This is a genomic window from Lysinibacillus mangiferihumi, assembly GCF_003049665.1.
In the GTDB taxonomy this organism is placed as follows: Bacteria; Bacillota; Bacilli; order Bacillales_A; family Planococcaceae; genus Lysinibacillus; species Lysinibacillus mangiferihumi.
In genome coordinates, this window is the sequence record NZ_PYWM01000003.1 from 115,343 (window position 1) to 173,013 (window position 57,671).

Annotated in this window: 55 protein-coding genes and 1 pseudogene (2 of these 56 running past the window's edge); 41 read left to right on the forward strand and 15 right to left on the reverse strand. The window is 38.2% G+C overall.

Features of this window, described 5'->3' with window-relative positions:
- The 10 genes and pseudogenes from C9J37_RS04290 to C9J37_RS04335 all read left to right on the forward strand — a co-directional run.
- A protein-coding gene (locus tag C9J37_RS04290; RefSeq protein WP_107894390.1) for an FAD-linked oxidoreductase, L-gulonolactone oxidase family crosses the window boundary here: on the forward strand, nt 1-21 show its final stretch. It extends 1,302 nt beyond the left edge of the window; only the last 21 of its 1,323 coding nucleotides appear in the window; its start codon lies beyond the left edge, outside the window; it ends in the stop codon at nt 19-21.
- Nucleotides 22-411: 390 nt separating this feature from the next.
- Nucleotides 412-2,082: a dihydroxy-acid dehydratase gene (gene ilvD / locus C9J37_RS04295; RefSeq protein WP_107894391.1), complete on the forward strand. Its 1,671-nt coding sequence runs from the start codon at nt 412-414 to the stop codon at nt 2,080-2,082.
- 510 nt (nt 2,083-2,592) lie between these two features.
- Nucleotides 2,593-4,356 carry a biosynthetic-type acetolactate synthase large subunit gene (gene ilvB / locus C9J37_RS04300; protein WP_107894392.1) on the forward strand — a complete coding sequence of 588 codons (1,764 nt, stop codon included), beginning with the start codon at nt 2,593-2,595 and terminating at the stop codon, nt 4,354-4,356.
- Nucleotides 4,353-4,868 (forward strand): acetolactate synthase small subunit, encoded by a 516-nt coding sequence (gene ilvN, locus C9J37_RS04305; RefSeq protein WP_107894393.1) that lies wholly within the window; start codon nt 4,353-4,355, stop codon nt 4,866-4,868. Before ilvB ends, ilvN begins: the two co-directional genes overlap by 4 nt.
- 96 nt (nt 4,869-4,964) lie before the next feature.
- Nucleotides 4,965-5,999 carry a ketol-acid reductoisomerase gene (gene ilvC / locus C9J37_RS04310; RefSeq protein WP_024361066.1) on the forward strand — a complete coding sequence of 345 codons (1,035 nt, stop codon included), beginning with the start codon at nt 4,965-4,967 and terminating at the stop codon, nt 5,997-5,999.
- The gene (locus C9J37_RS04315; protein WP_107894394.1) at nt 5,986-7,527 is read left to right on the forward strand and encodes a 2-isopropylmalate synthase; all 1,542 of its coding nucleotides are present in this window, start codon (nt 5,986-5,988) and stop codon (nt 7,525-7,527) included. Before ilvC ends, C9J37_RS04315 begins: the two co-directional genes overlap by 14 nt.
- 88 nt (nt 7,528-7,615) lie before the next feature.
- A complete protein-coding gene (gene leuB, locus C9J37_RS04320) occupies nt 7,616-8,716 on the forward strand; it encodes a 3-isopropylmalate dehydrogenase (protein WP_024361064.1) in 1,101 nt (366 codons plus the stop codon).
- 16 nt (nt 8,717-8,732) lie between these two features.
- Nucleotides 8,733-10,142, forward strand: coding sequence for a 3-isopropylmalate dehydratase large subunit (gene leuC / locus C9J37_RS04325; RefSeq protein WP_107894395.1), 1,410 nt, complete (start codon nt 8,733-8,735; stop codon nt 10,140-10,142).
- Between the two features lie 32 nt (nt 10,143-10,174).
- Nucleotides 10,175-10,765, forward strand: coding sequence for a 3-isopropylmalate dehydratase small subunit (leuD, locus tag C9J37_RS04330; RefSeq protein WP_024361062.1), 591 nt, complete (start codon nt 10,175-10,177; stop codon nt 10,763-10,765).
- Nucleotides 10,766-11,080: 315 nt separating this feature from the next.
- Nucleotides 11,081-11,645, forward strand: a pseudogene (locus C9J37_RS04335) (IS3 family transposase); the annotation flags it as partial.
- A 19-nt stretch (nt 11,646-11,664) separates the two neighbouring features.
- Here C9J37_RS04335 and C9J37_RS04340 read toward each other — a convergent pair.
- The gene (locus C9J37_RS04340; protein ID WP_167397254.1) at nt 11,665-12,147 is read right to left on the reverse strand and encodes a DUF5071 domain-containing protein; all 483 of its coding nucleotides are present in this window, start codon (nt 12,145-12,147) and stop codon (nt 11,665-11,667) included.
- A 30-nt stretch (nt 12,148-12,177) separates the two neighbouring features.
- Nucleotides 12,178-12,426 (reverse strand): hypothetical protein, encoded by a 249-nt coding sequence (locus C9J37_RS04345; RefSeq protein WP_201262128.1) that lies wholly within the window; start codon nt 12,424-12,426, stop codon nt 12,178-12,180.
- Nucleotides 12,427-12,675: 249 nt separating this feature from the next.
- Here C9J37_RS04345 and rbsK point away from each other — a divergent pair, with 249 nt between their 5' ends.
- The 6 genes from rbsK (at nt 12,676) to C9J37_RS04375 (ending at nt 20,537) form a co-directional block, all read left to right on the forward strand.
- A complete protein-coding gene (gene rbsK, locus C9J37_RS04350) occupies nt 12,676-13,557 on the forward strand; it encodes a ribokinase (protein ID WP_107894397.1) in 882 nt (293 codons plus the stop codon).
- 259 nt (nt 13,558-13,816) lie between these two features.
- A complete protein-coding gene (locus C9J37_RS04355; RefSeq protein WP_107894398.1) occupies nt 13,817-15,670 on the forward strand; it encodes a dynamin family protein in 1,854 nt (617 codons plus the stop codon).
- 272 nt (nt 15,671-15,942) lie between these two features.
- Nucleotides 15,943-16,947: a LacI family DNA-binding transcriptional regulator gene (locus tag C9J37_RS04360; protein WP_235617027.1), complete on the forward strand. Its 1,005-nt coding sequence runs from the start codon at nt 15,943-15,945 to the stop codon at nt 16,945-16,947.
- A gap of 94 nt (nt 16,948-17,041) precedes the next feature.
- Nucleotides 17,042-18,463: an aldehyde dehydrogenase family protein gene (locus C9J37_RS04365; RefSeq protein ID WP_107894400.1), complete on the forward strand. Its 1,422-nt coding sequence runs from the start codon at nt 17,042-17,044 to the stop codon at nt 18,461-18,463.
- A gap of 23 nt (nt 18,464-18,486) precedes the next feature.
- Complete coding sequence (gene ahlS / locus C9J37_RS04370; protein ID WP_107894401.1) at nt 18,487-19,332, forward strand: AhlS family quorum-quenching N-acyl homoserine lactonase; 846 nt, start codon at nt 18,487-18,489, stop codon at nt 19,330-19,332.
- 17 nt (nt 19,333-19,349) lie between these two features.
- Nucleotides 19,350-20,537 carry an iron-containing alcohol dehydrogenase gene (locus tag C9J37_RS04375; protein ID WP_107894402.1) on the forward strand — a complete coding sequence of 396 codons (1,188 nt, stop codon included), beginning with the start codon at nt 19,350-19,352 and terminating at the stop codon, nt 20,535-20,537.
- Nucleotides 20,538-20,586: 49 nt separating this feature from the next.
- Here the strand turns inward: C9J37_RS04375 and C9J37_RS04380 are convergent, their stop codons facing one another.
- Nucleotides 20,587-21,096 (reverse strand): ferritin, encoded by a 510-nt coding sequence (locus C9J37_RS04380; protein WP_025219855.1) that lies wholly within the window; start codon nt 21,094-21,096, stop codon nt 20,587-20,589.
- Between the two features lie 301 nt (nt 21,097-21,397).
- Nucleotides 21,398-22,156, reverse strand: coding sequence for a MeeY/MeeF family manganese export membrane protein (locus C9J37_RS04385; protein WP_107894403.1), 759 nt, complete (start codon nt 22,154-22,156; stop codon nt 21,398-21,400).
- A 449-nt stretch (nt 22,157-22,605) separates the two neighbouring features.
- Between C9J37_RS04385 and C9J37_RS04390 the strand changes: the two genes are divergently transcribed.
- The gene (locus C9J37_RS04390) at nt 22,606-24,357 is read left to right on the forward strand and encodes an ABC transporter ATP-binding protein (protein WP_107894404.1); all 1,752 of its coding nucleotides are present in this window, start codon (nt 22,606-22,608) and stop codon (nt 24,355-24,357) included.
- Nucleotides 24,358-24,429: 72 nt separating this feature from the next.
- Here the strand turns inward: C9J37_RS04390 and C9J37_RS04395 are convergent, their stop codons facing one another.
- The 6 genes from C9J37_RS04395 to C9J37_RS04420 form a co-directional block, all read right to left on the reverse strand.
- Complete coding sequence (locus tag C9J37_RS04395; RefSeq protein ID WP_107894405.1) at nt 24,430-25,590, reverse strand: Ger(x)C family spore germination protein; 1,161 nt, start codon at nt 25,588-25,590, stop codon at nt 24,430-24,432.
- Nucleotides 25,583-27,040 carry a spore germination protein gene (locus tag C9J37_RS04400; RefSeq protein ID WP_107894406.1) on the reverse strand — a complete coding sequence of 486 codons (1,458 nt, stop codon included), beginning with the start codon at nt 27,038-27,040 and terminating at the stop codon, nt 25,583-25,585. The genes C9J37_RS04395 and C9J37_RS04400 overlap by 8 nt, the downstream gene beginning before the upstream one ends.
- Nucleotides 27,040-28,164 (reverse strand): endospore germination permease, encoded by a 1,125-nt coding sequence (locus C9J37_RS04405; protein WP_107894407.1) that lies wholly within the window; start codon nt 28,162-28,164, stop codon nt 27,040-27,042. Before C9J37_RS04405 ends, C9J37_RS04400 begins: the two co-directional genes overlap by 1 nt.
- Before the next feature lie 109 nt (nt 28,165-28,273).
- Nucleotides 28,274-29,164, reverse strand: a complete 891-nt coding sequence (locus tag C9J37_RS04410) for an anti-sigma-V factor RsiV (protein ID WP_107894408.1) — start codon at nt 29,162-29,164, stop codon at nt 28,274-28,276.
- The gene (locus tag C9J37_RS04415; RefSeq protein WP_024361045.1) at nt 29,157-29,675 is read right to left on the reverse strand and encodes an RNA polymerase sigma factor SigV; all 519 of its coding nucleotides are present in this window, start codon (nt 29,673-29,675) and stop codon (nt 29,157-29,159) included. Before C9J37_RS04415 ends, C9J37_RS04410 begins: the two co-directional genes overlap by 8 nt.
- A 118-nt stretch (nt 29,676-29,793) precedes the next feature.
- Nucleotides 29,794-30,561, reverse strand: coding sequence for a TSUP family transporter (locus C9J37_RS04420; protein ID WP_107894409.1), 768 nt, complete (start codon nt 30,559-30,561; stop codon nt 29,794-29,796).
- 217 nt (nt 30,562-30,778) lie between these two features.
- Here C9J37_RS04420 and C9J37_RS04425 point away from each other — a divergent pair, with 217 nt between their 5' ends.
- On the forward strand, nt 30,779-31,204 hold the full coding sequence (locus C9J37_RS04425; protein ID WP_107894410.1) for a hypothetical protein: 426 nt from the start codon (nt 30,779-30,781) through the stop codon (nt 31,202-31,204).
- 75 nt (nt 31,205-31,279) lie between these two features.
- Complete coding sequence (locus C9J37_RS04430) at nt 31,280-32,278, forward strand: LLM class flavin-dependent oxidoreductase (protein WP_107894411.1); 999 nt, start codon at nt 31,280-31,282, stop codon at nt 32,276-32,278.
- A gap of 165 nt (nt 32,279-32,443) precedes the next feature.
- Here C9J37_RS04430 and yfkAB read toward each other — a convergent pair whose 3' ends face one another.
- Entirely contained in the window at nt 32,444-33,556 is a 1,113-nt protein-coding gene (gene yfkAB, locus C9J37_RS04435) for a radical SAM/CxCxxxxC motif protein YfkAB (protein WP_107894412.1), read from the reverse strand.
- 395 nt (nt 33,557-33,951) lie between these two features.
- On the opposite strand from yfkAB, the gene C9J37_RS04440 reads away from it, so the two are divergent.
- From C9J37_RS04440 to C9J37_RS04480, 9 genes are all read left to right on the forward strand, one after another.
- Nucleotides 33,952-34,641 (forward strand): YjjG family noncanonical pyrimidine nucleotidase, encoded by a 690-nt coding sequence (locus C9J37_RS04440; protein ID WP_107894413.1) that lies wholly within the window; start codon nt 33,952-33,954, stop codon nt 34,639-34,641.
- Between the two features lie 160 nt (nt 34,642-34,801).
- Nucleotides 34,802-35,716 (forward strand): S-layer homology domain-containing protein, encoded by a 915-nt coding sequence (locus C9J37_RS04445; RefSeq protein ID WP_107894414.1) that lies wholly within the window; start codon nt 34,802-34,804, stop codon nt 35,714-35,716.
- Nucleotides 35,717-35,901: 185 nt separating this feature from the next.
- Nucleotides 35,902-37,497 (forward strand): nickel ABC transporter substrate-binding protein, encoded by a 1,596-nt coding sequence (gene nikA / locus C9J37_RS04450; RefSeq protein ID WP_107894415.1) that lies wholly within the window; start codon nt 35,902-35,904, stop codon nt 37,495-37,497.
- A 4-nt stretch (nt 37,498-37,501) separates the two neighbouring features.
- A complete protein-coding gene (locus tag C9J37_RS04455; protein ID WP_107894416.1) occupies nt 37,502-38,443 on the forward strand; it encodes an ABC transporter permease in 942 nt (313 codons plus the stop codon).
- A complete protein-coding gene (locus tag C9J37_RS04460) occupies nt 38,443-39,249 on the forward strand; it encodes an ABC transporter permease (protein ID WP_107894417.1) in 807 nt (268 codons plus the stop codon). Before C9J37_RS04455 ends, C9J37_RS04460 begins: the two co-directional genes overlap by 1 nt.
- A gap of 15 nt (nt 39,250-39,264) precedes the next feature.
- On the forward strand, nt 39,265-40,137 hold the full coding sequence (locus C9J37_RS04465) for an ABC transporter ATP-binding protein (protein WP_107894418.1): 873 nt from the start codon (nt 39,265-39,267) through the stop codon (nt 40,135-40,137).
- Nucleotides 40,131-40,955: an ABC transporter ATP-binding protein gene (locus C9J37_RS04470; protein WP_107894419.1), complete on the forward strand. Its 825-nt coding sequence runs from the start codon at nt 40,131-40,133 to the stop codon at nt 40,953-40,955. Before C9J37_RS04465 ends, C9J37_RS04470 begins: the two co-directional genes overlap by 7 nt.
- Nucleotides 40,952-42,151, forward strand: coding sequence for a staphylopine family metallophore export MFS transporter CntE (gene cntE / locus C9J37_RS04475; protein WP_107894420.1), 1,200 nt, complete (start codon nt 40,952-40,954; stop codon nt 42,149-42,151). The genes C9J37_RS04470 and cntE overlap by 4 nt, the downstream gene beginning before the upstream one ends.
- Before the next feature lie 154 nt (nt 42,152-42,305).
- A complete protein-coding gene (locus tag C9J37_RS04480) occupies nt 42,306-42,938 on the forward strand; it encodes a 50S ribosomal protein L25/general stress protein Ctc (protein ID WP_107894421.1) in 633 nt (210 codons plus the stop codon).
- 64 nt (nt 42,939-43,002) lie between these two features.
- On the opposite strand, the gene C9J37_RS04485 is transcribed toward C9J37_RS04480, so the two are convergent.
- The gene (locus C9J37_RS04485; RefSeq protein ID WP_107894422.1) at nt 43,003-43,629 is read right to left on the reverse strand and encodes a YczE/YyaS/YitT family protein; all 627 of its coding nucleotides are present in this window, start codon (nt 43,627-43,629) and stop codon (nt 43,003-43,005) included.
- 159 nt (nt 43,630-43,788) lie between these two features.
- Here C9J37_RS04485 and C9J37_RS04490 point away from each other — a divergent pair, with 159 nt between their 5' ends.
- A complete protein-coding gene (locus C9J37_RS04490; protein WP_107894539.1) occupies nt 43,789-44,211 on the forward strand; it encodes a pyridoxamine 5'-phosphate oxidase family protein in 423 nt (140 codons plus the stop codon).
- A gap of 248 nt (nt 44,212-44,459) precedes the next feature.
- Nucleotides 44,460-46,205, forward strand: coding sequence for an adenine deaminase (gene ade, locus C9J37_RS04495; protein ID WP_107894423.1), 1,746 nt, complete (start codon nt 44,460-44,462; stop codon nt 46,203-46,205).
- A 44-nt stretch (nt 46,206-46,249) separates the two neighbouring features.
- Here the strand turns inward: ade and C9J37_RS04500 are convergent, their stop codons facing one another.
- Both C9J37_RS04500 and C9J37_RS04505 read right to left on the reverse strand, forming a co-directional pair.
- On the reverse strand, nt 46,250-46,807 hold the full coding sequence (locus C9J37_RS04500; protein ID WP_107894424.1) for a flavodoxin family protein: 558 nt from the start codon (nt 46,805-46,807) through the stop codon (nt 46,250-46,252).
- Nucleotides 46,808-46,893: 86 nt separating this feature from the next.
- Nucleotides 46,894-47,919, reverse strand: a complete 1,026-nt coding sequence (locus C9J37_RS04505) for an S-layer homology domain-containing protein (protein WP_107894425.1) — start codon at nt 47,917-47,919, stop codon at nt 46,894-46,896.
- Between the two features lie 379 nt (nt 47,920-48,298).
- On the opposite strand from C9J37_RS04505, the gene C9J37_RS28160 reads away from it, so the two are divergent.
- The 11 genes from C9J37_RS28160 to C9J37_RS04560 all read left to right on the forward strand — a co-directional run bounded on the left by C9J37_RS28160 (nt 48,299) and on the right by C9J37_RS04560 (nt 57,155).
- Nucleotides 48,299-48,463: a hypothetical protein gene (locus C9J37_RS28160; RefSeq protein WP_162832707.1), complete on the forward strand. Its 165-nt coding sequence runs from the start codon at nt 48,299-48,301 to the stop codon at nt 48,461-48,463.
- A 674-nt stretch (nt 48,464-49,137) separates the two neighbouring features.
- Nucleotides 49,138-50,052, forward strand: a complete 915-nt coding sequence (locus tag C9J37_RS04515) for a metal ABC transporter solute-binding protein, Zn/Mn family (RefSeq protein ID WP_107894540.1) — start codon at nt 49,138-49,140, stop codon at nt 50,050-50,052.
- A gap of 8 nt (nt 50,053-50,060) precedes the next feature.
- Complete coding sequence (locus tag C9J37_RS04520) at nt 50,061-50,810, forward strand: metal ABC transporter ATP-binding protein (RefSeq protein ID WP_107894426.1); 750 nt, start codon at nt 50,061-50,063, stop codon at nt 50,808-50,810.
- Nucleotides 50,804-51,676, forward strand: a complete 873-nt coding sequence (locus C9J37_RS04525; RefSeq protein ID WP_024361024.1) for a metal ABC transporter permease — start codon at nt 50,804-50,806, stop codon at nt 51,674-51,676. The genes C9J37_RS04520 and C9J37_RS04525 overlap by 7 nt, the downstream gene beginning before the upstream one ends.
- Nucleotides 51,673-52,542: a metal ABC transporter permease gene (locus C9J37_RS04530; RefSeq protein ID WP_107894427.1), complete on the forward strand. Its 870-nt coding sequence runs from the start codon at nt 51,673-51,675 to the stop codon at nt 52,540-52,542. Before C9J37_RS04525 ends, C9J37_RS04530 begins: the two co-directional genes overlap by 4 nt.
- A 247-nt stretch (nt 52,543-52,789) precedes the next feature.
- Nucleotides 52,790-53,248 (forward strand): VOC family protein, encoded by a 459-nt coding sequence (locus C9J37_RS04535; RefSeq protein ID WP_107894428.1) that lies wholly within the window; start codon nt 52,790-52,792, stop codon nt 53,246-53,248.
- 144 nt (nt 53,249-53,392) lie between these two features.
- Nucleotides 53,393-54,580 (forward strand): MFS transporter, encoded by a 1,188-nt coding sequence (locus C9J37_RS04540; RefSeq protein WP_107894429.1) that lies wholly within the window; start codon nt 53,393-53,395, stop codon nt 54,578-54,580.
- Between the two features lie 135 nt (nt 54,581-54,715).
- A complete protein-coding gene (locus tag C9J37_RS04545; protein WP_107894430.1) occupies nt 54,716-55,417 on the forward strand; it encodes a copper amine oxidase N-terminal domain-containing protein in 702 nt (233 codons plus the stop codon).
- An 18-nt stretch (nt 55,418-55,435) separates the two neighbouring features.
- Nucleotides 55,436-55,675: a hypothetical protein gene (locus C9J37_RS04550; protein ID WP_107894431.1), complete on the forward strand. Its 240-nt coding sequence runs from the start codon at nt 55,436-55,438 to the stop codon at nt 55,673-55,675.
- A 14-nt stretch (nt 55,676-55,689) separates the two neighbouring features.
- Nucleotides 55,690-56,595: an FAD:protein FMN transferase gene (locus C9J37_RS04555; RefSeq protein ID WP_107894432.1), complete on the forward strand. Its 906-nt coding sequence runs from the start codon at nt 55,690-55,692 to the stop codon at nt 56,593-56,595.
- Nucleotides 56,589-57,155, forward strand: coding sequence for a ferric reductase-like transmembrane domain-containing protein (locus C9J37_RS04560; protein WP_107894433.1), 567 nt, complete (start codon nt 56,589-56,591; stop codon nt 57,153-57,155). Before C9J37_RS04555 ends, C9J37_RS04560 begins: the two co-directional genes overlap by 7 nt.
- Nucleotides 57,156-57,225: 70 nt before the next feature.
- Here C9J37_RS04560 and C9J37_RS04565 read toward each other — a convergent pair whose 3' ends face one another.
- On the reverse strand, nt 57,226-57,671 hold the 3' end of the coding sequence (locus C9J37_RS04565; RefSeq protein ID WP_107894434.1) for a sensor histidine kinase. Its footprint extends 793 nt past the window's final position; 446 of the gene's 1,239 nt are visible here — the last part of the coding sequence; its start codon lies off the right edge, out of view; the stop codon is at nt 57,226-57,228.

A 57,671-nucleotide genomic window follows, 5' to 3' on the forward strand; every position in this document is an offset into this window, starting at 1 on the left:
GAGCAATTATTCATATTGTAAAATTTAGAATTTAACAATAACTGAATTTTATAATGTTTAAATAAGTGTATTGGGAAAGATGAAAGCATTTGTGATAAATAATCACCCAAATAGAGTTTATAATGAAAAAATTTAAATTTGAACGAAATGTCAAAATATTTATCAAACCGAGATAAAACCGATGCTTAATCAGCATGTAAACGATTTCAAATTTCATTGATTTTTTGAATTGTTTAAACAATTCAAAAAATACTGTTGACTTAGCCTAGTTATTCGTACTATGATAACAACAATTTAATACGTTCGTTCCTACAATTAGTTGCCACAAAGGCAATCAGCTAGGTAAAAACAAAATAGACAGAACATTTTGTATATAGCGACGAACATAGCAATAAATGAGGGGCGTTTAAAATGAGAAGTGACATGATTAAAGTAGGCGTAGATCGTGCGCCACATCGTAGTCTTTTATATGCAACAGGCAAAGTAAAAGCAAAAGATTTAGGGAAACCATTTATTGGGGTTTGTAACTCTTATATCGACATTATTCCAGGTCACGTTCATTTACGTACATTTGCTGATGTAGTGAAAGAAGCCATAATTGAAGCGGGAGGCATTCCATTCGAATTTAATACGATTGGTGTGGATGATGGTATTGCAATGGGCCATATTGGTATGCGTTATTCTTTACCAAGCCGTGAAATTATAGCAGATTCAGCAGAAACAGTTATTAATGCACACTGGTTTGATGGCGTATTTTACATTCCAAACTGTGACAAAATCACACCAGGAATGTTAATGGCAGCAGTTCGTACGAACGTACCATCAATTTTTGTATCTGGTGGTCCAATGGAGGCAGGTACATCTGCTACAGGAAAACAGCTTTCATTAACTTCAGTATTTGAAGGTGTTGGGGCTCACAAATCAGGTAATATGTCAGCTGAAGAGCTGTTAGATATTGAAAATAATGCATGTCCAACATGTGGATCATGTTCAGGGATGTTCACAGCGAACTCCATGAACTGCTTAATGGAAATGCTAGGTGTAGCACTTCCAGGCAACGGTACAATCGTTGCTACGTCTGAAGACCGACATAAGTTGATTAAAGAAGCCGCTAAACAATTAGTGCGCATGATTAAAGAAGACGTTAAGCCACGTGACATCATTACAAAAGAAGCAATTGATGATGCATTTGCACTCGATATGGCAATGGGCGGCTCCACGAATACGGTGCTTCACACATTAGCAATCGCAAATGAAGCTGAAATCGACTATAACATTGAAGATATTAATAAAGTTGCAGAGCGTGTGCCATATTTAGCAAAAATTATGCCTGCTTCTGATATTTCAATGGATGATATCAATAAAGCAGGTGGTGTCAGTGCCATCATTAATGAATTAGCATCTATTCCAGGTGCCATTCATCCAAATCGTCCAACTGTTGCAGGTGTAACAATGGGCGAGCTCGTCAAAGATTATCACATTACAAATGATCAAGTTATTCGTACAAAAGACAATCCTTATAGCCCAGTCGGAGGTTTATCGGTGCTATTTGGCAACATCGCACCAGATGGCTCTGTCATTAAAGTAGGTGCTGTCGATCCTTCGATTAAAGTATTTACTGGTGAGGCAATTGTCTTTGAATCACAAGAAGCAGCGCAAGAAAACATTGATAACGGTACAGTTAAGGAAGGCCATGTAGTCGTCATTCGTTATGAAGGACCAAAAGGTGGCCCAGGGATGCCAGAAATGTTAGCACCTACATCGGCCATTCAAGGTCGTGGTCTCGGTACTAAAGTAGCGTTGATTACGGATGGTCGATTCTCCGGTGCATCTCGCGGTATTTCAATCGGACATATATCGCCAGAAGCAGCAGAAGGCGGTCCAATCGCCTTAGTTGAAAATGGTGACATCATTTCGATTGATTTACCGAATCGTACAATCCATTTAGAAGTTTCAGACGAAGTATTAGCAGAACGTCGCGCGAAACTGCCGGTGTTTGAACCGAAAATCAAACGTGGTTGGTTAGCAAGATATTCAAAATTAGTGACAAGCGCCTCAACAGGTGGCGTGATGAAAATTTAGTCTTAAAAACTAGTTAAAAATCAATAGGTTAAAACGTTGATGAGGTTAAAGGTTCTAGAGCCTTGTATCTACCAGAGAGCCGGTCGTGCTGGAAGCCGGCGATACAACTAGATCCGACATCCCCTCGGAGTGAACTATTAAACGCGTGATCGCCATTAGATAGTTCCGGGCATAATCGAAGTGCTCGTTATTAATGAATAAATGATTTATGACACCGTATTGGATGTAAGTTTACTTGCATTGGTCCATAAATGCTTTCATTTATTCGCGAGGTAGCAATATGATTGCTATAAACAAGGGTGGTACCATGAAAAGTCTTTTTCATCCCTACGCAAGGTAGTTCTTTGCGTTCGGAGAAAAAGGCTTTTTATTATTTATTAAGCATTAAATATTCCGTTTTCAGCATAAATAGTTGAACCTTTTCAGCGTTACATCACTAAAGTGTTCATTAACTAGATGAGATAGTCGTATGCTGTTGTGAATCGAAAGACAAGAAGGAGGCATATTTTGATGAGTGCGAATGTTTCAATTAATGAAAAAGAACAATTGGCGACAGAAGAAGTAGAACAAACTTTTCAAGCGAAAGATGGTGCAGACGTTTTAGTCCAAGCGCTGCATGATCAAAATGTAGATATTATTTTTGGCTATCCAGGTGGAGCAGTACTTCAAATATATGATGCAATGTACAAAAACCCAATTCGTCATATTTTAACACGTCACGAGCAAGGTGCCATTCACGCAGCTGAAGGCTATGCACGTGTATCGAATAAACCGGGTGTTGTCATCGCAACAAGTGGTCCAGGTGCAACGAACTTAGTAACAGGTATTGCCGATGCGATGATTGATTCCATACCATTAGTTGTCTTTACTGGTCAAGTAGCGACAACAGTTATTGGAACAGATGCGTTCCAAGAGGCAGATATTATGGGGATTACAACACCTATTACAAAGCACAACTACCAAGTGCAAGATGTCAATGATATCCCTCGCATAGTGAAAGAAGCGTTCCATATTGCGAATACAGGTCGTAAAGGACCAGTTGTGGTTGATTTCCCTAAAAATGTCTCTCAAATGCTGTTTGATGTAAATAATCCACCACAAGAACCAGAAGAAATTTATTTACCAGGCTATCAGCCGACATACAAGCCGAACTATTTGCAAATTCAAAAGGCTATTCAAGCTATTTCGCTAGCCAAAAATCCAGTAATTCTAGCAGGGGCAGGTGTACTATTTGCCGATGCTCGTGAAGAATTAACAACTTTCGCTGAGAAGTATCAAATTCCTGTAACAAATACCTTATTAGGTCTTGGCTCCATTCATGGCGATCACGAATTATTCATTGGAATGGCCGGAATGCATGGAACAGTAACAGCAAATATGGCAATTACTAAGTCGGATTTATTATTAAATATTGGCGCTCGATTTGATGACCGTTTAACAGGGAATTTAGCAACGTTTGCACCAAATGCAACAATCGTTCATATAGACATTGATCCAGCTGAAATCGGTAAAAACGTACCAACCGATATTCCAATCGTAGCGGATGCAAAAGAGGCATTAAAATCTCTACTGAAAAAAGACTTTGAAGGTCCGGATACGAAACAATGGCTTGAATTTTTAAACAATCATGCAAATGAATATCCGCTGTGGTATTCAAAAGAAGATGGAGACACAGAGGTGTTACCGCAGGAAGCACTAGAACTTGTGCATAAAATTACTGAAGGTGATGCCATTGTGACGACGGATGTAGGGCAGCATCAAATGTGGGCTGCGCAATATTACCGCTTAAACAATGATCATGGTTGGGTAACGTCTGGTGGACTTGGTACGATGGGCTTCGGCTTCCCAGCTGCAATAGGGGCCCAGTTTGCGAAGCCAGACAAAAAAGTTGTTTCGATTGTAGGCGATGCAGGCTTCCAAATGACTGCACAAGAGCTTTCATTATTAAAAGAATTCAACTTACCAGTAAAAATTGTGATTTTAAATAACAGTTGTTTAGGGATGGTACGCCAATGGCAACAAACATTCTATGAAGAGCGTTATTCATCATCACTTATGCCGATCCAGCCAGATTTTGTTAAATTAGCGGATGCTTACGGCATTAAAGGCTATCGAATTAACACAATTGACGAAGCGGAAAGTATTTTCCGTGAGGCACTTCTTTCTGACGAGCCAGCGTTAATCGACTGCCGTGTAAAACAGCTTGAATGTGTATACCCAATGGTTGCACCAGGTAAAGGGTTACATGAAATGATTGGGGTGAAAAAGAATTGAAACGAGTAATTACAGTAACAGTGATTAATCAAAGTGGTGTATTAAACCGTATAACAGGTTTACTTATGAAGCGTCAATTCAATATCGAATCGATTACAGTTGGTCATACTGAACAGCCAAACTTCTCAAAAATGACATTTGTTGTGAATGTAGAAGATGAGCGCAAAATTGAACAACTGGTGAAGCAATTATCGAAGCAAATTGATGTGTTAAAGGTCAATGACATTACAGATAAATCCATCGTGCTTCGTGAGCTAGCGCTTGTGAAGGTTATTTCACCACCAAATTTACGTCTGGAAATGAACTCCATTGTTGAGCCATTCCGTCCACAAATTATTGATACAGCGAAAAACGTTGTGACATATCAAGTGGTAGGAAATCCAGAAAAAATTGATGCCTTTATTGAGCTTATTCGCCCATATGGTATTAAAGAATTAACGCGCACTGGTGCAACGGCATCTGTTCGTGAAACACAAAAAATCATCAATACGCAGCTCTCTATTTTAAAATAGTTTGCATATAAAATCGAAGCTTGTGATCTGCGCACTGTAAAGCTGCAAATGCTCATAAGTTAAAAAAACAAACCCAATATTAGGAGGAAACAAACAATGGCTACAATGTACTATGAACAAAACATCAACGAGGACGTATTAAAAGGAAAAAAAATCGCAATTATCGGTTACGGCTCACAAGGTCATGCACATGCATTAAACCTTAAAGAATCAGGGTTCGATGTAGTAGTAGGTGTTCGTCCAGGTGGATCTTTCGATGCAGCTAAAGCTGATGGCTTAGACGTTAAAACAGTTGCGGAAGCAGCGCAAGAAGCAGATGTAATCCAAATCTTACTACCAGATGAGCGTCAAAAAGCAGTGTATGAAGCTGAAATTGCTCCTTATTTAGAAGCTGGTAAAGCACTGATGTTTGCACATGGTTTCAATATTCACTTTGGTCAAATTACGCCACCTGCAGATGTTGACGTATTTTTAGTAGCACCAAAAGGACCAGGGCATCTAGTGCGTCGTCAATTCCAACAAGGTGCTGGTGTACCAGGACTATTTGCTATCCACCAAGATGCAACAGGTCAAGCAAAAGATTTAGCACTTGCTTACGGTAAAGGTATTGGCGCTGCTCGTGGCGGTTTACTAGAAACGTCATTCAAAGAAGAAACTGAAACGGATCTATTCGGTGAGCAAGCCGTACTTTGCGGTGGGGCAACTCAATTAGTAAAAGCTGGATTTGAAACATTAGTAGAAGCGGGCTACCAACCAGAGCTTGCTTACTTTGAGACATTACACGAATTAAAATTAATCGTAGATTTAATGTTTGAAGGTGGTATGGCGACAATGCGTTACTCCGTTTCAGATACAGCTGAGTGGGGTGATTATGTTGCAGGTCCACGCATCATCGACGATTCAGTTAAAGCCCGCATGAAAGACGTATTAACAGATATCCAAGATGGCACATTTGCTCGTCGTTGGATTCAAGAAAACGAAAATGGTCGTCCAGACTATACAAAATTCAAAGAAGCTGGTGCAAACCACCAAATCGAAGAAGTTGGTGCAAAATTACGCGCAATGATGCCATTCATCAATGAAGGTAAGGAAAAAGTTGTGAGAGAAGTGGCTACAAGTGCGAAAAATTGATATTTTCGATACAACACTTCGCGATGGTGAACAATCTGCCGGTATTAACTTAAATACAGCAGAGAAAATTGAGATTGCCAAGCAACTTGAACGTCTAGGTGTAACAATTATTGAAGCAGGTTTTCCTGCTTCATCTCCCGGCGATTTTGATGCGGTCCAGCGTATTGCAGGTACTGTGAAAAATTCAATCGTTACAGGGCTAGCGCGTTGCGTGCAAAAAGATATTGATACAACTTGGGAAGCGATACAAGTAGCAGAACAACCGCATATTCATATTTTTTTAGCAACATCTCCAATCCATATGGAATACAAGTTAAAAAAATCACCTGATCAAGTGGTAGAGCAAGCCATTGAAGCAGTGAAATATGCGAAAAAATACTTCCCACTTGTGCAATGGTCTGCCGAAGATGCTTTCCGCTCAGATCGCGAATTTTTAGTACGTATTATGAATGATGTTATTGCTGCTGGCGCGACGACGATTAACGTGCCGGATACAGTGGGCTATGCTTCTCCGCAAGAATATGGCGCATTATTCAAATTTTTACTAGAAAACGTCAAAGGTGCTGAAAAAGTGAAATTCTCAGCACACTGCCATGATGATTTAGGAATGGCTACGGCTAACACCATTGCGGCTATTGAAAATGGTGCGTCACAAGTTGAAGGAACAATTAACGGTATCGGGGAGCGTGCAGGGAATGTTGCACTAGAGGAAATCGCGGTAGCCCTCCATATCCGTAAAGATATCTATCCTGTTGAAACAGGCATCAACTTACAGGAAATTAAGCGCACATCGCAATTAGTTAGTAAACTAACGAATGTCGTTATTCAACCGAATAAAGCTATTGTCGGTAAAAATGCATTTGCACATGAGTCTGGCATTCACCAAGATGGCGTGTTAAAAAATCCTGAAACATATGAAATTATATCACCTGCACTGATTGGCGAAGGAGAAGTACCGCTTGTTCTTGGCAAACATTCAGGACGCGCTGCTTTCCGTGATCGTGCAGAAACAATGGGCTTTACACTGTCAGATGAAAAGCTAAACAAAGCTTTTGCTGAATTTAAAAAACTAGCAGACCGTAAAAAAGAAATTACGGAAGAAGATTTATTAACGCTTCTAACAGAGCAGCAAATACAAATCGAAGATGTGCCTTTGTTTGAGCTTAAAATGGTACAAGTGCAATATGGTACAGAAAATATTCCAACTGCTACCGCGACGGTCGTGACGCCAGAAGGCAATGTGAAAAATGTTGTGGCTACAGGCTCAGGCTCAGTGGAAGCAATATTTAATACGTTAGAACAGCTTGTGCCTGGTGCTATCAATGTCATTGATTACCGAGTGAAGTCTGTCGGCAAAGGGCGTGATGCACTTGGAGAGGCTGTTATTAATATCCGATACGATGGTGTATCAACAACAGGACGAAACTCTTCACAGGATGTATTAGAAGCATCCGCGAAAGCTTATTTAAATGCGATTAACCGACATTTAATTCAGGTAAGTCTTCGAGCACAAGGTGAACTCGTTTAACTTGATTTGACTCTCACCTAGCAAAGCAGGTGAGAGTCTTTACTAAAATAGCGTAACCGTACGCTAGACAAAGAAAGGTGTTTTTACGATGGAGAAAAAAATTACAGTACTTCCTGGCGATGGAATTGGGCCAGAGGTGGTTGCGTCAGCTATACGTGTACTTCAAGTTATCGGCAAACGTTTCAACCATACATTCCATTTAGGATATGGAACAATCGGAGGCGCTGCCATCGATCAACACAACAATCCACTACCCGATGAAACAATTGAAATGTGTGAGAGCAGTGATGCGATTTTACTAGGCGCAGTAGGGGGGCCAAAATGGGACAATAACCCACCAGAATTACGTCCAGAAAAAGGCTTACTTCGTATCCGCAAGCACTTTGACTTATTTGCAAATTTACGTCCAGTAAAGGCGTTCCCGAGTTTACTAGAGGCTTCACCTTTAAAACGTGAAGTAGCCGAAAACGTCGATTTAATGATCGTGCGTGAACTTACAGGCGGCGTATACTTCGGGGAACCACGTATGCGTACTGAAAATGGCGCGATTGATACAACCGTTTACTCAACAGCTGAAGTAGAGCGTATCGTTGAAAATGCCTTTGAATTAGCACGTTTACGTGGAGGCAAATTATGTTCAGTCGATAAGGCAAACGTACTTGAAACTAGCCGTTTATGGCGCGAAGTTGTAGAAGCGAAGAAAAAAGATTATCCAGATGTTCAGGTGGAACACAACTTAGTAGACTCTGTAGCGATGAAATTAATTACAAATCCTGCTCATTATGATGTCGTTGTAACAGAAAACATGTTTGGTGATATTTTAAGTGATGAAGCATCGGTTATTACAGGTTCTCTAGGCGTACTACCATCCGCATCCATCCGCGGTGATAATTTTGGACTTTACGAACCAGTACACGGTTCAGCACCAGAAATTGCAGGGCAAGGTGTGGCTAATCCAGCAGCAACGATTCTGTCAGTCGCGATGATGTTACAATACTCATTTGGCCTAGCAGAAGAAGCGGCTGAAATCGAACGTGCAGTAAGTGCAGTATTTGATGATGGGTACTTTACAGCAGATCTTGCACGTGATGGAGGACGCACTCTATCTACAAATGAATGGACAGATAAAGTCATTAACGAAATTGATACAAGTTTTGTTTCGGAAAGTATTATGACAACATATATTTAAGAAATAGGTGAAGAAAATGGGAAAAAATATAATTGAAAAGATTTGGGATAAACATGTTGTTTATCAGGAAGAGGGCAAACCGGACCTGTTATATATTGATCTTCATTTAATTCATGAAGTAACTTCTCCGCAAGCATTTGAAGGTCTACGCATAAATGGACGGAAAGTGCGTCGTCCTGATTTAAGCTTTGCGACGATGGATCATAACGTGCCAACGAAAAATCTACCGACAATCAATGATCCAATTGCACGCAATCAAATTGAAACACTGGCGAAAAATGCTGCTGAATTCGGTGTTGAGCTGGCAGGCATGGGTCACCCTGACCAAGGGATTGTCCACGTTATTGGACCAGAATTAGGATTAACACAGCCTGGCAAAACAATTGTTTGTGGTGACTCTCATACATCTACGCACGGTGCATTTGGTGCCATTGCATTTGGTATCGGTACATCCGAAGTAGAGCACGTAATGTCTACACAAACATTGTGGCAAAACAAGCCAAAAACGATGGAAATCCGCGTTGAAGGAGAGCTACCTGTTGGTGTTGCTGCTAAGGATATTATTTTAGCAATCATCTCGAAATTCGGTATTGGCGTTGGTACAGGACATATTGTGGAATTCACTGGAGAGGCAATCCACAAATTGTCAATGGAAGAGCGCATGACCATCTGTAATATGTCCATCGAAGCGGGTGCAAAGGCTGGTCTTGTATCACCTGACCAAATAACAGTGGATTATATTCGTGGCCGCAAATATGCACCACAAGGTGAGAAATTTGAAGAAGCGACAGCGTATTGGCTAAGTTTAGCATCAGATGAGGACGCAACATATGATGAAGTCCGCATCATTAAAGCAGAGGAAATCGAGCCAATTATTACATGGGGAACAAATCCTTCAATGGGCTCTGGTGTATCACAAAATGTTCCTACGCAAGCAGATTATCAGGATGAGTCAGATAGAGCCGCACTTCGTAAAGCGCTTGCCTATATGGGCTTAGAAGAAGGGCAACCATTAACTTCAATCGATATCCAATACGTATTTATCGGCTCATGTACGAACTCACGCTTAAGTGATTTACGAGCTGCTGCAAATGTTATTCAAGGACGTAAAGTTCATGAAAACGTAACAGCAATCGTTGTCCCAGGTTCCCATTCTACAAAAAAACAAGCAGAAGCAGAAGGTTTAGATAAAATTTTCATTGATGCAGGTTTTGAATGGCGTGAATCCGGTTGTTCGATGTGCTTAGCGATGAATGATGATGTGGTCCCAGCTGGTAAACGTTGTGCATCAACCTCAAACCGTAATTTCGAAGGTCGTCAAGGTGCTGGTGCTCGCACGCATTTAGTATCACCTCCGATGGCAGCCGCTGCTGCGATTGCAGGTCACTTCGTAGATGTACGAGAATTCGTGAAGGAAACTGTGTAAACGCATCATTTACACGGAAAGGATGATTGAAAATGCAACCAATTAATATCGTAAATAGTGTGATAACACCACTTGATCGTAAAAATGTCGATACAGATCAAATCATTTCGAAAGAGTTTTTAAAACGCATTGAGCGTACAGGCTTTGGTCAATTTTTATTTTATCATTGGCGTTTTGATGCACAAGGCAATGAAGTACAGGACTTTGTATTAAATAAAGCAGAATTTAAAAACTCTAAAATTTTAGTAGCGCAAGATAATTTTGGCTGTGGCTCTTCACGTGAGCATGCACCGTGGGCAATTTTAGATTATGGCTTTAACGTCGTCATTGCCCCTTCATTTGCGGATATTTTCCATAATAACTGCTTCAAAAATGGTATATTACCTATCAAGTTAACGGAAGCAGAGTGCGATGAAATTTTAGCAAAAGGTTTAGAGAAACCTTATCATGTAGAAGTAAATCTTGAAGCACAAACAGTAACAGGTGAAGATGGCAAAGTTTATACATTTAACATCGATTCTTACTATAAAGAAACGTTACTAAATGGCTGGGATGAAATTGCCCTAACCTTTAAATACGAAGACCATATTGCTGCCTATGAAGCGCAACGTGTAGCCTACTAATTAGTAAGAGCGCAGCTATTTAAACAAAAATTTGTTTAATGACAAGAGGATTCGTAGTGTACGAAGTCTTTCACCGCATTAAATGCTTACTGTATTTCCTTGATTTGCTTTGTTTCATTTTGCAGGTCAACTACATTTCGTTGCAATTTACCGTTGACAAACGCCATATTCGTTTCTTTAGCCTTATAGATCAGCTCAATAAAAACATTTAACAAGATACTACGCTTTCTTGTTAGATGTTAAAAAATATATTGTTATATTTTAGAATTGACCCCAACGGTATAGACAAATAAAAAAGCATCTTCGGTTGAAATCGGGTATAGATACCTAAACTTCAATTTGGAGATGTTTTTTCTAAGGGAACAAGAGTTTCAACGCATCATGCAAAAATATGGTTGGCAATGTTCCTTGAAAATGAAAAAACGAAAACGAAAAGGACAAGCTTATGGTCAGAAACAGTTGCATCTTTCAAGTATTCAGGATTTATATAATGGTGAAATGATTGCCTATTCGATTGGAGACTGCCAAGACACTGTTTGTGCTGCATACGTTAGCCCAACTCAATCATTTGCCCGAAGGGTGTACGTTGCACAGTGACCAAGGCGCGGTGTATACATCTTATGACTATCAACAAGCTGTAAAAAGCAAAAGGCATTACCATGAGCATGTCCCGTAAAGGTACGCCCGCTGTAATGCCCCAATCGAATCGTTTCATTCTGTGTTAAAGTTTGAAACATTCTACTTAGACAATTTGAAAAGTACTACGACAACCATCGTAGAACAAACTGTCAAAAACTATATAAATTATCATAACAATAACCGAATCCAAACGAAACTAAACAACCAGTCGCCGGTTCAATACCGACAACTGGTTGGATGATGCTTTTTTGATTACTGTCTTATTTATCGGGGTCAGTACCTTCTTCATTCTCATATACTTTTTTCATATGATTATATAAAGAGCTATTCTTAAAATCATTCTGATTGATATTAAGATCTTCACTTACGCGATATAGAAAATACAACCATTCTATGTCCTTTTCTTCAACAGCTTTAGCACAAGCATTTTCTAATTGTTTAACATTCTCAGAGTGCTCTATCTCTTTGAGATACGCCAAGGCTTTGGATGCTCCTGGCCAATTTAAATCCATAAATAATTCGTATAATTTAGGTAGCGCTAATTCATTTTTTGGATAACCCACGGATACTACAACCTCTACGGCATTTTCCCAACATTCTTTCGCATATTTCGGAAAGATAAGTGGTAATTGCTCTTTTGAAATTTGAGAAAGAAATTCTTTCGCATCATGCTGAATTTCTTTAGGTAAATGCCAATTTAATTTATATGAATAATAGATAACTAAATCATCTTCAACGTTCATAAAAACCATCCTTTTCAACAATACAATTTTTTATTTCACTTTTACAGAGATACCTTGTAGAATTTTAGTGTATTCATGGGGTTTATTATTTGCATTGCTCCGTGTATTCATCCAGTCTTGTAATTCTGATTTTTTAACTGGCATTACAGCAACATGATTAGGTTTGTCTTGAATAGCTTTTAAAACTTTTGTTTTATTTACGGCTTCCATAGTACTTTCACCATTTTGCCGCTGTTGTTCTTTTAATTGCTCAATATTTAATTCTCTACTATCAGCCACATTAATAGCTTTTGTAAATACCTGCTAAAAATTATAAAATAATTTCTAAATATAAGGCAAGATTATAATAAATAAATGAAAATTAGTTTTTGAAACATCACTTTCAAACATCCAACATTTTTCTCTCTAAGATGAGTAAACTCCTTTTTTGTGTAAGCAACTATTTAGCAAGGAGGTAATGAACGTGGGCTTTGTCTTTCTTTTGCTAAGTCGTTAAAATAGAAAGAAGGAATCGAAAGGATGATTTAGATGATTACAGTAATTGGTAGTTTAAATATGGATTTAGTTATACAAATGGCGGATTTCCCGCAACAGGGAGAAACGGTTCTTGGGCAACAATTTCAAACAAGTCCTGGAGGAAAGGGGGCTAATCAGGCGATTGCAGCTGCTCGTCTAGGTAGCAATGTCACAATGATTGGTTGTGTAGGCGATGATCGTTTTGGGCATACATTGCGAACAGTTTTGGAGCAGGAGCATATTGATACAACATCGCTTCTAACAGCACCAGAATCGACGGGCATTGCTAATATTTTAGTGCATCACAAAGATAATCGTATCATCGTGGTACCAGGAGCAAATTATAAATTGGAACCAACACATTTGGATGCTGTAAAAGATGTCATTACACAAAGTCAAATGGTTATTTTACAGCTTGAAATTCCGATGGAGACGACAGCACATGCTATAAAATTATGTAAGGAAGCGAATGTACCAGTGTTGTTAAACCCAGCACCAGCGGCGAACTTTGATATGCGCTGGATGGATGATATTACCTACCTGACCCCAAATGAAATTGAGTGTGCCCAGCTATTCGGAAACGATTTCGATCAAACGCTCGAAAAATATCCTAATAAACTAATTATTACACTTGGACGTGATGGGGCACGTTACTTTGATGGCGAATATCCTATTCATGTCCCTGGCTATATGACAAAAGCAGTGGATACAACTGGGGCTGGGGATACTTTTAATGGTGCGCTTGCCTATGCATTAGTAGAGGGGCAATCGTTAGATGAAGCAGTATACTTTGCGAATATAGCGGCCTCGCTAGCGGTTGAGCAATTAAGTGCACAAGGCGGTATGCCAACACTTAGTAAAGTTTATGCGAGAATGGCTGGGTTTGACGAATAAATAACATTACGCTTCACAAGTAAAGTGTTAGGATATGGATTTTCTAGTAATTGGCATGAGTCACTATCATTGCATATACCTAGTTGTGCGATAAATGTGAAAAATAGAGGAATTTAACCTAAGAAGGAAATCCTATTTGTGACAAGTCGAACTAAGTAGTTTGTCCTTTTTTGTCATTAAATTTCATGACTATATATAAGAAATCGAATAGTATCCTTTATAATGGAACTATAGATACATATGAAAGTAGGTTTTGAGGATGACGAATATTGACACTACGCCAATCGACTATACAGCCTCAGCGAATAATATTTTGCCACAGTTTGTGGATCGTTTACGTCAACTGCACAGCATTATTGTACAAAATACATATGTGAAAGATACAGCTAAGCACTTAAATCGTATAATCCAAGATGCAAACAATCAAACAATGGTACTGATAGTCGGAAAAGAACGAGTAGGAAAAACAACACTGGTAAATGGTCTTCTTGGTCGTTCTATTTTACCTGTAAGCGATCAAAATCCGACAGGGGTTAACACGTTTTTACGATATGGTGAGCATGAGGAAATTAAAGCATATTTTTTAGATGGTATGGTGGCAATATTTGATATGAGCAAATTAGAATTGCTTACTACAGGTGATACGTTCGCATCACAAATTTTACGTGAACATTTAGATTATCTAGAAGTATATGTCAAGCATGAGTTATTAAAATCTGTGACAATTATCGATTCGGTCTCATTAGAAGCGGGTGGGGGAGAAATGGCATACTTCTCCGAATCGCTAATCAATCGAGTGGATGAAATTTTTTGGGTATTACGTTCAGAATCAATGGCGATCGATGCAGAAGTTTTATTAATGGATGCCTTAAAAAATAAAGGGGTAGTCCCACTTTGTATCGTTAATGGCATCGATAAAAATAATAATACAGAAGCATTTATTCGTTCTGAAAAAGAACGAATTGGTCATTTATTAAGCGATTTTGTAGCCATTTCTGCAATGGATGCCCTTGAAGCACAACAAACAGACAATAAAGCGTTATGGCAGCGTAGCCAATATGATAATCTAATTGCACAAATTCAACGTGTTGCGGAGAATAGCGATAAAAAAACGTACGCAATTATTATTCGTTTTTTACAATGGCTGGAGCGTTTCCGCTTCGAATTAACGGTTATACCGCAACGTGATCCGTTTCAATCAGCAGTAGAAAACATCGAAAAATTTGCGGGAGATACACAATATGAATTTTCCCGATATCAGCGTGATTTAGCCATTGTACAAGAATATGAACAAGAGTACGAGCAAGTAGCAAGCGTATTCAAAAATGTTCAAACATTGTATCAGCTCTTACAAACGATTTCGCAACATGATTATTTACAAGATGATTTCGTTGAACAATTTACTGAAAAAGCAGTGATTTATCAACAGGCATTACGTGAATATCGTAATATGCATAATGAATATATGCGAGAATATGAGCGTTTGGACGCACAACATAAAAAAATTCATGGAAAAGGGTTGATGAAAGCCATTTTTGGCCATCATACACAAAATGACTTTTTCAAAGAACGTGTTCTGCGTTTAAATGAACAGCAAGAAGTATGTGTTACGCAGTATGCGAAAGTACGGGAAGCGGAAGCTATCATTGTGGAAGAAATAAATACAGTCCAAAACTATTTGATTAACCTATCCAAAAAGCGTTTAGCCCGTATTGAGAAAAAGGTGAACGAGCTGAATCAGCAACGGGCAAAAGAGAAACGCCAACTAAAATTATATGCTGCGAAGTTAAATGAATTTTCTTGTTTAATAGAGGCACAAGGGTTTATTAAAGAAAATATCCAACCGTTTCTTATGGATGAAAGGATGCCGCTGCGCCCGAAAGATCAACAAATGCTTAAAGAAACAATCGACAATATTACAAGTATCGATTTATCTAAAAATGGCTTACTGGCTAGAAGTCAAATGAATAATAAAATGGAAAGTATAGCCATTCCATTTGATGTTGAAAGTAAATATGCACTACAGCCATTACGACTTGCCGAGACGGACGTTAAATCAAACGATATACCCGCCATACCGAATAAATTAGAAATTCAATATGGTATTGAATAATAGTTTTTAGTTCAAGAGGTTGGGACAAAATAGAAAAGGTGTTAGATTGATGGCAGTCAATCTAACACTTTTTTGCTGCGCCGTTGTTGTCCGCTTCGGCGGTGCTTTCCGCTCAGCACAGTAAGCCGCAACCCTCGCTAACGCGCATTTATTTTATATAGTATAGTACAGATAAAAGGGATAACTTTGATTGTGCTTATATCCTTAACTAGTTTAATGCTATTAACATTATCCTTTTGATGGTATAAAATAGGCATAGAAAGATGAAATGGGTGGTTTTTTTGGTTTCTTCTAAAGATGTAGCAAAGTATGCCGGTGTTTCACAGACAACGGTTTCACGAGTGTTAAATACTCCAGAACTCGTGAAACCAAAAACATTAAAAAAGGTGATGGAGGCCATTGAACAATTAAATTATGTCCCAAACGATATTGCAAGATCACTTGTACAACAAAAGACAGGAATAATTACTTTAATTTCTGGACCGTTGCATAATCCATTTTTTGTCGATACAACAACCGAAATTGTAAATTATGCAAATGCTAGAGGCTATAAGGTAAACGTGTATTTTGGAACGGAAGATAATCTAGAGACTATTTATAATTCCGTGTTAGAAACAAAAGTGGATGCAATTATTTTATCATCTATAAGGTATACGGATCCATTATTTTATAAGCTTGAAAAACTGGAGATACCTTTTATTATGTTTAATCGTAAGCATCAAGAAAATAGACATTTTGTAGAAATAGATAATATAGAAGCAGGTTATTTAGCGACTAATCATCTAGTGACTTTAGGACATACGGACCTTTGTTGGATAGGGGGGCCACATGAAATGAGTACTTTTTTTGGAAGATATGAGGGTTTTAAAAAGGCGTTGGTTGAGGCGGGCATAGCTATAAATACAGTGCCAACATTTTTTACAAATACGAGCAAAGGTGATATAAAACGAGTGTTTGAAGAACTATTGTTGCTATCTCCAAGACCGACAGCAATTTGCGCTGCAACAGATGCTATTGCCATTGAAATACTCAACCAATGTTTAGAACAAGGATTCGATATTCCAAACGATTTTAATGTAATTGGAATTGATAATGTAGAGCTGAGTAAACATCGTTCTATTTCCTTGACGACAGTTGGCATCAAATCGGAAAAAAATTTAGGGTTTTTAGCGATTGAGAAATTATTCGATGTAATGGAGAAAAAAAGTGCTTGCATCCAGCAAACAGAATCTGTTAAACTTTTCCCAAGAAACACAACAGGTAAAAAAATGAACTGATGAGTGTCAGTTTATTTTTTTACACTAGAATGGTTACGTATTCATTTCTTTATTTTCTGAAATGAATACGTAACCATTAAAAGGGAGTGAGGATTTGAAGAAACATTTACTGTTAAATGGTGAGTGGCGTATGACGGATGAATATTTAGATGTTTATGCCCCGTATTCAAAAGAATTAATTGGTCAGTTTGCGATAGCAACTGAGATTGATGTGCAACAAGCAATTGAGTGCGCACATGCAGCTACTTCAAAGATGTCAATGTTAACAGCAATTCAGAGAGCTCAAATTTTGGAACAATTATCGAATTTATTTGCTGAGCATCGAGAAGAGGCAGCTACTATTATTTCGTTAGAATCCGCTAAGCCACTAAAGTATGCAGTTGCAGAAATAGACCGAACAATTGAAACATATAAGTTTGCCGCTGAAGAAGCTAAGCGCCTTGCAGGTGAATTGATTCCGATGGATGCTTCAAAAGGCGGAGAAGGGCGCTTTGCCTATACGTTGAGGGAACCGATTGGCGTTATAGCGGCAATTACGCCATTTAATTTCCCTCAAAATCTTGTCGCACATAAAGTCGGCCCAGCATTAGCGGCAGGAAACACAATTGTCTTAAAACCGGCAACACAAACAGCACTATCTGCACATTTTTTAGCGAAATTACTTGCGCAAACAGACTTACCTGCAGGTGCTTTTAATTTAGTTACGGGCTCTGGAAAACTCATCGGGGATACATTTTTAGCACATCCACAAGTGAAAATGATTACATTTACAGGCAGTCCAGCAGTCGGTATTTCTCTTCGTAATCGAGCCGGATTGAAAAAGGTAACGTTAGAACTTGGCTCTAATGCGGGAGTAATTGTCGATGAAGGTGTTCCATTAGAAAACATAATGGATCGTATTGTAATGGGAGCGTTTTCAAATCAAGGTCAAGTTTGTATTTCCTTGCAACGTATTTATGTTCTGGACAATGTTCTTGATTCATTTTTAAAACAGTTTACAGAGAAAATTACCCAACTAAAGATAGGGAATCCGCTTGATTCAACAACAGATTTAACAACAATGATTTCAGAAACTGAACAACAACGTGCATATGCTTGGATTCAAGAGGCAGTCAATGAAGGTGCACAAATTATTACTGGAGGTCGGATTGAAAACAATATTCTATTACCGACAGTCCTTTATAATGTACCATCTCACAGCCGCGTTTCCTGTGAAGAGATTTTCGCGCCTGTCGTTATCATTAACACTGTGTCCACAATAGATGAAGCAATCGAAGCAATAAATGATTCGAATTATGGTCTACAAGCTGGCATTTTTACTTCATCTATTGAAACAGCGTTTAAGGCAGCGAAAAAATTACAAGTAGGTGGTGTCATTATAAATGATGTGCCTACATACCGAGTAGATCATATGCCATATGGAGGAGTAAAGGACAGTGGAACAGGTAAAGAAGGTATTAAATATGCAATCGAAGAAATGACCGAAATGAAACTAGTTATTTGGAATAACAACTAATAATGATATGGGGATGTTTGTAAATGAAGATGATAAACAAGCACGCTAAACTATTTGTTATGGATAATGGAACGATGCGCATGGATAAAAACTATATGATTGCAATGCATAATCCTGCAACGATTGACCACCCGAATCAACCAAATGAATTTGTTGAATTTCCGGTTTATACAGTTTTAATTGATCATCCAGAAGGAAAAATTTTATTTGATACAGCATGTAATCCAAACTCAATGGGACCCAAAGGAAGGTGGGGTGAATTTACACAAAAAGCATTCCCTATTAATATGCCAGAAGAATGCTATTTACATCATCGGTTAGAAGAATTAAATGTTCGCCCAGAGGATATTAAATATGTAGTTGCTTCACATCTTCATTTAGATCATGCAGGTTGTTTAGAACTTTTTACAAATGCAACAATCATTGTGCAGGAAGATGAATTTAATGGAACGTTACAAACATACGCGAGAAATGTTAAGGATGGTGCGTATGTTTGGGGGGATATAGATATGTGGATTAAAAACAACTTACAGTGGCGCCTAATCAAACGTGGTGAAGATAATGTGAAACTGGCAGAAGGTATAAATATATTGAATTTTGGTAGTGGGCATGCTTGGGGTATGCTAGGTTTGCATATTAATATGCCAGAAACAGGGGGAATCATTTTAGCGTCAGATGCTATTTACACAGCTGAAAGCTTTGGACCACCGGTTAAGCCTCCTGGTATCATCTATGATTCAGTAGGTTATAACTCAACAGTTGAACGAATTCGAAGATTAGCAAATGAAACAAATTCACAAGTATGGTTCGGCCATGACCCCGTGCAATTTAAATCATTTAGAAAATCAACAGAAGGCTATTATGAATAGATGGGAGTAGAACGAACGTGAGTAAACTTACCTTTACTCCTACAAACTATATAGGTTGGGGGAGTCTACAGCATTTACTTGTAGAAGTGAAAAAATTCGAAGCAAAGAATATATTAATCGTAACGGACTCGTTGTTAAAAGAGTTAGGTATAGTGGACCATATTAATAAACCTTTACAAGAGAATGGTTATCGTACGACCCTTTATACTGACATTGCTCCAGAGCCACCTCTTGCAATTGGGGAGCAACTGGTAGACTATACAAGAAAGCATCAATTTGATTTAGTTATCGGATTAGGTGGCGGAAGCGCATTAGATTTAGCAAAGCTAGCTGCCGTATTAGCTACTCATGACGGCAAAGTCGCTGACTATTTAAATTTAACAGGTACAAAAACACTTGAAAATAAAGGGCTTCCCAAAATTCTAATTCCGACAACTTCGGGTACAGGGTCAGAAGTTACAAATATTTCGGTTTTATCGTTAAAAACGACTAAGGATGTCGTGACACATGATTATTTACTAGCTGATGTAGCCATTGTAGATCCGGAATTAACAATTTCTTTGCCAGCAAAGGTAACCGCTGCTACGGGTGTTGACGCGTTAACGCACGCAATTGAAGCATATGTTTCAATTAATGCAAATGAAGTGACAGATGGTCTTGCACTTCAAGCGATTAAATTAATTAGTCGTTCAATTCGTACAGCCGTACATGACGGCAAGAATAAGCAAGCGCGCTCAGATATGAGTTATGGAAGTTATTTAGCAGGCTTAGCATTTTTTAATGCAGGTGTAGCAGGGGTACATGCTTTGGCTTATCCTCTTGGTGGTCAGTATCATATTGCACATGGAGATTCAAACGCTGTATTACTACCATACGTTATGGGCTATATTCGTCAAAGTTGCGAAAAACGCATGAAGGATATTTTAGATGCAATGGGGCTGTCATCTAGTTATTTATCGCAAGAAGATGCTTCCTTTAAATGTGTAGTTGCATTACAGCAACTAGTAAAGGATGTAAATATTCCTTCAACTTTGAAAGGGTTTGCCATACCGGAATTAGCACTTGAACAATTAACGGATGATGCTACGAAACAGACTAGAATTTTAGCCCGAAGCCCGATGCCCTTGACTCGAGAAGATATTTTGGCTATCTATCGTGCAGCATTTGATGGGGAAATTCGAGAACCGAAACGACAAACAATGTAGATAATAAATGAAAAGGGCCGTATCAATGGATACAGCCCTTCATTATTTATTAAGCTTCAGCACCAGGTGTAAATGTTCGTGTAGCTAACTCCGCATCAAGCATAAAGATAGCATTTGAATCATTTTCAATGCGTTCAATTTTACGAATTAATGTATCGAACGTTGATTCTTCTTCTACTTGCTCATCGATGAACCATTTTAAAAATGCCATTGTGGCGTGTTCACGTTCATCTAATGCAATATCAGATAAGTTGTAGATACGACGTGTCACTTCTTTTTCATGTGACAAAGCTGTTTTAAAGGCATGCAAAATAGAGTTGAAATGATTTTCTGGACTGTCAAAACCATGGATTGTTGCACGATAGCCCATATCACTTAAAAAATTATAAAATTTCATTGCATGAAAACGTTCTTCTTCCGCTTGCACTAAAAAGAAATTGGCAAACCCATCGTAATCTTGATCTGTGCAAAATGCGGCCATTGCCATATAGGCATGCGCGGAGTAAAATTCAAAATTCATTTGTTCGTTCAGTGCTGTGTGTAGTTTTTCTGATAACATAGTAGTTCCTCCCTTTGCAGTAAATAGCTTCTACTTCTCATAGTATATAGCGAAAGAGGGTCATCATACAGAAAAAGATATTTTTCGTCATAAATGCTGCAAAATTAAATTGATATTGGTTCTCAATTAGAAGATTTAGTTTTTTTAAAATTGGAGAATCGCCACGAAATCATGGGATACCGCCACCAAACCATTACGAATCGCCACTAAACGAACGCAAATCGCCACCAAGCTAGTAAAAGACGCCAACTGTTTTTGGCAAAAAAATTCGCCCAGACGTTAAGTCTAGGCGAATGATACATTATGCTTCTTTCTTTTGGTTTTTGACACCTACTAAGTAGCCAATTAGCGCAATCGCAAGTAACACGATCCAGAATGTCGCTTTCCACATTGTTGAATGTGGGAATTCGTGAGGAATAAAGCCTAATTTTTCATGTGCTAACGTTAAAACTGCTAACTTTACGCCAACCCAACCAACGATTAAAAATGCAGCTGTTTCAAGTGAAGGGAATTTTTCTAGTACACGTACGAACCAGCGTGCTGCAAATCGCATCATGACAACCCCGATAATACCACCAAGGAACATAACACCGAATTGTCCTGCATTAATGCCACCTACATCGAAATTACCTAAATGCGGCAATGTAACAGCGATTGCCACTGCAGCTAAAATGGAATCTACCGCAAAGGCAATGTCCGCAAGTTCTACTTTAATAACGGTCATCCAGAAACCAGATTGTTTTTTAGGTTCTTTAATTTCTTCTGATTCTCCGGCGGCTTTCCGCGAATCGTAAATATGTTTAATTGACATGAATAACAAGTAGGCAGCACCTAATGCCTGAATTTGCCAGAAATTTACGAGTGTTGTAATTAAGAATAGTGCGGCAAAACGGAAAACGAATGCACCAACTAATCCGTATAATAATGCCTTTTGTTGTTGTGCTTTTGGTAAATGTTTTACCATCACGGCCATCACGACCGCGTTATCTGCCGCTAATAGTCCTTCTAGTACAATTAATACGACAAGTACCCAAGCGTATTCTAATAAAATCGCTTCCAAATTTGTTTCCTCCTTTGTTGTGGACAGAAATGAATAATATGCTCTTTCCTATTTTTAATTTTAGGCAAAAGAAAAAGACCCATGCCTAAAAAATAGGCAAAGGTCTTGCTAAGCAATTATTTGGAAGCTCCAAATAATAATTTGTACCAATAATTACTAGTACAGTACTCATCCATGTAAGACATTAGATGAGTTTGCTATCACACCCGATGGTTGCTACCATGTAATGACGAATGTGAAATCAGATGTATCGCTCACATCTGCTAGCTACTCCCCTTTGACAAAAATGTCAAAAGCTATTCAATTCTTCTTACTAAGGATTATAGCACGTTGTTCGCAAAAAGCAAATAAAAATGTAGTGCTATACTAAATTTTTTCCTAATTTTTCTCATGAGTGGTACTATATGATGATAAGTGAAATTTTTTAACAACTTAGAGGGGAGACCTATATGTATAAAAAGTTTTTTTCATACTACAAACCACATAAACGATTATTTGCTATCGATTTTTCCAGTGCCATTGTCGTAGCAATACTAGAGCTAGCCTTTCCTTTAGCTGTACAATGGTTTATTGACAAGCTTCTTCCTACAGGAGATTGGGGCATGATTGTTAAAGTGAGTATTATGCTATTACTAGTATATGCTCTTAGTACAGTATTAAACTTTATCGTCAATTACCTAGGGCATAAACTTGGTATCAATATCGAAACTGATATGCGACAGGAGCTGTTTAATCATGTGCAGCGTCAATCATTCCGTTTTTTTGATAATACAAAAACCGGCCATATTATGAGTCGAATTACGAATGATTTATTTGATATAGGAGAGTTTGCTCACCATGGACCAGAGGATTTATTCATTGCCATCATGACATTTTTGGGCGCTTTCGTCATTATGTTTAATGTCAATCCAACACTTGCGCTAATAGCAGCCATTATGGTGCCATTTTTAATGTGGCTTGTTACGGTTAGTAACATCAAGATGAATAATGCATGGAAAACGTTGTACGGAAAAATTGCAGATGTCAACGGTCGCGTAGAGGATAGTGTGTCTGGTGTACGTGTTGTGAAATCATTTACAAATGAAACATTTGAAATGGAGCGTTTTAAGGAACAAAATAGCTATTTCCGTTCAGCAAAATTATACGCGTATAAAATTATGGCAGGGGCGCATTCAAGCATCTATATGATGACTCGTTTGTTAACGTTAGTAGTCCTTGTTGTGGGCGCATGGTTAAGCTTTAATGGGAAATTATCGTATGGGGGACTTGTCAGCTTCGTTTTGTATACGAATGTTCTGATTAAACCTATTGATAAAATTAGTGCTTTGCTAGAGCTTTATCCAAAAGGTATGGCGGGTTTTAAACGTTTTCGTGAGTTGATAGAGCAGGAGCCTGAGGTTCAGGATCGAGACGGTGCACAACCAGTAACACATTTATGCGGGGACATTTCATTTAAAAATGTTGAGTTTAATTATGATGCGTCTAAAGCTGTTTTAAAAGATATTTCATTTGATGTACGGGCAGGACAAACCATTGCCTTCGTTGGACCATCGGGTGCCGGGAAAACCACTATATGTTCTTTAATTCCAAGATTTTATGATGTCCATCAGGGTGCCATTACGATTGATGGTTTGGATGTGCGAGATATGACTCAAGCCTCTCTTCGTGAACAAATCGGTATTGTCCAACAGGATGTCTTTTTATTTACAGGAACAATTCGAGAAAACATTGCATATGGACGTTTAGGAGCAAGTGATGAAGAGGTTCAGGAAGCTGCTAAAAGAGCCCATCTCGAGTCCTTTATTGCTGAATTGCCAGATGGTTATGAAACACAAATTGGTGAGCGTGGGTTAAAGTTATCAGGCGGGCAAAAGCAACGTATTGCTATTGCTCGTATGTTCTTGAAAAATCCACCGATTTTAATTTTAGACGAAGCAACCTCTGCATTAGATACCGAAACGGAAATGATTATCCAACAGTCGTTAGCAGAGCTTGCTGAAAATCGAACAACGCTTATTATTGCACACCGCCTTGCGACCATCCGCAATGCAGATCGTGTGCTTGTTGTTACACAAAACGGGATTGAAGAGGACGGCACGTATGAGGAACTGGTTGCACAAGATGGTACTTTTGCGAAACTTCATCATATTCAATTTCGCAAAGCCGATAGTAAAAGAGACATTCAACCAATTGAATGTTAAATAGCATGTAAGATTGTAAAGTAAAAAGGCATCGAATGCGAAATGATTCGATGCCTTTGTTTGATTTGACAACTATTTTCTAATTGTTTCGATATAAGATCCTCTGCCAGGATTTATTTTGTAAACATTTACTTTAATATTACGAATAGAATCTTCAGTTAACTCTATTTTTCCGTTATTTTCTATTTTTTTCCACAGTTTAACATCTTTGCGGTAAAGTCGTTCAGATAAACGGTAAATATCTGTGTCCAACGCTATAGCTTCCTTAAACGTTTCTCTTACCTCTTTTTCCACTTGTTTTTCGATCTCTTTCCGAATTTCTTTAGAAGTGATTTTTTTTGTAATACCAAGAACGCTGGTTGCCTCCAATTTGATTTCGATATCAAATTGTACATTTTCGTTTTTTACGATAGGTGTAATATGAACTTTTATATGTTCCAAAGCAACGGTTACATAGGAATTTTCGTCTTCACCAATTTGCCCTGTGATTTCACTGCGCATTGTTTCATCGGTCATCCATTTGACACCGTTAGCTTTATTTTGTGTGAGAGACCCTTTATAGCCTTCATTCGATAACAGGGCAACACCCTTTATTTCTATAGATTCAGCCTGTCCTTTCGACGTTTCCCATCCTTTATCAATTGAGACGAGAGGTAAATACACTTCATGACTAGGCTCATTTAGACCGATGACCAATTTTCGAACATTAATCGGTGTAACAAAAGATTCTTGCCTAAACGAATTTAATGGATCGCCGAGTTTTGATAATGTAAGTGCTTTATTATTAATTGGTGTCACAACAAGTAATTCATCGAGAGGCTCTTTCGTGCCATATACCCATATTTGGTATCTCATTTCGCGATAACGCGTTAAAAAATCGAGTACTTGGTTGACTTTGTTGCTTTTCATTACTTCTTCTGAAAGTATAATGTAGGTAATATGACCCCAAAACGCTTTTTGATCAATGGAATGATATAAATCGAAAAAAGAATCTTCTATTGTTTTACCTTTGGCATGTCCAATTTCAGCTTGTTGAGCTTGCGGATTATTAGGCTGTTCGGATTTGGCTATATTGGCAAAATCAATAATTTGCATATAGGTTTCATAATGACCATCTTTAAAATCTATACCAAGTGCATGAATATAGTACATCCTTTGTGGTTCAGTGACATCCCAACAACCTGAGAGCAGTGTCGTCAGTACTACCAATATACAGAGTATTTTTTTATTCATTTTTATCCTCACTCGTACGTGTTTGATCTTGTGGTGCAAGATAGTTTGGGCGTTTGGCGTAACCTTTAGGGGATAAGCGGAAAAGTGTTTTCTTAATGGTTTGCCAGTCTAAATCACCGCCAACTTGCATATAAGAATAACCGAATATTCTTATATTACATAAGTAAAGAAGGGTTAAGTATAGGGATATGAAGAAGCCAAATAACCCAAAGAAGCCGCTTAACAAAATAAAACCAACACGGAAAATACTAATGGTCGTAACGAGAGATTGGTTTACAAGTGTAAAGGAAGCGATGGTAGAGACAGCAATAATAACGATCATTTCTGGGCTTGTCACACCGGCACGTATGGCTGCATCACCAATAATTAAACCACCAACAACACTTATCGTTCCGCCAATAACAGATGGTAAACGTAGACCCGCTTCTCGAAATAGCTCAAACATCAGTAGCATTATTAGCATTTCCAATGAAGAGGGAAGAGGTAAACCAGTTCGACCTTGCACAACCGTTGCTAAAAACAGTAAAGGTAATTGATTTTGATGATAAGTCGTTAAGGCAAGCCAAAAAGCAGGTAAGAGCAAACCGATAAAAATACCTGATATACGTAGTAAACGTTCCAGTGAACTAAAAACAATCGGGTATTCATTATCCTCGCCTGATTTTAATAGTAAAAATAAATTAACCGGTGTGATAACCGCATACGCTACACCATCTACAAAAATAAGAAAACGTCCGCGAATCAATGCTTGAATCGCGAAATCTGGGCGTCCTGTATAATCAGTTTTCGGGAAAAAGCGCGTATTTTTGTTGACACGTTCCATTAGCAAATCACCGCTAAAGACAATATCTGTATCAACGGATTGTAGCTGAACTTTTAGGCTATTTAAAATGTCCATGTTGGCGATGTCACCAAAATAAAGTATGGCAACCGTTGTTTTTGAACGTTTTCCCAATTCCATTTTTTCAACACATAAGGAATTCGTCGGCAGTCGTTTTCTTAATAACGCAATATTGACGGAAATATCTTCAATAAAGTTATCTCGAGGCCCTTTAACAAGTACTTCCATCCGTGTTTCTTCCGGATTACGATTTGGCTTTTTGGCAATATTACTTGCGTAAAGTAGTTCATCGGATTCAAAATAAAGAAGTAAGTGGCCAGTATATACGAGTGATATGGCATCTGATTCTTCTGTTACTTGTTTTAAGTTAGGGATGTGTAACTTTGTATCGATAGCATCTTGCAGTGATGTGTCTGTTAAATTATCAAAAAGAGATTGAACGCGCCTTACAATCACGTCATGGAGTAGTTGCTGATCAATCATTGCCTCACAAATGACGAATTGTACTCGATGCTGCTTAAATACATATTCTTGAAAATGAACGTCAGCAGATTTTTCAAATAACTGCTTTAAGCGTGTTAAATCTAAGGACTTTTCTGTTGAAGGCATCAGGTGTCACCACTTTCCGTGTCTTGGTAATCGGCTTTAGACTTGTTTGCTTTTTTTCCTGACATGAAAGCTACAATCATTAAAAAAATGGATAGTAAGAAAAAGAAAATAAACGTAGCTGTTAATATATAATTTCCTTTGAGTTCTAGAAATATGTGCTCATTTAATAATATTAGTGGCAGGCATATGAAAAAGAACGGAAGTGCTACCATTTTCCATATGCGTTGGTGGTCTCCCACCATGCCCAGTAAGTCCGTTACAACGTATAAAATAAATCCAACACGAATAAATGTTCCTGTAAGCCATTGATAAATAGAAAGAAAGTCTAAATGTTCTACATAACGTCCTATAGTTACTAATCCCCACTCTTCATAAGCAGGATACCGTTGTTTAGCAGCTTCAGTAGGTCCAAATTCTGTAATGGCACCAATAAGTGGTCCCAATGTTAACCCTGCTAGAATCACTAGCATGATGGCAAAGTGATGCCAACGAAGGCGATCTTTAATTTGATGTTGGATGAGTAAAAATATTATTAATTCTGAAAAGCCGGAAGCGGGGTAGATGAGCCCCGATAAAATTGGTTGGAAACCATGCTCTAAAAAAGGACGTAGTAACTCATGGTCCTTCACTTGTAAATTGGTGAACGCTACAAAAAAGCCAAATACGACGACTGCTAATAAAACGAATACATTGACAATAACAATGGTTTGTAAACTAGTCATGACAAGCAAAATACAAAGCGTGACATAAATCGTAAGCAAAATTAACTTTGGTGTTTTAGGTAAAAAGGTTGTATTGATCCACTGTAACGTTTCAATCATTGTAAAGGCTGCAATAATCATGAGGGAAATTACGATTGTATAGATGACGATATTTGAGCCGACTTTTCCTATTTTTTGTTTTAACCAATCTTTTAAAGGTTCTTGTTTTGATTTTCTATGAATATACACTAAAAGAAAGAGCCAAGGAAACATGATTAGTGATGTGAAAATAACGGATAACCAGCTATCTCTTTCTGCAACCTCTAATAATGGAGGCATAATGGTTACGTGATTTTTTAAGCCAATAACTGTCATTGCTAGGAAGACAACATGTAAAATACTAATCGATCCGACACTTTTCATATAAAAACCCTCTAACCTGTTTTGATACATATTAGCATTGACAAAAAGTTGAAGGATTATAAGTTATAAAAAGGCACTATCTCATGAAACTTGAGATAGTGCCAGCTATTTAGTGAATATATTGATTGCTTACAAGACTGTTTTGAAGTACGTCAGTTGGAATTTCAAATTCTACTACGCCCATATAACCAGGTGCTACTTCATATTTATCGAATGAAATGATAAGCTTTCCTTTATCCGAAATATAGAATTGTTGGTCAGCGTCAATAGCTTTAAAATCGTCCATTAAATCCTCATCAGGCAATCCTGCCCCTTTGACCCAATAGATTTTTTCTTCGTTCGATGTAGCAATTTGTTCACGCATTTGTTCTTTAATATTGTCACTAATGACACGAATATAGCTGTCATCTTTAAATAACATTGGTAACGTGATTAAAATTTCATTTTGTTTATCAATCGTATCATAATGCATCACTGTTGAAGAGGAGCCAACTGTATTGACGATATAACGTCCTATCGATAAAATTTGATCGTTATCTGTTTTAATGTCATAGCCGCTATCTACGCCATAGTGACCACCGCCATTCGCCTTGATATCCCCAACATCTGCAATAAATTCATCGTAAAGTGCTTTTCCTTCTGCACGATACTTTTCATTTAATGTATTGGCAAGCTTTTGATTTTCTAAATTTTCAATAGAAGGAACTTTAATATTCGCTTCATATGTGTCATCTGCCACTTCGTATTCAGTCCAAGTAAGTACTTTTACAACACTTCCGACAACAGGTATTTCCGAAAGCGTACGTGCCATTGCAGGGCTAACGTTTAAGCTAGCGGTAAACAGCATAGCTGCTGCTGCTGTTCCTAGTAACCAGTGTGGCGTTCGATTTTTTTTCTTCTTATTACTTTGCTTTAATGCATTTTCCACAACAAAGTCAAGCTCTTTTGGAATTGGTACTTCTTCATATTGTTTTTTTAAATCTTTTAATTTTTTATCCATGTGCGGTTTCTCCCTTCCCATCTTGGAGTTGTATTTTTAACAGTTTTAATGCTTTATATAGGCGTGATTTTGCTGTGCTCAACTTGATGTCTAATATACTGGCAACATCAGCTAGCTTTAAATCCTCAAAGTAATGCAAAATCACTACTTCACGGTACATCTGGGGTAATTCTTCTAACGCATGCTCTAGGTCGATGTCTTCGTAAATATCTTCTTGAGCAGGTGTTAAATATTGTAGTGTGTCGTCGTCTGTTACTTGTAAGCGATTGTGTTTGCGCAAAAAATCTATTGCTGTTCTTACAACGATTTTGTAAAACCAGCTTTTCATATAATCCACATGCTCTAATCGATCGAGAGAAAGCATCGCTTTTTGAATGCTGTCTTGTACTATATCGAGTGCATCCTGCTCATTTTTCGTATAGCTATAGGCTAGCAAATAAAATCGTTCTTTCTGTTCGCGAATTAACTGGACAAACACCTCTTCATGTTGAAATGCATTTCTTGTTTTCATGTCCAAAGAAGCTCCTTTTTAACATTTTCAAATTGTATACAACTACTAGACGTGTGAAAGTGGAGAAAAAGTTGATAGAAAGAAAAAAACTTACCTCCTGTAAGAGGTAAGAAGGATTTTATAAAAAATAGTCGTATGTATTTTTCAGTAGTAATAAAATTGTGACGACAATAAATAGCTTACGTACATAACTGCTCCCACGTTTAATAGCAAATTTTGAACCAACTATCGCACCTGCAATTTGCGCAAGCCCCATAGCGAAGCCGTAAGTATAATGGATCTGTCCTAAGTAGATAAACATTAAAAGTGCTGCAATGTTACTGCCAAAATTCAAAAATTTAGCATTGCCCGCTGATTTTAAAAAGTCAAAGCCTACTATTAGAAAAGCAAATAGTAAGAATGAGCCTGTACCTGGTCCTAAAAAACCATCATAGAAACCAATTAAAGTAATAATAAGGATGAAAGCAGCATATCGTTTAGGTGTTAGCTTATTATATGTAGAAATGCTCCCCCAGTCTTTTTTAAATATTGTATAAACGGCTACAACGGCTAGCATAATTAACATTAACGGTTTTAAAACACTTGGATCGATTAAATGGACAATCCATGCCCCGACCATGGAGCCAATAAAAACAAATGGAAATAGCTTGTAGACAGAGCGGATGTCTAATTTTCCAGAGCGGTAAAACGTAATGGTACTTGTCAGAGAGCCCATTGTACCAGCAAGTTTATTGGTTGCGACAGCGGCAGAAGGTGGTAATCCTACGAATAAGAGGGCAGGCAATGAAATAAGCCCACCTCCACCAACTACAGAGTCAATAAATGCGGCCAAAAAGCCAAAAATAATAAGAATCAATAATATATTCAAATCTAAATCAAAAGGCACCAACGTCATCTCTTTTCTATAATAATAATCTGATATTAGCGGAACATAGAGTGACTGTAAATAGTTTGAAATAAATTTGAGTACCGCATTTAGTATGGTTCAATTGTGATGGAAATATAAAAAAATCTACAAAATACAAAAATTTTCTACTTTATGTAACTATTTTAATGTATTATGAAGAAAATGATGTTTTTGCGTAAAGGGGACGTGATGACATTTGTCTTTAGGAAATCATTTTCGGGTTTTTGTTTGTGTTGTATTTATGGGGATACTTGTAGGTTATGTGTTCAATGCGAAAAAGGATGTTACCGATAATGTGTACATCGATTCAGTAAAAGAGGGCTATTTAGTTGACTTTACCGATGTGAAAGTCCGGGATGCCTTTAATTATGCTTTTACAGAACCCTATTGGCGTTATTATGAGGCGAAAACGGGTCAACATGTTGTTGAACTTTCAGGGGACATTGTGTTTTTAGAGGAAAAGGGACATGCTATTTTGCAATTTGTTGTGAATGAGGAAGCGAACGAATTTAAGCTTTTCGCAATGAAATTTAACGATGAAGTACTGGATTCACAACAAAAAGGAACGCTTATTGGCATGGTGTATGAAACATGGGAAATGAAACAACTCGCTTATCAGTAAGTGCTTTTGCTTTGTAAAATAGAATTACTATATTACAGTAGTAAAGAGAGCATACAGACAGAGAGGATGTTTTCATTGAAGTTAAGTATTTTAGATCAAATTCCTGTACCAAAAGGTCATAATGCTGAACAGGCATTTTTGCGGACAGAACAATTAGCGCTTTTAGGTGAAGAACTAGGCTTCAATCGTATGTGGTTGGCAGAACATCATAATAGCGCATCATTGGCAAGCTCAGCGCCTGAAATAACAGCGGCTTATTTAGCTGCGAAAACAAAACGTTTACGCATTGGCACTGGTGGCGTTATGATGATGCATTATTCGCCGTACAAGTTGGCAGAAGTCTTTAAAACATTAAGTGCACTTGCACCGAATCGCATTGACTTTGGTGTTGGCCGTGCACCTGGTGGAGACCATGCATCGATCTATGCACTTGCAGAGGGACGCAGACAGCATTTTGATGAACAATATGATAAACTCGATACCATTTTAAAACTGATGAATAACCAAAAGACTGGCCAATCAGTCTATGATCAAGTCATTGCATCACCTACTATCAGTCAATTACCAGAAGCGTGGTTGCTTGGTTCAAGCGGTCAAAGTGCCATGCAAGCAGGGCAACGTGGTGTAGGTTATTCGTATGCCCAGTTCTTTACTGGCAATATGTCTAAAGATATTTTTGATACGTATAAATCGTACTTTACACCTTCTTATTATATGGAAAAACCGCAAATTATCGTTACTTATGCGACAACGGTTGCCGATACTTTAGAGGAGGCAGAATACTTAGCGAAACCGATTGATATTACGCGGCTTCAATTGATGAAGGGCCAAATTATCCAAGCGATGTCGCCTGAAGAGGCGCAGGACTATCCATTGACCGAGATGGATAAAATGATGATTGCCAATAATCGTAAAGCCAACATTGTTGGCACACCGAAGGACGTTGCGGCATTTTTAGTGGCAGAGCAGGAGCAATATGGCTTTGATGAAGTAATGCTAAACTGCAATCAATATGCCCAGGAAAGCCGCTTAAATTGTTATAAACTGCTGGCAAAAGAATTGATTTCACAATAATTTTTTTAATATTAGTTAACCGTAATTGCGGAAAATAGGTTATGACAAGTAGCTCCTAGCAAAAAAGCGCAACACGCCAATACAGAACAAGAAATCAACGCAATATAAATAATATTTATAGTAAAATGTCCAATGCATTCAAGCGCATTGGACATTTTTGTTTGTTTAAAGTTTTGCTGAGCCACTCGTAAAGGTAGTGTGCTGATAGTACATATTTTTTACTAAGACGTTCGGACCTAAGCATTTTACAGCGGGACAGTGGCAGTTTAATGATTTGGCTAAATCTGTCGCCATCCATTTATCGAAAATTGCAGGTAGTTTATCCTGAGCAATATTGCCAAGCGCTGATGCATCGCCAAAGTCTGTAACGATTACATCGCCTGTAAAAATATTAACGTTTAGTCGAGAACGACCATCTGGATCATTACGCACTGTCACGTTTTTCGTCTCGCGTATACGTTTTAATAGTTTTTGATCTTCCTCATCGGTACTACATGGATAAAACGGTAGCGTACCAAATAACATCCAAGTCTTTTCATCACGCACATCAAGTAAATGATGAATAGCAGCGCGAGTTTCCGCTAGAGAAAGTGAGCTGAGTGAACTGGCGAAGTCTGATGGATACATTGGATGTACTTCGTGACGTGCACAGTGCATTTCGTTGATAATTTGATTGTGAATATGCTCTAGGTAAGGCAATGTTTTTTTGTTGAGCATTGTTTCAGCTGATACCATAACGCCGTGTTCCGCAAGCATTTTTGAGTTATCAATCATGCGTTGGAACAAAGCCGCACGCTGTTCATAAGTTGGTTTTCGCTCCATCATGGCAAAGCCTGTTTCAACAAATTCATCCACCGTACCCCAGTTATGTGAAATATGTAAAACATCCAAATAGGGTGCAATGAGTAAATAACGCTCTGGTTCGATTGTTAAGTTGGAATTAATTTGTGTACGCACCCCACGCGCATGTGCGTATTTTAAGAGTGGGAGTACATAATTTTGCACGGATTTCTTCGACATCATCGGTTCGCCACCAGTAATGCTAAGTGTTTTTAAGTGTGGAATTTCATCTAGTCGCTTTGTGATCAACTCCATTGGCAAGGCTTGCGGATCTTTATTTTGCAATGTATAGCCGACTGCACAGTGTGCACAGCGCATATTGCAAAGGGTTGTTGTTGTAAATTCAATATTTGATAGGGTCATTTGCCCATGTTGTTCAACATCTAAATACGCTTCCCATGGATCAAAGTGGGGTGTAATTGTTTGTAAGGTCGTCATAATTCGTACATCTTCCTTTCTAGCATTCTATTGTCTCATATTCACTACTATTTTCAAATATGAAATTATTGAAAGAGCTTTTTTTCGTTTAAATGATGCATTTTAATCTTTCTGTAGGAAATAATGTTCATATAAGAAAACGCTAAATATTTCTATGAGGTTATGTGTAAGACGTTGAACTTATTGGCTAAATATTAACGCGCGGTGAGGAAATGGATTGACAGTATTCAGTCCATGATTTAAGTGAAGTACAGGAAGCGGTAAAAAAGGCTGTTTGCTTTAAATACACCGATGCAAAGAAAAGACTGAGTGTATAGTTTACTATTTTTCCAAAAAAACGTTATGATAAAGAAAGCAAGGCGGTAAGACCGTAACAAAGAAAGTAGGAAATCGTTTTGAATAAGTATGAGATACTATTATTTGATGTAGATGATACATTATTAGATTTTGATTTGGCTGAAAATGCAGCACTAGACCGTTTGTTTGAACAAGAAAATATTGCTACTACACCAGAGATGATTGCCCGCTATAAAGAAATTAATGAGTCCTTGTGGCGTGCCTTTGAACGAGGCGAAGTAACAAAAAATACATTACATAATACTCGCTTCTCCATCGCGTTAAAGGAATTTGGTATAGAGGTAGACGGAGAATATTTTGAAGCTGGTTTCCAAAAGTACTTGCAGGAAGCGCATCATTATGTTGATGGCGCCTATGAGCTGATTGCACAGCTTGCGAGTAGTTATGATTTATATGTCGTTTCGAATGGTAAGACGAAGACGCAAAATAAACGATTAGCAGATGCAGATTTAGCAAAATACTTTAAAGGGATTTTTATTTCAGAGCAAACAGGCTATCAGAAACCGATGCCGGCTTTTTTCGATTATGTTTTTGAGCGTATCGAGGGCTTAGATAAAGACAAGACCATGATTGTTGGCGATTCGCTAACATCGGATGTTAAAGGTGGTTTGCTAGCAGGAATTGATACGTGTTGGTTTAACATTCGCAATATTAACAATGCAACGGATATTCAACCTCATTATGAAATTAAAAAATTGCACGAGTTGCATTTGTTATTAAATCAATAATAAAATGAAGGAACTTCGCTCAACTATTAGCAGTTATAATAGTGAGCGAAGTTTTTATTACTTAAAAATGACGGTTGGTAGGAGTATGTGCTAAAAATACTATATTTTTACACATTTAAATCTATTATGATAGTAATAGAAAAAAAGAGGGAGGACCAATATGAAAGGAATATTTCAAAAAACAATACTAATAACACTGTTGGGGGCGACTATAGCTTTCCCAATGCAAGCATCTGCCTATGACGAACCGACGAATTACGTACATATGAAAACGGAAAATATGACAGTATATTCCGCTTATGGTGCGACCATTTCTGCAACTGAAAAAAATGGTGTTTATAGCATTAAGGCGAATATCGTCAATAATCGTCAACCACTTGAGGTTGTCATTTTTAAAAATGGTCAAACTGGCGTGCTACAGCAAGTGTTTAAAAAAGGAATTACAGAGCCTGTTGCCTATCGAGATGAAGGGGACCGTGTTGTTGCAACCATTCATAATAATGCAGAGCTGAAATTTGTGCACCCTGAACAACTCTATTTCAGTGATCTAACAAGAGCAACAGGGGGTAGCTATATCCAAACTTTGGCGGAGCGCGGTATTATTCGAGGGCGCACACCTGATTATTTTGGCGTAAATGAAGCTTTAACACGTGCACAGTTTAGTGCCATGCTCGTTCGTGCATTTAGCTTCCAGCAGATGCCAACAAAACAGTTTACAGATATAGACGCAAAAAAATCGTGGTACGTTGGTCATGTAGGGGCTTTGCACTCGTTAGGTATTATAAATGGCAAATCGCCAACTATTTTTGATCCGAACGGCAACATTACACGACAGCAGGCAATTTTAATGCTCGGGCGTACATTGGATGCTGTTGATTTTGTGCATGAAGATGAACCGACATTACCTTATGAAGATAGTCGTGCATTCCAAGGAGAGCTACTGCGTCACACGCAAACACTCTATGCGATCGGCGCGCTAGACGATAGTGCAACGTTGAATCCTAACGAATATATAACACGAGGTCAATTTGCAAAAATGCTAGCAGTAACTTTACAAGTTGCAGGCAGATTATAATTGTCAGAATTGTTTGCGTGCCAATTGTTTGCGTGCCTGTCACGGCCTTCACACCTTTTCATCCTTTATTGGAAGAAAAGGTGTTTTTTATTGTATAAGTACTTTACAAAAAGTTAAGAATCAATTAGAATTGCAAATTGTAATGATAATAGTAATCATTACTGTTTATGAAAGGGGAACAAATCATGAAAAAATTGTCTAGTTTCCTACTTATCTTCGCATTGAGTATAGTAGCTGCATGCGGAAATTTAGAGGATAAAAAACAAAGCACAAGTAGCAACCCAAAAAGTGTACTGACCATGTCTTGGGTCAAAGATATTGGTCAAGTTAATCCACATATGTATGCTCCAAATGAACTGTTTGCTCAAGCCATGCTATATGATCCATTAGTGAGCTATGGAGAAGATGGAAAAATACAACCAGCACTCGCTACCTCTTGGGAAATGGCTACAGATGGTAAAAGTTATACTTTTACATTACGTGATGATGTAATGTATTCAGATGGTTCAAAGCTAACTGCGGAAAATGTAAAAAGAAATATTGATACCGTTGTCGATAATAGTGCTGCACATAGCTGGCTAGAAGTTGTTGCGGTTATTGATAACGTGGAAATAATCGATGAACTACAAGTTAAAATCAATTTAAAAGAACCTTATTATCCATTCTTACAAGAATTATCACTTATTCGTCCACTGCGAATGTTAGCGGATAGTGGTTTCCCGGAGAGTGGCACGACAAAGGATGGGATAGCAAAGCCGATTGGTTCAGGCCCGTGGATTTTAACTGACTATCAGCAAGATAGCTTTGCAGAGTTTACACGAAACGAAAATTATTGGGGAGAAAAACCAAAGTTAAAAAAAGTAATCGTCAAAATTATTCCTGATGCACAAGCGCGAATGATGGCGCTAGAAAAAGGGGATATTGATTTAATTTTTGGTAGTGGGCAACTTGCACCTGCGGAATACCAAGCGTTACAAAAAACGGGAAAATATCAAACAATGATTTCAGAGCCATCTTCTACAAGAATTTTATCATTCAATACTACGTATGGGGTGACGCAGGATAAAAATGTAAGACTAGCATTGCAACACGCCTTTGACCGACAAACAATGATTGATTATGTATTGAACGGCTTAGAGCAAGAAGCCTATACATTATTTGCACCAGGTTTTCCATTTAGTGATATCAAACTAGAACATTATACTTACAACTTAGAGAAAGCGACACAACTGCTAGAGGATGCAGGCTGGGCGTTAGAAAGCGGTGCTACATTCCGCACAAAAAATGGGCAAACATTAACGTTAGTAATACCGTATAACAGCGGTGACCAAGTGCATAAGACCATTTTCGAATATTTACAAAGTGCATGGCGTGAAATAGGCGTAGAAGTCCAGTTGATTGGAGAAGAAGATCAACTTTTCAAAATGCGTAGTAAAACAGGTCAATACAACTTGATTATGAATGATACATGGGGAGTACCCTATGATCCGCATATGTATATACGCACAATGACAGGTGACAAGCAAATCGGTTATTACGCACAAAAAGGATTGGCCGTTTCAGAGCAACTGACAGCGAATATAGGGAAAGTAATTCGTTCAACAGACGAAGGACAACGGCGAGCATTGTACGAGTCCATTTTTCAAACAATTCATGAGGAAGCCATTTTCATGCCGTTATCGTACCGTACAAATTATTTAGTTGCGAATAATGAGTTAGCTAATTTGTCATTCTCGAAGCAACAGTATGAAGTCCCTCTAAAAAACTTTGAGGTGAAGTAAGTAGATGGGACGATTTTTAGCGAAGCGATTGGGTAGTATGTTACTGGCGTTTTTTGGTATGACCATTATAGCATTTGGGTTAATTCGTGTTATTCCAGTAGATCCAGTGGAAGCCTATTTTACAATGAATCAAATTCCAATATCAGAAGAAGGACTTGCATCCATGCGTGAGGAAGAGGGCTATAATCGTCCCTTACTCGTGCAATATAGTACTTGGTTGGTAGATGCTATGACGTTGGATTTTGGTGAATCATTTGTATCGAAAAAGTCAGTAACAGCAGAACTTTTACAACGTTTTCATGTCACGCTGACACTTGCAGCAACCGCCTTTATTATGATTGTTACGGTTAGTTTGACGGTTGGTATTTGGTCTGCTACTAAGCGAGGTGGGTTTATTGATTGGCTTAGTCGTTCGTTTATTTTTACACTCGCATCTATGCCGAGCTTCTGGCTTGCTTTTGTTTTTGTTTATATCGTGGCATTAAAATGGGGATTGCTTCCTCTAATGGGGTGGGGTAGTTTTGCACATGTCATTTTGCCTGCTGGAACGCTTGCACTCGGTTTTATTCCTTACTACATTCGGCTCATTCGATCCAGCATGCTGGAAGAAGTCAATAAACCACATGTAGTCTTTGCAAGAGCCCGCGGTGTGAAAGAGTCGGTCATTATACGGAGGCATGTTGTGAAAGGGATTTTACCACAGCTCGTTACTTCGCTTGCTATGACATGTGGTGGATTGCTTGGGGGAGCGGCTATTATTGAAATTGTTTTTACAATATCAGGAGTAGGACGATTTGTTGTAGAGTCGATGTTTGCTAGAGATTATTTTGTGCTACAAGGCTTTATCGTAATGATTGGTGGGCTTTACATCGTCTTTAATTTTGTTGCAGATCTATTGTGTGCACTTGTTGATCCAAGGGTAAGGATAAAAGGAGACGGAGCATAATGAAAAAGAAAATAGCGCTTATTAGTAGTAGTGTGCTTGTGTTATTGCTGATTGCCATGGCAATATTTGCACCGTGGCTTGCCCCAAATGATCCTTATGCGACCAATATGGCATTGAAATTACAAGGTTTTTCTACTGACTATCCATTAGGTACCGATTATTTAGGGCGCTGTGTGTTATCGCGTTTATTATACGGGGCACGAGTATCTCTTTTCATCGCGTTGAGTGTACTTGTCGTAACATTGTTTATTAGCATGTTTGTCGGGCTGCTTGCTGGTTATGTTGGAGGTATTGTCGATTTAGTGTTAATGCGCATTTGCGACATTTTTCTAGCGATTCCTGATTTCGTATTTGCACTTGTAATTGTTGGAGCGCTGGGTGGCGGTATACGTAATATGTTTATCGCCATTGTGCTTGTGTCATGGGTGGGCTTTGCACGGATTATTCGCAACATGGTGCGGTCATTAAAAGAAAGTACGTATGTACAGTATGCGCGTACAATAGGAGTTCCGAAACGGAAAATTATGATAAGACATATTGTACCTTTTGTATTCCCACAAATTCTTTTATTGAAATTAATTGGTCTTGGCTCAACGATTTTACTTATTTCTGAGTTGTCATTTTTAGGTTTAGGAGTGTCAGCACCGATGGCAGAATGGGGCATGATGATTAGCGATAGTAAAACGTATTTGATGAGTCATCCGATGCTCATGTTTCTACCAGGTATTATGATTTCATTCACCGTTTTGATTTTGAATTGGTTTGGCGATGCACTTCGAGAGGCAATGGATCCAAAAGCTATATAGGAGGGAGGTCGTGACATGTTAGAAATACAACAACTTTCTATTTGGATACAAACCGAGAATGGGGAAAAACAAGTCGTACGAGATGCTAGTATGATGATTCCTGCTGGTCAAACAGTCGGTATAGTTGGAGAGAGTGGCAGTGGTAAAACCATGTTGTGTCATGCAGTTATGCAACTATTTCGGGATTCTAGACGCTATAATGGTGATATTTTATTTGAAGGACGTTCATTATTAGCCATGGACGAGCAAGAAATGCGACAGCTTCGAGGTAATGATATTGCGCTTATTATGCAAAATCCGATTGCTATGTTTAACCCTTTGGTTACAGTTGGCGATCATTTCGTTGAAACGATGCAAGCACATACTCCTGTGAAAAAACAACAGGCACTAAAAATAGCCGCACAACAACTAGCGCGCTTTCAACTACCGGATCCATCAATTTTAAAAAAATATCCACATGAGTTAAGTGGTGGGATGCTCCAACGCATTATGATTGCTCTTGCAGCGAGTCTTAGCCCGAAGCTGTTATTAGCCGATGAACCAACGACAGCTCTAGATACGTTGACACAACTTGAGATTTTAGAGGAATTAGCATTATATCAACAGCAAACGAATACAAGTATGCTGATTGTCTCACATGATTTAGGCGTAATTGCCAAAATGGCGGATACCATCGTCGTAATGCGCCGAGGGCAAATTATGGAATATGGTCCTGCTGACTGTATTTTAGTGGAGCCTGTTCATTCCTATACACAAGCACTATTAGCTGCGAAGGATAATAAATACTCGCTCGAACAGTTAGTGGATGCATGGACGGGGGAAGTAAGCGGTGAATTATATGAATATAGGCAAGGTCACTGGGTAAGACAGGAGGAAACCTCATGTTAATGATACAACATGTCTCAAAATGCTATCAGCAAAAAGGCTGGTTTCGTATAAAAGAAAGAATACAGGCTGTGAAAGATGTTACATTAACACTTCGACAGGGTGTATGCTTAGCAATTGTCGGTGAAAGCGGTAGCGGGAAAACAACGCTTGGCAAGCTTGTATTAGGGATAGAACAACCAGATTGTGGCGCGATCCTATTTGATAACTTGAATGTGTGTACGACAGTGAAAGCATCAAAGAAACTGTTACAAAAAAATATACAAGTGGTTTTTCAAGATTGCCAAAGTGCGGTCAATCCGAAAATGAAAATAAAGGACATTATTGCGGAGCCAATGGAACTTCACCTATCACTATCGAAGGCAGAAAGAGTAAAGAAAATCGAACAGTTACTTGTACAAGTTGGATTAGCCCCAAGAGATGCCGATAAATATCCTCATCAATTAAGTGGGGGACAATTACAGCGTGTGACGATAGCAAGAGCCATTGCAACCGAGCCTAAATTAATTGTCCTCGATGAATCTATCAATAGCCTAGATTTACTTGTGCAGATAAGTATATTAAAACTACTAAAACAATTACAGCGAGAAAAAGGGTTTAGTTACTTCTTTATTACCCATGACTTACATGCAGTACAGTTATTTGCTGATGAAGTAGCTGTGATGGATAAAGGAGAAATTGTCGAGTTTGTAAGCGATATAACACAAATTGACAACATGACACATCCAGTAAGTAGACGACTATTAGCAGCAAGATTACCGATTCCTTGTAAGCATCCTTCTCAATCGCAAAGATTTGATCGAGAGGAGCATGTTTCATGAGGTATCATCCATTATCGGGCCGCATGCTCCAAATGTATGGACTCGCTATGTTTTTCTTTACAGCAAATGCAGTATTAACCGTTATTTTTCCTGTTCAGGCAGCAGCGGGAGGCTTTAAAGAAAGTCAAATCGGTGTGATGATGGCGATGTATATGCTTGTCTGTATGTTTTTACGTCCATTTGCTGGGCAGATGGTAGCACAACATAGTCCATATGCAATTATGAAATGGCTATTACTAGCCCACGCGGTAGCATTACTTATTTATGTCGTATTTGGCATTGATAGTCTCTATATTGTGCGGATACTTCAAGGGGTCATCACAGCCTTTTTCTCGATGGCCATGCAACTTGGCATAGCAGATGTGTTACAAGATGAAGATCGTGGGCAGGGGATGTCGATGTATTCCTTATCCACCGTAATGCCTGCAATTTACGGGCCGGCAGTAGCATTGTTACTATGGAGCCAGTTTGAACTGCATTATTTACTGGAATTTATTGTATTTTTAGCAATCGCACCACTATTTTGCTTTATTCGTTCGCCTTTACCGAAAACAAAAGCAGCAAAACAACGGATTTCACTTAACGACATGCTTTATGCTTTAAAGCGTACAAAACAGCATAAAGGGCTAATGCTCTCAGCCATTGTCATGACAATAGGCGCTGCCGTTTTTGGAGCTATTTCAACTTTTGTACCACTTTATATGCTAACGGAAGGTATTGCCAATCCAGCGCTGTATTTATTTTTACAGGCGATTGTCGTTGTCGGTAGCCGTTTTTTATGCCGCCAATTTATCCCTTCTGATGGCAAATGGCATCCGAGGTTTATCTCTATAGTGCTAATCAGTTCAATGCTCGGTACGACATTACTTGCCATGTTACCCATGCTTGGTTCATTCGTTTATATGTCCGCTATTTTTAATGGTTTAGCATCGGCAATGCTCTATCCAACGCTTACTACATATATGTCCTTTGCTATACCAAAGGAAGCTCGTTACACATTGCTAGGGCTCTATTTAGCTACATATGATTTAGGTTTTGGGGCAGGTAGCTTTTTTATGGGCTTCGTTGTGCAATTCACTTCCTATGCCATGATGTTTATGATGTGCACAATAATAGCAGGAATAGCGCTAATACTTGTTCTTATTAAACGTCAAATGACGGGAAAGTACGAGCATCTAATCGTGACAAAGAGCTAATGAGTGCTTTTAGCGAGTAGAAGGAAAAAATAGCTTATCGATGACAAAATTTTGAGAAGTAGAAAAGAATAGTTAATCGTATAAAAGGTATAAAAATCAACATATCGGGCAAAACCTTTTATGAGACTAGTTTTCACGAAAGGGGAAAATGCTAATGAGTACCATTTTAAATGCTACAACACGTCATAAAGGACAACGTTCAACACTAACAAAACTAAGACAAAGTGGTGCCATTCCTGGCGTTGTTTACGGTTATCAAATGGAGCCGACGTCGATTTCACTAGACGCAAGAATATTTGCTAAAGTATTAAGTGAAATTGGTAGTAAAAGTGTCTTTCAATTAGATGTGGAAGGCAAGAAAATAAATGCCGTGTTAAATGAAGTCCAGCGCTGTGCATTAAAAGGTCATGTGAAGCATGTTGACTTTAAATCAATCAATATGTCAGAGGAGCTAGAAGTCGATATTTCTGTTTCCGTTGTAGGGGAAGCGATAGGTGTAAAAGATGGTGGTTTCCTGTTACAACCAAATCGTGATATACGCATTAAAGTGCAACCTTCGGAAATACCAGAAACGATAGAAATCGATGTAACCAATGTTGCTATTGGGACTTCGCTGTATGTGGGGGATATTCGTCAAAACTTCCATTTTGAAATTCTCAATGAAGATGACTATACATTAGTGTCCATTACACCACCACCAGCAGAAAATGAGCAAGAGGAAACAGTAGATGGTACACCTGAGGTAATAGAGGCAACTGGACAAAATACAGCTGAGCCGAGGGAATAAAAAGTGTCGTATCCATGTAACTAAAAAGGAGCCATAAAAGGCTCCTTTTTACATTTGTATGATTTTAAATAATCGCGCTCTTCACACCAGTCCATTTTGTAAATAATTTCTCGTTATAGGCTAATGCTACTTGTACAATAGGGCCGAGACCAAAAGCCATTAGGACTGTTCCTACACCAATAGGGCCTCCGAGGAAAAAGCCGATGATCGCTACTGTTACTTCCATCAAAGTACGAGCACGCGTGACACTCCAGCCAAGCTTATGAACCATCAGAAGCATTAATGTATCTCGTGGGCCAATACCTAGATTGGCTACCATATACATACCACAGCCCCAGCCAAGTAAGAGCAATCCAGTGAGGTAGGCAAATAATTGCATCCAAAAACCCTCAATATCAGGAAGCCAGAAGTTGAAGATATCAATAAAAATACCAGCTAAAAACATATCTACAAATGTACCTGGCAAAGGAAACTTCTTCGTCACTAACATATCGAAAGCTAAAATGGCTAAGCCAATAAGGATGGACCAAGTGCCAATCGTTAGACCAAACGTTTTGGCTAAACCTATATGTAAGACATCCCATGAACCAACGCCAAAAAATTGTCCTTTAATCGTTAACGTGACCCCAAATGATAATACGATAATGCCAACAATGAAAAACAGACATCGTGTAAAAAAAGCTTGTTTCATTTTTAAAACCCTCATTCTAAAAAATTCATGTTGTCTAACAAAACATTATAGCAATAGTTTTGAAAAAACCTCGAAAATAGTCATTTCATATTTTTCAAAAAATGCGGGTTTAGCTTATGGATGGAGGGGTAAAATAACAATATGAAAGGATGGGATGAAATGACTTCGGTACGTGATGAAATTTTAGAAGTATTAAATCGAGAAAAAATAGGAACGATGGCAACCGTTGAAAATGGCAAGCCTTATTCACGTTATATGACATTCCAAAATGAAGACTTCGTGTTGTATACCGTAACAAATAAGCATTCGGAGAAAGTCGAGGAGCTATCGAAAAATCCGTATACACATATTTTATATGGCTACGACAATGGGGGATTTGGTGATACCTTTGTTGAGATAGAAGGGAAGTTAACGGAAATTCAAGAGGAAGGTTTGAAAAATAAATTAGCAGAATTTTTCACAGGAATTTTCATTGGCAATAAAGATGAAATGGTAACACTTAAAATTGAACCCATTCGTATGCGATTGATGAACAAAAAAGGTGAGCCACCAAAAGAGTTAGAATTTACAAACGACCATTGATAGATGGTCGTTTTTTATACCGCAAAGTACCTACCATAGTGCACACCTATAGGAGTCATCGCCTCCGTTCCACTCAAGAACTTTACCGCTAACGGCTTCAAGCGTAAGAACTAGTTTATAATGGTGAGGAAATTATCCTATTGAAGGCATTGTGACAAGGAAATAGAAGGTGAAACAATCTTCATGACTTGAATCTCCTTCATTATTCATGCATGATAGGTCATAAATGAAAAGGGAGTGTGCTCAATATGGTAGAAAAACTACAGCAACTAGCAAATAACATAATCGCATCACAGGGGAAACTAGAGGCGGATTTTATTTTGCGCAATGCCCTTGTTGCCGATGTTTTTACATTAACTTGGAAAAAGGCCGATGTTGTTGTGAAAAATGGGCAAATTATCGCCCTCGATACCCAAAATCGTTTTACTGCTAATAATGAGGAAGATGCTGCGGGTCATTATGTAATTCCTGGGTTAATTGATGGGCATATACATATTGAATCTTCTATGCTTACACCAGCTGAATTTAGTCGTGTCCTTGTTCCTCATGGTGTTACGACAGTCATCACAGATCCACATGAGATTGCCAATGTCGCAGGTGCAGAAGGTATTCAGTTTATGCTAGATGATGCTAAAAAAGCTGAAATGGATATTTTCGTTATGTTACCGTCAAGTGTGCCAGGCACTCATTTTGAACATGCAGGTGCAACTTTGACAGCAAAAGATTTAGCACCCTTTATGACCAATGACCATGTTCGTGGTCTGGCAGAGGTGATGGATTTTCCTGCTGTGTTAAACGGCGAAGCCAGTATGCTTGAAAAAATCTTGTTAGCCCAACAAGCAAATCTAGTTGTAGATGGCCATTGTGCAGGCTTAACAAGCGCACAAATTACAGGCTACCGTGTGGCAGGTATTCATACCGACCATGAATGTGTGACAGCGGAAGAGGCGTTAAACCGTATAGAGCAAGGAATGTACGTATTAATTCGTGAAGGCTCCGCAGCAAAAAATTTACGTGACTTATTACCAGCAGTAAATACAGTAAATGCCCGCCGATTCGGTTTTTGCACCGATGACAAGTATGTCGATGAATTAATGGATGAAGGTAGCATTAACTTTGACGTGAAAATGGCCATTGCAGAAGGGATGGAACCATTGCAAGCCATTCAATTAGCGACCATTAATGTAGCAGAGTGCTATCGATTATACGATCGGGGTGTTTTAGCACCGGGCTATAAAGCAGACTTTATAGTAGTAGAAGATATAAAGGAAATGCGTGCAAAAGCGGTCTGGAAAGATGGAATCAAAGTCGCTGAAGATGGTGAAATGTTAACAGCTCGTGCGCAACTAAAAGTGCCGGCACATATTCATCAATCTGTACATTTGCCAGCCATGACAACTGATATGCTTGCCATTCCGTTTACAAAAGGCACGACAGCCAATGTTATGGAAATTGTCCCTAATCAACTGATTACGAATCATTTGGTAGTAGAGGTGCCTGTCAAAGATGGTGTGTTTGTACCATCTGTAGCGCAGGATTTACTAAAGCTTGCCGTCATTGAGCGTCATCATCAATTGCATACGACAGGGCTAGGTATCGTGAAAGGCTTCGGTTTGCAAAAAGGAGCGGTTGCAACAACGGTAGCCCACGACTCACACAATGCGTTAGTCATTGGAACGAATGATGCAGATATGGTAATGGCCCTCAAGCGTATTCAAGAAATTCAAGGTGGCTTTGTTATTGTGGCTGACGGTCAAATTCTAGCAGAAATGCCGCTAACAATCGGTGGATTAATGACGGATGTAACGGCAGCTGAAGCTAAAAGCCAATTAGCAAGTCTACACAATGCACTCCATGAACTTAATCCTCATTTAGATTTCCATTTTCTTTTAACGTTTTCGTTTGTGGCCCTACCTGTTATTCCAGCCTTAAAGTTAACGGATACAGGTTTATTCGATGTAACAACGTTCCAACATATTTCAGTAGAGGCATAGCCATAACAAACGACCTGAAAGCATCATGCATTCAGGTCGTTTGTTCATTTGGAGGTGATGCGGGCTCGAATCTGTTTATTTAGCAATGTTGCCTGTGTCAGAGCTAACGCATCATGTGCTATATCACCAGGTTTATTGGCCTTTCCGATAATGTATGATGAAAAAGGCATATTTAAAAAGTTAAAAATATAGTGGAATTGTTGAATCATCGGTAAGCCTTTTATTCGTGGATCATCGCCACCAACAGCAAGCACAATTGCTTCTGTTGTCTGGAGCTGTTCTTTCAACTGTGGAAAACGCTCATCACGAATGGCATGACTTAGACGGTCAATTACATTTTTCATGATTCCAGACATGCTATACCAATAAATCGGTGTAGCAAAAAGAACGATATCACTTGTCAATAATGCTTGAATAACATGGTCGTAATCATCATCTACATACTGAAAGCCTTGTGCTTCATGGCGTAAATCATGAATGGGCACAATATTCAAGTCCTTTAAATATAACTTTTCATGGGAGATCCCTTCTAATACATAGTTGGCAAGTTCCTCACTATTGCTGTGTTGTCTTGAGCTACCAAACAAAGCGGTAATGCGCATATTATTCCTCCTCAAATCAAATTAAGCATAGTGTATGCTACTTCTACCTATCGTATTTTCATTGGACATTAGTGTTCCGCCTTTGTTTATTGCTTTTTTAATGTGCCTGAAAAGTTCGTTCCTTCATCATGTGCAAATCGGCAATCTACTTCAATAATTTTAAGTGCATTTTTAAGTTGTTCAAATTCAAGCACACAGCGGTTCCCATCGTCTGATTTGTTCATGATAGCCTTTGTGCTAGACGTGATGGTAGCTGTACCTTCTACGCTACCAGACTGTTGTCCATCGCTTGCTGTCAAAGAAATGTTGAAGCTCTTGCTTGTAGCATTTGAAATAATAGCATCACGGCGATTAAAATCAGTCGCTCCTTTGCCCCATTTATAATAATACGTATACGTCCCTTCCCATGCACTGTTAGATGGTGCTACTTGTTGCATCGATTTATCGAGTTGCTTTTGCCCATTAACCGCTCGTGCATTTAATGAAACGTTACTTTGGTTTTCGTGAATGTTTTGTGCATCATCAGAAATCGTATAAAAATTCCTTGAATCCATGCGGTGAAGCAATGTCACAACTTGCGCGCGTGTCATTTGGTTTGCAACGCCAAAAAACTTTTGTAAATCACGATTTTCATACTTGGGGTTTTGTCCAGTGGAAATATAGGAATCAAGTAAAAATTGAATGGATTCATTAAGACCGCGTTTGCCCTCTGCAAGGTGGGTGATTGCTTGTGCAACGACACCACGTTTTATTGCTGTTGCTCGAATATTGTTATGAAAATACCCGTTGAGCGGTACACCGTAACTAGCTAGACGATTATAATACTCATCTGCCCAGTTCCCAGCAGTAGTCTGCTTTTTTAACTCATCATATGGGGACTCTAGTTCGTAATAATTAGCAAGTAACTTTGCAAATTGTTGCTCCGTAATGGTTGCATTCGGCTTGAAGGTACCGTCCGCATAGCCATCGATAATGTCATATTCTTCTGCCCACAAAACCGCCTCGTAAGCAAAATGGTCTTCCGTTACATCTGAAAAACCGGCTGCCTCCACTTTGTAGTTCCCAGCAACGATAAGTAATGAAAGCAATAATATACACACTAATTGTTTCATTATCATACTTCCTTTCTAGCTGTAATTATATTTAGTTTGCAGGATATAGATGGAAACTGCAAATGTTTCTATCAAATAATTCAAGATCATGTCAATTTTACTAGTGAATATGATGGGCTACATTGTACGAACGATATAACGGAAGATATCAGCGATTTTCAACTATAGCTTTTACACCGTTACAACTGGATAGCCATCTCTAATTTTTATAAAACAATGCACAAAAAGTAAAGGTGATTTATGATGGGCGCATAAAAAATGTGTGCAAGAAAAAAATTTTTTAAAAGAAATTTTTATAAAACAGTTGAAATTTCTTTTCATTAAGCATATATTTTTCCTAAGGGAAACAAAATATCGCAAACGAAAGAAGAGTGACTGTATGAAAGAGTTAGATGATTTGAAACTAACAATTCTTCCGCTAGGCATACTAGTGTTTTTGACGATGTTATGGAAAATGACCCAATCAGTTGGTGTAGCGATTTCAATCATTATATTTTGGATGGGCTGGAAACAGCTTATGAAAAAATTCATGATAAATAATTAATACGCCATACAAAGCGGCGTGATTAGAAAAAAGATGAAATACACATCTGTCCAAACGGAAAATGGAGAAATGTTTACGCAAGTTGCTGCGAAAGCGTCTCTCGAAAATTATAAAAAGTATAAGGAGGGAAACCGTTTCGTCAAAACAAGCAACATTATAAAACAACTCATAGTAATACGTTTACTTCCATGTAATTAAACGAATAACCGCATCATCATCTTCAGCAGAAAACGACTAAGAGTGGGAAAATTAAGCCATCGATTAAAGTTGCAGTTGAACAAGAGGCTGATAAAAAATAGACATCTTTCGCAAGGCATTGGGCAACAGAAGCTGTGTGAAATTCAAAAGACAATAGCAATTAAATGCACACAATATTTTTTGATAGAAACAGTTAAGTGTTATCCTTCTTTAGAAATTTGCAGTGGCAAGCTCATAAAAAAGCATCCACAATGGAAAGAATCTATCAATGTGATGGGGTAAGCGTGGACTCATACCGGCTTCCCAATTAGCTTTACCGTTAGTCGATTAATCGCACATTATACGGTTAAAATGTAGGATTCGTTGCACCACAATGCTAATAAAGATAGTAGCTTCGGCAAAATCTCAGGCTCGATGGTGCAAGAAGTAAACGAAACGCTATAGCGTTTTATAAGGTTTTGACGACGGTAATGGTAATGAAACGTTTTTTAGGTGTAATGGTTTTAATGATGTTACTTTTCGGTTGTAGCGCAGAAAATAGCGCAACGGAAAAAAAAGAAGGAGTCGTTGTTGCAACAACGGGGCATATTGCCGATGTGATTAAAGAAATTGGCGGTGACCATTTAACTGTTTCGGCATTGATGGGGCCTGGTGTAGATCCACATTTATATAAAGCAACACAGAGCGATTTATCGAAGTTAGAAAACGCCGAAGTTATTTTTTATAACGGTCTACAATTAGAAGGACAAATGCTCGATATCTTTGATCAAATGTCCAAAGATAAAACTGTGCTAGCTGTTGGGGATAGGTTAGATAAAGCAAAGCTACTCGATAGTGAAGATGAAGGGCTTCTACATGATCCGCATATTTGGTTTAACATTGACTTATGGAAACAAGTTGTGGATGCTGTAACGAAAACGCTTGTAGCAGAATATCCAGCGTTTAAAGATGACTTTAAAGCAAATGAAAAAACGTATTTGGAAAAATTAGATGAACTACAAGCGTACGCTAAAAAGCGCATTAGTGAAGTGCCAGATAAGCAACGAATATTAGTAACAGCACATGATGCATTCAACTATTTCGGAGAGAGCCAAGGATTTGAAGTTCGCGGCTTACAGGGGCTAAGTACAGAAGCTGAATATGGTGTGAAAGACGTTCAAGAAATGGTGGACTTTTTAGTAGATAACAAAATTAAAGCGATTTTTGTAGAGTCAAGTGTTTCCGATAAAGCGATGAAAGCTGTTATTGAAGGGGCAAAACAAAAAGGGCATGAAGTTGCCATCGGTGGCGAATTATTCTCAGATGCAATGGGCGCTGAAGGAACAGAAGAAGGCACATACGTTGGGATGTATCAACATAACATCGACACTATTGTCGATGCATTAAAGTAGGTGAAAAAATGAATGCATTAACTGTAGAAAATTTATCGGTTGCTTATGATAAGAAAACCGTTTTAGAAAATGCCAACGTCACAGTGCCTAGCGGTCGGCTTACAGCAATTATTGGGCCAAATGGAGCGGGAAAATCGACGTTCTTAAAAGCGATATTAAATCAATTACCAAACAAGGTAGGAAAAGTAGAGATACTAGGAAAGCTATTCGATCCAAAAAGTTTAGTCGTGGGATACGTCCCACAGCGCAATGCCGTTGATTGGGATTTCCCGACGAATGCACTAGATATTGTGCTAATGGGAAGATACGGACATACTGGATTGTTTAAAAGACCATCTAAACAAGATAAGCTTTTAGCAAAGCAAGCTTTGGAAAGTGTAGGCATGCAAGATTTTGCACAGCGTTCCATTGGTCAATTATCAGGAGGTCAACAGCAACGTGTATTTTTAGCACGGGCTTTAGCACAAAATGCTAATATCTATTTCTTAGATGAGCCATTTGCTGGTGTTGATGCCGCTACTGAAAAAACAATTATTGATATTTTAAAAAGCTTAAGGGAACAAGGAAAAAGTATATTTGTCGTTCATCATGATTTACAAACAGTAAAAGAATATTTTGACTACACAATTTTATTAAATAAAACGATATTAGCATCCGGTGCAACGGAAGAAGTTTTTACACCAGAACAATTACAAAAAACATACGGTGGCAAACTATTCATGATGCAAGACATGTTAGGAGCGAACAGCCTATGTTAACGGGAAACTTGCTTTGGGTATTAATGGGTACGATGTTGCTTGGGATTGCTGCTGGAATAACAGGTACTTTTTCCTTTCTTCAAAAACAAAGTTTAGTGGGTGATGCTGCAGCACATGCAGCATTACCTGGCATTGCCTTAGCATTTTTATTAACAGGGCAAAAAGATTTACCTATATTAATGCTTGGGGCAGGTATAACATCAGCTTTGTCTGTCTACTGTATCCAATGGATTGTTTCATTTTCGAAAATGAAAGCAGATGCTGCTATTGGTTTAGTGCTAACGGTATTTTTCGGGGTAGGCGTTGTATTTTTAACGGTTGTCAATCATAGCCCGTTAGGAAATCAGAGTGGCCTTAACAATTTTATTTTTGGTAAAGCGGCAACGATGACAAAAGCGGATTTAACATGGCTGTTTTTAAGTGCAACAATTATTATAATAGTTAGTTTGTTATTTTATAAGGAATGGAAACTATTAATCTTTGATCCCATGTATGCAAAGGGGATAGGCTTACCGATTGAAGCGTTAAAGGCGACGTTAACCGTTTTGATTGTAATGACAATTGTAACGGGCATTCAATCAGTCGGTGTTATTTTAATGTCAGCGTTGTTAATCATTCCTGCTGTTAGTGCCAAATTATGGACAAGGAAGTTAAGTTCAATGCTTGTAGTTAGTGCAGTAATAGGTGGTGTGTCAGGGATTGTTGGAACCTTTATTAGTTCTACGCGTACAGGCTTATCAACAGGACCTTTAATTGTTTTAGTAGCTGCTGCCATTTTCTTTTTATCTTATTTATTTAGTCCAGCAGGGCAAATGTATAAGTACTTTAGAAAAAAACAGTTTCGAAAGCAAGGTGAAGTAGGATGATTGAATTATGGGTCATTATCACAGGTCTTCTGGTTGGTATTACATGTGGGATGGCTGGCGTCTTTTTAATATTACGTAAAATGTCGATGATCGCAGATGCTATTAGCCATACGGTGCTGTTTGGGATTGTGATGGCATTTATCATTACGCAAACATTAAACGGATTTTGGATGCTATTAGGTGCAGCGGTTGCTGGCATTTTAACGGCATACTTAGTGCAGTTATTACATTCTTCAGGTATACAGCAAGATGCTGCAATAGGTGTTGTCTTTACGACGTTATTTGCTGCAGGTGTTCTGCTAATTACATTGTTTGCTAGCCATGTGCATTTAGATGTTGAGCATATCTTAATGGGCGAAATCGCATTTGTTCCTTGGGATAAATGGACGTTCTTTGCCATAACAATGCCAAAAGCTGTCTGGATACTATTGCTTGTATTATTGATTAATATAGGGTTCCTATTATTATTCTTTAAGGAAATGAAGCTTGCAACCTTTGATAGCCTTTATGCAGCGTCCATTGGTGTGCCAATACTTTTCTTACATTATGGTTTTATGACGTCCATTTCTTTTACAACTGTTGCAGCATTTGATAGTGTTGGGGCAATTTTAGTAGTGGCGATGTTAATCGGGCCTGCTGCCACAGCCAATTTAATTAGTAAATCAATTAAACAGATGTTCTTATTCAGTATGTTATATGGAGGGGCAGCGGCGATTATTGGCTATTATTTGGCTAAATTTTGGGACACGTCCATTGCAGGCATGATGGCTACGGCGGTCGGTCTATTATTTATCATGACGTTATGCGCTCAAAAATTTATGGACTATAAACGAAAAGCACTTGTTAGTAAATTAGAAGGGGTTTAAAGTGTAGGTGCTGTTTGACCCCGAATTTTGACATATGTTAAGGGATAGTCACTTTAGATAGTAAAAAAATGAGGAAGAGATGGGGCTTTTAAAACCCATCTCTTTATTTTGTTTTACAGTGTAGTAACACATCTGTATGCTAGCAAGCCCGCTAATTACTATAAAAAAGCACATTTCATCCTTTAGCACGATTTTCCCTTTTTCAAAAAATAGTATACTTTTGTCATTATTCATAAGGGGAGAACACATGATAAAAGGATTATATGAAGCACATTTACCCGTTAGCGATTTACAACAATCCATTATATTTTACGAAAAGCTAGGGCTTGAATTAGCTTATGTGCAACAGCAATTCGCCTTTTTCTGGATTGTCAAAGGACAAAGTTGGATAGGTTTGTGGGAATGTAAGGAAGAGAAATTAGACTACCATCCGTCTATCCGACATCTCGCTTTTAAAATAGACGAAGAGGATGTAAGACGAGTGAAACAATGGTTACAATCCATTGGCATTGAAATACGAACAGCATTTGGCTTTACGCCCTCACAACAGCCGCTCGTCTTACCCAATCATCCACATGCCCATGCGGCAATCTATTTTGCCGATCCAGATGGCAATTCTATTGAGCTAATTACGCCATTAAGATTGGATGTTGCTGAAGAATTTCCAATGATGTCTTTAGCAACATGGTACAACAGGGATAAGTAGCGAAAGTGATACATAAATCAAGAATAAAGGAGTTTGCACACGTCGATAAAATACCAGATTTGTAAAATTATATGTACGATTATTTATAATTTTGTTACGATGGATGTTATAAAAATTTAATATTGGGCAACGAGGGGAGACAGCATGTGGGGAAAACGTAATGTTTGGATTATTTTAGTAGGTGAATTTGTAGTAGGTCTTGGCTTATGGGCTGGAATTATTGGCAACTTAGCATTTATGCAAAAAGTCGTGCCGTCAGATTTCCATAAATCATTAATTATTTCAATTGGTATATTAGCTGGTCTTGTTGTCGCACCACTCGCAGGGCGGTTGATTGACCAATCAAAGAAAAAAACAGTTATTCAGTTTGCGAGTGTAGGTCGTATTCTAAGTGTGTTCTTTATGTTTATTGCACTGTATACCAACTCTGTAATATGGATGATATTATTTTTAATCACGTTACAAATTGCAGCAGCCTTTTATATGCCTGCTTTACAGTCCATTATACCATTAGTTGTCAAAGATAAAGATTTAATGACTTTGAATGCATGGCAAATGAATGCTAGAACGATTTCAAGAATTGTCGGAACCGCTGCAGCAGGCTTAATGTTAAGCTATTTTGAGTTGAAATGGTTATACATTGTTTCACTAATTGTGTATATTATCATGTATTTTATTACAAATAGTTTAAAGCTTGATGAAGCGGTAAATGTATCTGTCAATGACAAGGAAAAAGGTAGATTTAAGGACGTATACCCGATGCTAAAGGAGCATCCAGTCGTATTAATGACACTCGTTTTAATGTTAATTCCGACATTATTTTTGGGCTCTTTTAATCTAGTCATTATGAAAATCACTGAAATGCATGAGTCCACAACTATTTCTGGTTTATTATATACAGTTGAAGGAATTGGCTTTATGTTAGGGGCTGCGGGGCTCAAATATATTGCTGAGCGCGTCAAAATAGGGACATTATTATTCGGACTTGCATTTATTATTGGTTTAATGGAGCTCATGTTATTGCTAGCGGATAGTACGTTTTTTGCTTTATTAACATTCGGACTATTTGGTTTTTCTGTCGGTTGCTTTTTCCCAACAACGATGGTGATTTTTCAAAAACAAGTACCGAAAGAATACCACGGGCGATTCTTTTCCTTCCGCAATATGATTGACTCGGTTGTGTTCCAAATTGTGCTGTTGTCAACAGGTATGATGTTGGATTTAATCGGCTTAAGTGGAATGGGTATTGTTTTTGGTATGATTAGTTTAAGTTTAACCGTAACTTTTTTCCTTTTCTCGAAGAAAAGAAAGGTGATTTTACACGCACATTAAGCGTTACAATGACAAGTTATTTCTATTTACAGGTCAATCTGTATGTGGAAATAGCTTTTTTTGTTTTTTATATGGGAAAATTCAGTTTCCTATCATTTTCATGTCCTACTATTAATGATGGAAGGAGTGAAGGAAATGAAAAACAAAAAAATAAGTGTAGCAGTTAGTTTATTGGTAGTAGGTTTATTAACGAATGGCATGCAGGCTAAGGCAGATGATGACGATTATGATCACGATGGTTATGAACATGAAAAGTATGAAAAATACGATGACCATGATGACGACTATGATCATAATGATGATGATGACTATGACTATGACTATGACTATGACTATGATTATGAGTATGAAGATGATGATGACGACGATGATGATCAATACGAAAATTATGATACAACGAACGTTGTCAATGAAAAAGGGAAATGGAATATATGGACAAGATCCGTTGTTGTCGATAAAGAAGCGCTACCTTTTACGGATTCAAAACAAGTTGTATTAAAAGTGACAGGCACAAATAAAGAGGTAAACTTGTTTGCAATGCCAAAAGACGGAGAAATATTTGTACCTGGCAAGACAGTGGCAAAGCTATTAGGTGCAACAGCGACTTATTACAAAACAAGTGAAATATTGGTTATTCAAAACGCCAATCATGAACTTATTTATCGCGCAGGGAAAAATGTTGCTTACGATAACTACGTAAAAACACCATTACCTGCACATGCTTTTTATTTAAATAATGAGCTTTATTTACCGATTAGTGCCATAACAAATGGCTTAGGCTTTATCGCCGAATGGCAAGAGGAAAATCAACAGTTTGTCTGTCAACCATTAAATTAGGTAGGAGCGTGGAGAACGATGAAAGATTCAAAAAAAGCAAAATGGTTATTAGGCGCATCGGGTGTACTTATTTCTGCTGCATTACTATCACAATTTAATGACACATCGCAAGCTGAAACAACTGATGCTCAATTTTCTAAAATAGAAGAGAAGGCCATGACAAAGAAAGAGAAAGAGCTTGTCCAGCTTGATTGGACAAATTTTGAAATAACAAAACAAACAGCAGTCAAAAGTGAGCGCAAAACGAAAAGAACTTGATAGGGATGATGACAGTGGATACATTGACATTACAAGTAATGAATACGGAATTTTATCTAGCTATAGCAAAGAATAACAAAACGAATTGGAAAGAAAAAGCTGAAAAGTGGCTTCGTTATGTAGCGCAAGAGTGGTCGAGGTTTGGAACGAACAATGAACTATGGCAATTAAATAATTTGGAAATCGGGCAAACATTACAATTAAGTGACGATCTCTACGATTGTTTGGTGCAGGCCAATGACTATTATCTTCGTACAAATGGTTTATTTTCACCGTATTTAAAATTACAACTTGAACAACATGGCTACAATCAATCTTTTCCGTTTACCTCAATTGAAAAGGAGGCAATGTACAACCAACCTATCATAGCAGGTAATCCTTTTCAGTTTTTAAGCAATCAACAAGTTATGAAAATAGCACAGCAAGAAATTGATTTAGGGGGTTTTGCAAAAGGCTATGCTATTGAAAAATTAGCGCAATGGCTTGAGGCGGAGATAGCTCCTGAATACGGTTTAATAGATGGGGGTGGGGATATGAAAATGTGGTCGTCAGGAGAAAAAATATGGACGATTGGTGTTGCCGATCCCTATGATGTGGACAAAGAAATAAGCTCTATAAAAATGGCTTCGGGCGCTATTGCTACCTCTAATCGAATTTATAGAAGTTGGACCCAAGGAGAAAACAGGAAGCATCATTTATTAAATGGTCAAACAGGAAACGTTGCGATCACGGATGTAATACAAGCAACGGTCGTAACATCATCATTATGTGATGCAGAAGTTGGAGCAAAACTTTGCTTTTTAGTGGATGAGACCAAACAGCAACAATGGCTTGAAGCAATATGCGACCGCAGTGCACGTTTTATTGTAAAAGAAAATCAAGCAGGTTACTGGGCAATGACGGGGGAGAGAGTATGTTAACAAGTACATGGGAATGGATTCGGTTATTAGGGTTTTTAGCATATTTTTATTTTACAGTGTCTATTGTATTTGGTTTGTTAAGAAAATCAACGTTTGTCAAATCACATAAAAATTTAATTTACCAAGTTCATCAAAATGCGGGGTGGTTAGGTCTAATAACCGTTGTTGCGCATATGTTCGTACTCATCATCGATAACTACGAACCCTATGCATTAGTGGAAGTGCTACTCCCTTTTTCATCTCATTATCAACCGATTGCCTCTGGACTTGGGATAATTGCTTTTTACTTATTTTTATTAGTACTATTAACTTCAGATTTATGGTTGAAAACGATGAATCGCTCAATATGGAAATCAATCCACTTTCTCGTATTGCCAGCTTGGCTCCTATCTCTTTTACACGGCATACTTATTGGGAGTGATACAGACAACATATATATCCTGCTGTTCTATTTTACGTCCGCAGGTTGTGTTCTCTCAATATTGATAGCAAGAATGGTCAGTCAAGGAAGGAAGACAAAAGACCAAACAGTTCCACAAGCATTAAGGAGCTCAAAATAAAAGCATCAGCTTATTTCTTGAGAGGAAATAAGCTGATGCTGTTGCTTTTTTCAAGCGTATCGAGGAAATGTTATTGAACAGTAAATTCAATATAAAACGTTGAACCTTTTCCTACAGTACTCGTAACATAGATTTTTCCTCCATGCTGTTCCACAATCGCTTGTGCAATGGCAAGACCTAAGCCCGTCCCATTGCGTTGACGGGAAGTATCACTGCGGTAAAAGCGTTCAAACACCATGGCAAGTTCCTGCTCTGGTATACCGATACCACTATCTGCAAGAGCGATCGTGATAAGGTTCGCCTGTTTTGAAAGTGTTAATGTAATCTGACCTTGCTTTGTGTAGGCAATAGCATTATCTAATAGTATATAAAGTAGTTCTTGTATTTTTGTTGCATCGCCAAGTAGTTCAATATTTTCTTCTATTTGTGTACAAAATTGAATGGGTTCGGGCATAATTTTCTGGAATTTAGTACTTATTTTTTCAAGCATAGTAGATAGCTGTAATACTTCTTTAT

What these genes read in the sequence shown, in the direction of transcription:
- ilvD (WP_107894391.1), top strand. Translation starts at nt 412, where the DNA reads ATGAGAAGTGACATGATTAAAGTAGGCGTAGATCGTGCGCCACATCGT.
- ilvB (WP_107894392.1), top strand. Translation starts at nt 2,593, where the DNA reads ATGAGTGCGAATGTTTCAATTAATGAAAAAGAACAATTGGCGACAGAA.
- ilvC (WP_024361066.1), top strand. Translation starts at nt 4,965, where the DNA reads ATGGCTACAATGTACTATGAACAAAACATCAACGAGGACGTATTAAAA.
- leuB (WP_024361064.1), top strand. Translation starts at nt 7,616, where the DNA reads ATGGAGAAAAAAATTACAGTACTTCCTGGCGATGGAATTGGGCCAGAG.
- leuC (WP_107894395.1), top strand. Translation starts at nt 8,733, where the DNA reads ATGGGAAAAAATATAATTGAAAAGATTTGGGATAAACATGTTGTTTAT.
- leuD (WP_024361062.1), top strand. Translation starts at nt 10,175, where the DNA reads ATGCAACCAATTAATATCGTAAATAGTGTGATAACACCACTTGATCGT.
- C9J37_RS04340 (WP_167397254.1), bottom strand. Translation starts at nt 12,147, where the DNA reads ATGAACGTTGAAGATGATTTAGTTATCTATTATTCATATAAATTAAAT.
- rbsK (WP_107894397.1), top strand. Translation starts at nt 12,676, where the DNA reads ATGATTACAGTAATTGGTAGTTTAAATATGGATTTAGTTATACAAATG.
- C9J37_RS04355 (WP_107894398.1), top strand. Translation starts at nt 13,817, where the DNA reads ATGACGAATATTGACACTACGCCAATCGACTATACAGCCTCAGCGAAT.
- ahlS (WP_107894401.1), top strand. Translation starts at nt 18,487, where the DNA reads ATGAAGATGATAAACAAGCACGCTAAACTATTTGTTATGGATAATGGA.
- C9J37_RS04380 (WP_025219855.1), bottom strand. Translation starts at nt 21,096, where the DNA reads ATGTTATCAGAAAAACTACACACAGCACTGAACGAACAAATGAATTTT.
- C9J37_RS04390 (WP_107894404.1), top strand. Translation starts at nt 22,606, where the DNA reads ATGTATAAAAAGTTTTTTTCATACTACAAACCACATAAACGATTATTT.
- C9J37_RS04395 (WP_107894405.1), bottom strand. Translation starts at nt 25,590, where the DNA reads ATGAATAAAAAAATACTCTGTATATTGGTAGTACTGACGACACTGCTC.
- C9J37_RS04400 (WP_107894406.1), bottom strand. Translation starts at nt 27,040, where the DNA reads ATGCCTTCAACAGAAAAGTCCTTAGATTTAACACGCTTAAAGCAGTTA.
- C9J37_RS04405 (WP_107894407.1), bottom strand. Translation starts at nt 28,164, where the DNA reads ATGAAAAGTGTCGGATCGATTAGTATTTTACATGTTGTCTTCCTAGCA.
- C9J37_RS04410 (WP_107894408.1), bottom strand. Translation starts at nt 29,164, where the DNA reads ATGGATAAAAAATTAAAAGATTTAAAAAAACAATATGAAGAAGTACCA.
- C9J37_RS04415 (WP_024361045.1), bottom strand. Translation starts at nt 29,675, where the DNA reads ATGAAAACAAGAAATGCATTTCAACATGAAGAGGTGTTTGTCCAGTTA.
- yfkAB (WP_107894412.1), bottom strand. Translation starts at nt 33,556, where the DNA reads ATGACGACCTTACAAACAATTACACCCCACTTTGATCCATGGGAAGCG.
- C9J37_RS04445 (WP_107894414.1), top strand. Translation starts at nt 34,802, where the DNA reads ATGAAAGGAATATTTCAAAAAACAATACTAATAACACTGTTGGGGGCG.
- nikA (WP_107894415.1), top strand. Translation starts at nt 35,902, where the DNA reads ATGAAAAAATTGTCTAGTTTCCTACTTATCTTCGCATTGAGTATAGTA.
- C9J37_RS04455 (WP_107894416.1), top strand. Translation starts at nt 37,502, where the DNA reads ATGGGACGATTTTTAGCGAAGCGATTGGGTAGTATGTTACTGGCGTTT.
- C9J37_RS04460 (WP_107894417.1), top strand. Translation starts at nt 38,443, where the DNA reads ATGAAAAAGAAAATAGCGCTTATTAGTAGTAGTGTGCTTGTGTTATTG.
- C9J37_RS04465 (WP_107894418.1), top strand. Translation starts at nt 39,265, where the DNA reads ATGTTAGAAATACAACAACTTTCTATTTGGATACAAACCGAGAATGGG.
- C9J37_RS04470 (WP_107894419.1), top strand. Translation starts at nt 40,131, where the DNA reads ATGTTAATGATACAACATGTCTCAAAATGCTATCAGCAAAAAGGCTGG.
- cntE (WP_107894420.1), top strand. Translation starts at nt 40,952, where the DNA reads ATGAGGTATCATCCATTATCGGGCCGCATGCTCCAAATGTATGGACTC.
- C9J37_RS04480 (WP_107894421.1), top strand. Translation starts at nt 42,306, where the DNA reads ATGAGTACCATTTTAAATGCTACAACACGTCATAAAGGACAACGTTCA.
- C9J37_RS04485 (WP_107894422.1), bottom strand. Translation starts at nt 43,629, where the DNA reads ATGAAACAAGCTTTTTTTACACGATGTCTGTTTTTCATTGTTGGCATT.
- C9J37_RS04490 (WP_107894539.1), top strand. Translation starts at nt 43,789, where the DNA reads ATGACTTCGGTACGTGATGAAATTTTAGAAGTATTAAATCGAGAAAAA.
- ade (WP_107894423.1), top strand. Translation starts at nt 44,460, where the DNA reads ATGGTAGAAAAACTACAGCAACTAGCAAATAACATAATCGCATCACAG.
- C9J37_RS04500 (WP_107894424.1), bottom strand. Translation starts at nt 46,807, where the DNA reads ATGCGCATTACCGCTTTGTTTGGTAGCTCAAGACAACACAGCAATAGT.
- C9J37_RS04505 (WP_107894425.1), bottom strand. Translation starts at nt 47,919, where the DNA reads ATGAAACAATTAGTGTGTATATTATTGCTTTCATTACTTATCGTTGCT.
- C9J37_RS28160 (WP_162832707.1), top strand. Translation starts at nt 48,299, where the DNA reads ATGAAAGAGTTAGATGATTTGAAACTAACAATTCTTCCGCTAGGCATA.
- C9J37_RS04515 (WP_107894540.1), top strand. Translation starts at nt 49,138, where the DNA reads ATGAAACGTTTTTTAGGTGTAATGGTTTTAATGATGTTACTTTTCGGT.
- C9J37_RS04520 (WP_107894426.1), top strand. Translation starts at nt 50,061, where the DNA reads ATGAATGCATTAACTGTAGAAAATTTATCGGTTGCTTATGATAAGAAA.
- C9J37_RS04525 (WP_024361024.1), top strand. Translation starts at nt 50,804, where the DNA reads ATGTTAACGGGAAACTTGCTTTGGGTATTAATGGGTACGATGTTGCTT.
- C9J37_RS04530 (WP_107894427.1), top strand. Translation starts at nt 51,673, where the DNA reads ATGATTGAATTATGGGTCATTATCACAGGTCTTCTGGTTGGTATTACA.
- C9J37_RS04535 (WP_107894428.1), top strand. Translation starts at nt 52,790, where the DNA reads ATGATAAAAGGATTATATGAAGCACATTTACCCGTTAGCGATTTACAA.
- C9J37_RS04540 (WP_107894429.1), top strand. Translation starts at nt 53,393, where the DNA reads ATGTGGGGAAAACGTAATGTTTGGATTATTTTAGTAGGTGAATTTGTA.
- C9J37_RS04545 (WP_107894430.1), top strand. Translation starts at nt 54,716, where the DNA reads ATGAAAAACAAAAAAATAAGTGTAGCAGTTAGTTTATTGGTAGTAGGT.
- C9J37_RS04550 (WP_107894431.1), top strand. Translation starts at nt 55,436, where the DNA reads ATGAAAGATTCAAAAAAAGCAAAATGGTTATTAGGCGCATCGGGTGTA.
- C9J37_RS04560 (WP_107894433.1), top strand. Translation starts at nt 56,589, where the DNA reads ATGTTAACAAGTACATGGGAATGGATTCGGTTATTAGGGTTTTTAGCA.